Below are 57,671 nucleotides of genomic sequence, written 5' to 3' on the forward strand. Positions count from 1 at the left end.
CGTTTGTCTAAGGGATTGTCTAAGTGTTTTTTGAGAAGATTATGATACGGAGGACGGTACCTGTATACGTGATTATATTCATGTAGGTGATTTGGTGAAAGCCTATGTGGTTGCCTTACAAAGATTGTTAGGAGACAAGAATGATGCTAATTTTGAAGTTTTAATCTTGGTACGGGTACTGGTAGTTCTGTATTGGAGGTTAGTAGAAGTTATGAACGCATTTCTGGTAATAAGCTCAACCATAAAATAGTAGATAGACGACCCGGAGATGTAACTATGGCCTATGCAGATACCTCAAAAGCAAATGCTATTCTTGGCTGGACAGCAGAAACGACTTTAGAGGACACCATGAAATCTGCTTGGGATTGGGAGTGTAAAATTAGAAACTACGAGGAGTTAGTTTCTTAATAAGTATAGGAATAAAAACTTATATAAGTAGACCAATGCGCGTCTGTTTAGCGAAATTAGGCTTAAACACGCTGCACGTATTTAAGCCTAATTTTTTATGTTTTAGAATTTAATACCTCATAGGTTTTTATCCGGGTAGTTTATTAACTATTTAACAACACCCTAAGTTCCTCTGTGGTTACAGGTTTACTAATAAAACCATCTACCAGTCTATTCCGCAGCACTGCTTTTTTTTCTTTGGCACTAGTAGTAGTAGATAAAACATGAATACTGATGGTGTATTTCTTCTTCATTAGTTGTTTCTCGAATAGTTTTAGAAATTCCGTTCCTGTTAGTACTGGCATGTGAAGGTCTAACAATACTAAAATTTTACAGGTTCCATCTACACAGGTAAAGGTGTTCAAGTAATCTAGCGCATCATAACCCGAGGCAAAAGACATAAAATGCTCATTGCCTAAATATTCCTTAATTATTTTTTTAACGCTAAAGCGTAGTATCGGATCATCGTCTATCAGGATGGTGTTTGTAATTTTCATTTTGTAATCCTCCTAAGGACATTAAATAGTAAGAAAAATAAATTAAAGCACAAATATAAGAAATTTCCTACAAAATAGTTTTAATTTGTGATTATTTAACGATTTTATTACCAATGTATTTTTTTGATAACACTCGTAAAGTTTGCGGTTACGTCTTATAAGGCTATATTATTTTTAGCCCTTTGTGTACAATTGTAGTTGGAAAATGGTTTTTTCGTTGCTTAAGGAGGATTTTTCTCGTTTGATACGCTTTTACTAAAGCCTTAGCAGTGATGTTTAAAGCAACGAGTTTAAGTTTCAGAAATGGCACTGTTTAAGAAATTAACCATCTTAGTATCTCACTACTTGTTAATTTTTCCATCATTCCCTATATCTTACTTTATGTAATCTTAACTGCATTCTGAAAATAGCTATCTGATTAGTTATAGACTATTGTAATACTCGTGGTACTTAAAGACAAGAATATAACGGTAAGATTACAAAGAGAACTTTAATATTCACCATCTTCATCGCCACCATTACGCTGCCTTCCTTTATTACCCTGCTTTTTCTGATTTATGCGGTAAACAAATGAAAGTGTTATTTGTCGTTCACGCCATTGGAATTCACTTTCTGAGGTAAAAAATGGGGTCTGTGTCAACGATATTCTTTTTCTTGAATTTAAAAGGTCACTAACATTTAATGCGAGTGTGCCTTTGTCGTTAAGAATATCCTTGCTAAACGCCAAATTCAATGAAAATATACCTTCATTTTCAGTTTGTGCATTATTGGTAGGACCACGGTAGAAGGCATTGGTCTGCCAGTCTATTTTTCCCGGTAAGCTTACTTTAGCGCTAAATCTTGAAAACCAGCTTGTATTTTTGGCACCAAAATCAACACCGTTGAAAGCTCCATCTGAATTGAATTGAAAGAAATTAAAACTACCGTTTAAACGCAGCCATTTCTTTGGATTGTATAATAATCCCAATTCAGCGCCCACACGTTCGTTGGTAGAAAGGTTGATGGGTATAGAACGAATGATGACAATACCATCAGTTGTAACTTGCCCTGTTTCTTCTTGTACCCTTTCAAAAGAGTTAGTTTCTTTTTGATAATATATAGAGGTGGTCAAGGTTAGTTTTTCCCACCGCTTCAAATACCCTAAATCAAAAGCATTGGCAAAGGCTGGATTTAGATCTGGATTCCCTTGAAATATATTTGTTCTACTAGATCTAGAAGGAAACGGGTTTATAAAATAACCTCTAGGCCGGTTGATGCGTCGGTTATACCCGAGCGTTAGATTTTCATTTTCTGCAAGCTCATAAATTAGGTTTAATGTGGGGAAGAGTCCCAAATAATTTTTGTCAAAATTTAAATCTATTCCCTCACCGATAGCTTCTTCCAAAGTTTGTATGTCTACACCGCTAACTTCACCCTTAAGTTGGGTATTCTCTAATCTAAGGCCAAGTAAAAAGGAAAAAAATCCAAATTTATTTCCATATTGTGAATAGAGTGCATTCACGTTCTGGTTAAACAAAAATCGATTCGTAAGCCCTAAATTGGGAACAAATACGCTAGAATCTAAATTAAACTCTTCCAGACTAAAATCAGTATCCGATTGTTCCCAATTACCTCTGTACCCTGCCTCAAATTGTGCATCACCCATTGGAAGCACATAATCTATTTGTGTCAAATATTCATTTTGAAATTCTAATTCTCGTATATTTTCGTTTGCAATAAGATTCGTGTTAGGAAAGGTGTTATTTTCTAATATGGTTATTGGCTTTAATTCTTCGTTATAAGAAAGCTGCAGGTCTACGGTAAGCTTATGTCCTTCTGTATTAAAATCATTGATGTAATTAAGCGAGAATTGGGCGCTTTTTTCCTCTTCTTGCTCATCTTCTATTCGCAAGGTTCTGCTGTCGATTTCAGTGCCTATAAATCTTGTGGTACTGTTATCGGTCATGTCTTCTCCATCATTGGTTCTGCCAAAGGCACTTGCGGTCAACGAAGAGGTTTCCGTTAGGAAGTATTCAATTCCTAAATTTAAATTGAAGCCACTATTCTTTCTGTTGATATCGCGGTCTTCGATAATTCGATTAAAGGCACCACTCTGGTAGGTATTATCAAAAAATCCATTTCCTGGCGGCTCCCTATAAGAGTATCCTAACGTACTAAAGATATTATACTTCTCTTTTCTCAAATTAAGATTGGATGTAAAAGAAGCTGCGTTGGGATAACCTACTGTGGTATTAATGGTACCGTTAAAACCACGAGTTTTTTCTTTCTTTAATACAATATTCAAAATACCCGCGGTACCCTCGGCATCATAGCGCGCGGAAGGACTTGTAATCACTTCTACCTTTTCTATGGCATCTGCCGGCAGTTGTCTCAACGCATCTGTGGAGCCAAAACCTGCTAATGCCGAAGGCCTACCATTGATTAAAATCCTCACATTACCATTGCCTCGCAGTGCTACAGCGCCATCGACATCAACAGTTACAGATGGTATATTGTCCAAGGCATCACTTATGGTTGCACCGCTATTGGTAAGATCTTTACCGACATTGTAAATTTTCTTATCCAGTCGTACTTCAACGGTTGTCTTTTCGCCTATAACTTCCACAGCCTCTAATTGTGTGGCATCTATGGAAAGTCGGATAGTACCTAAATCAATAGATTTAACTACATCTTGATTGTTTAGGATGTAAGATTGGTACGAGATATACTCTACCCTCAAATTATACTTTCCGGGTGCGGCCGCAACCTTAAATTTTCCATTTATACCTGTAATACCTCCTGTGACCTTATCAGGTGTCTCAACACTTTGCACGACCAAAGTAGCATATTCTAGCGGTTCGTTGGTCTCTTGATCTAATACTGTTCCAGTAATGTAGATATCTCTTTGAGCAGAGGCCGTTGTAGTAAAAAGTAAAAATAAGCTTGTAAAGAGAAAAAAACATTTTAACATTAGATAATCAAATTTTCAGGTTCATATTAGCTACGTAAAAATCATATTTAACTTGCATGTAGACATTAATTTTCTTTGAACGACAAGAGTTATGTCGCTAACGGCCTTAAAGAAATGTTAATAGGAAAAAATGAAGGAGAGTTCATTATCATACTTACTTTCTTGGAATGTGTGTATTACACAAATCAAAAGCAGTATTTGCTTGACGGAAGAACATTTAATTCCTTATTTTGGTCAAATAATAAATAATCCAATAAGATGCACAACCTAAAAGGGCAACTATCCGTAACTTCTTTATTCCTTCTATTTTTTATTTTGGGAAACATCGCCTGTAAGGATGGTTCAGGAAAGGCGAATCCTAGTCAAAAAGAGATGGAGCCTGTTATTAGTGCCGACAAGGTTAGCGATGCAAAGTTTGGCGGACTCGCTCTATATACATTGCGAGATGACATGGGTGTGGATACTAAAGGGACGCTAAAAGCTGTTGCCGCTGCTGGGTATAAATATATAGAGGCAGCAGGTTATAAAAATGGAGAATTTTATAATATGGCTCCGGAAGCTTTTGATTCCTTGCTAACTGAGTTAAACCTTGATGCTGTAAGCACACACCAGGGCGCTGTAACCTTTGAAAATGCAGATGCCATGATGGCCGATGTAAAAGCTGCCGGATTTGAATATTTTGTTGTTCCGGTTCCTCCTATGGGCCTGTTCAAATTTGACCAAAAAACGAGGATGTTGAGCATGACGGGAGGAGCAAAAAACTTAGCAGAAATTTTGGATACCTTGGGTGCAAAGGCCAAAGCGGCAGGACTTAAATTACTATACCACAATCACGATTTTGAATTTGTAAAAGATGCAGATGGTATCGTTCCCATAGATTACCTATTAGAAAACTGTGACCCAGAATTAGTGAATTTTCAAATGGACCTCTATTGGGTTACTAAAGCCGGTGCGGACCCTTTAGCTTATTTTGAAAACTATCCAGGTCGTTTTATAATATGGCATGTAAAGGATATGGACAAACAGGGAAGGTTTGCCCCGGTCGGAAAGGGAACAATAGATTTCGAAAAAATCCTTGCTGAAAAGGAAAAATCAGGGATGCGTTATTATATGGTTGAACAGGATATGACTTTTGACGGTCTTAAACCTTTAGAGGCTATAAAAATTAGCCATAAAGGCCTAGACCAATTTGGTTTTGATTGATTTAGAGCCTCTGTTGTCATACTTGTATTGGGGTAGTGCATCGAATATTAGCCCAACTTATCCTTAAAAAAGTTGATTGTTCGGTTCCAAGCTAATTCTGCGGCCTCACGGTCATATCTTGGTGTGGTATCATTATGAAACCCATGATTGGCATGTTCATAGATATAGGCAGTATGTTCTTTATCATGTTTTTTTAAGGCTTCCTCATATGCCGGCCATCCCTCGTTAACGCGTTTGTCAAGTTCCCCAAAATGCAATAGTAAGGGTGCGCTTATATCGATTATGTTTTCTGTTGGTTGTCCGCCATAAAATGGAACCGAAGCTTTTAAATCAGGTATTTTTATGGCCATCATATTGGAAATCCATCCGCCGAAACAGAAACCTACCACACCAACGTTCCCAGTGCAGTCAGGATGATTTCTTAGGTGTTCAAACGCAGCGATAAAATCTTCCAACATTTCGTTTCGATCGCGTTTGCGCTGTAATTCGCGTCCTTCGTCATCGGTACCAGGATAACCTCCCAACGGAGTCAAAGCATCGGGTGCCAAAGAAATGAAACCAGCAAGTGCAGCGCGCCTTCCAACATCTTGGATGTGTGGGTTTAAACCACGGTTTTCATGAACAATGATGATACCAGGCAGTTTTTCAAAACTAGCTGCAGGTTTGGAAAGCAAGCCTTTTATGGTGCCTCCGCCTTTCGGAGATTCATAGGTGATAAACTCGGAGTTTAAGCGTGCGTCATCCTGTGGGACTTGTATTTTCTTCATATAATCAGGAGAGATAAAACCAAGTAAGGAACCTACTGTAATGCCTCCCACGGCGTAAGTAGAGAGTTTGTCCAAAAATAAACGTCGGGGAAGCCTGTTATGTGCGTAATCGTCATAGAGGTCAAATACTTCTTGTTTAATGTCTGCTTTTTTTAATTTCCCCATGTTGTATTAATTTAAGACTTGTTGCATAAAACGTTCTTTGTAAGCCCTACCTATTGGAAGGTTCTTGTGATCGTCCAAACGGACTTGGTTTCCAATGATTTTTTCAATTTTTGATATGTTTAGGATATACGATTTGTGGATGCGAATAAATAATCGGTTATCCAATGTCTCCTCCCAAAACCGCAACGGCTCTTGAGAAAGGTGCTTTTTTTCTGTTGTAAATACTTCGGTATAGTCAGCGTCGGAATGTATAAAACGGATATCGGACACGTCTATTTTTATCAGCTCATAACCAGATTTTATAAAGATAACATCAGATGTTGAACTTACTTTGATAGGTTTTAGATTTTTGAGCTTTTCCGAAGAAGTTATTTTGACTTTGGAAACTGCTTGGACAAATCGCTCAAATGAGAAGGGTTTTAATAAATAGTCCGTTACGTCGTACTCATAACTTTCCAAAGCATAGTCCGGAAAGGCTGTCGTTAGTATAACATGTGGCTTTTTAGAAAGCATTTTTAAAAAGTCGATACCCGATATTTTTGGTAAATGAATATCCAGAAAAATTAGGTCTATATCCGATGTCTTTAAGAATTCCATAGCCTGTAGTGCATCTGCGAAAGCGCCCCCTAACTCCATATTTCCGATATCAGAAATATATTTTTTAAGTACCCGCTGCGCAGGTGGCTGGTCTTCTATAATGATGCAGCGAATCATTCTAAACTAGATTTTAGGTTCATCTTTAAATGTACGGAATATAGATGATTGACATCGGTTATCCGTAAAGTATGCGCATCGGGATACAGTAATTGCAGGCGTTTTTTTACATTTTTAAGACCAATGCCATTATTGAGTTTATCCGTATTTGTAAGGGGTCGAAATGAATTTTCACATTTAAAATCCAACTGCCCGTTAACATCTAATCTTATGTGGATATCGATACGGATATCCTCGGATTGACTAGCGGTACTGTGTTTAAAAGCGTTTTCTATAAATACGTTTAAAATTAGAGGCGCAATGAGATATCCAGAGGGTATGTGTGGTGCTTCAAAAGTAACCTTTCCGCGATCCTCTATCTGGAGTTCATTTAGTTGGGTAAAGTTCTTTAAGTGCTCTATTTCTTTACCCAGCCCTACAAAATCTTCCTTGCAATCATACAACATATAGCGCAGTACGGAGGAAAGTTCTAGAATAATGGAAGGTGTTTTAGGTGATTGTTCAATAGCGTACGAGTACAGATTGTTCAAGTTATTAAAAAGAAAATGAGGGTTAATCTGCGATTTTAAGAACTGAAGTTCACTCTCTTTTACCGAGGAACGTAATTCTTCCACCTCGCGTTGTTTTGTAGATGCGTCCCATGCGAACTTAAAGCCAGCTAAAATGGTAATTACAGGCAATACATCTAAAAGGCTATAAACCACTCCTGGAAAATATTTGCCTCGTGTATCGGGATAATAAATGCGTTCTAGCACCAGTTCCTCGACCGCAATGATTAAGAAGACCATAATAGCAACGTAAAGAAAAAAAAGCAGGTATTTTTTTTGGTAGAAATAGCGAGGAAGTAGCGCATAGTTGATAATAAGGGCTCCCAATGCATAGTTTAAAAAAGCCACTATCTTATATTCATGTATTTGGGGTTGGTTTCTATCGAAAGAAAAGAAAAGGAAAAGTACTATGTGCAGCACTATCTGGAATATAACCTCTTTACTAGTACTTGTTAAAAAAAATACTTTTCTGGACATGGTATAAAAGTACCATTTTAAGATATGGAATGGCAAAACAAAACCCTTACCAACGCTTTTAGCCGTGTGAACGTATGCTAGTATTCTTTATGTCGTTCACAAGCCAGCCAAAGTCGTTTACAGAAAAGAAAAAGCTATATTTTTGCTAGTGCGCATCTTTGTACGTCAAAGCAGACTAATTTTCCCATCATGCAACAACGTTTTAGTAGTTTATATATCGGTATGCTCTTGGTTGTAATTCAAAGTGTAAATGGACAAAATAGTATCACCACTATTAGTGGTAAAGTCAACGATGCAGCCGGTGCTCCTATAGAGTTTGCGACTGTTTTATTAGGTGATTTAATTACTCAGAAACCTATTTCGGGAACGACCACATTAATGAACGGAACCTTTGTAATGGAAACGGACGCACCCAGTTTTTATATCGAGTTCAGCTTTATGGGGTATACCACAAAGCGTATCAACAACCCTAGTATAGAAAATGGCGTACTAGATTTAGGCACCGTAATCTTGGCCGAAGATGCCGAACAATTAGATGAGGTAGTCGTGGAAGGCGAAGTTTCCCAAACGGTTTTTAAGTTGGACAAACGTGTTTTTAATGTGGGGGCAGATTTAAGCAGTACTGGTGCAAGTGCCTTGGAGGTACTGAACAATGTGCCATCGGTTACAGTAAACATAGAAGGTCAAGTAAGCTTACGCGGCAGTCAAGGGGTACAAATGCTGATTAATGGAAAGCCATCGGTTATTGCTAACGAACAAGGGAACGCCCTGGGAACGCTAACCGCGGACATGATTGATCGGATTGAGGTCATTACCAATCCATCGGCCAAGTACGATGCGGAAGGCACTTCGGGCATTATCAATATCGTGTTAAAAAAGGACGAGCGAAGAGGGGTAAACGGGTCCGTGACGCTAAATATGGGAATACCCAACAACCACAGTTTGGGTTTTAGTCTGAATAAACGTACGGAGAAATTCAATATATTCAGTCAGTTAGGTGTTGGACGGAGGACCTTTCCTAGCGACAACGAGAGCGAGAATAGAAACCTCTTGGACGACACTTATGTCAACAGTTTTGGCAAGAGTGATAAGAACGAAACTTTTTTTAACCTTATCCTTGGAACGGATTACCACATTAATGATTTGAATGTAATAACCCTCTCCGGAAACTTTGCCTACGAGTGGGAAAAGGAAAACGCTACGGCATTGTTTAGCTCCTTTGATGGCGGAGATTTGTTGACCGATGCATTTAAACGAAGGGAATTGACCACCGCTACCAATCCTAAATATTCTTACGAGCTGCAATATAAAAAGGATTTTAAGGGCAATGAAGATCAATCATTACTTTTGAGCGCAACGGGAAACCTTTTTGCCAAGGACCAAGTATCCGACTTTACGAATACGACAACATTTGGTTCTGCAGCGGATTTGTTGCAGCGCGCACGGACAGATTTCGGTCAGGCCGATTATATCTTTAAGGCGGATTACACCCATCCGTGGGCGGACAAATACACCATAGAAACCGGAGCGCAATACCAAATAAACGATGTGGAAAGTGATTTTGGCATCAGCGAATTTGACGGTGCTTCCTTTGTGGAAGATCCCGTGCTGACTAATATTTTTGAATGGAAGCAAAAGGTATTGGGCGTTTACGGAACGGCGGCGTACGAAAGGGACAGATGGGGATTAAAACTGGGCGTACGCTTTGAGGATACGAATGTGGCTACACTTTTACAGACCACCGATGAACCTAACAACCAGCGGTACAACAACTTTTTTCCTAGCGGATTTGCCTCCTATAAAGCAAACGATGATCTGTCCTTTCAGGCAGGGTACTCCAAGCGGATATTCCGACCTCGATTATGGGATTTGAATCCGTTTTTCAATATCCGGAACAATTTTAATATCCGAACTGGTAACCCTGATTTGCAGCCAGAATTTACCGATAGTTTTGAGATTACTAGTATTTATAGACTAGGCAGGGTGTCCATGAACTTTGGTATTTTCTACCGACATACCACCGAGGTAGTAGAAAGGGTAGTGGCCTTTGAAAACAATATCAGTATCTCCAGACCCGAGAACATTGGTAGCAACAATACTATAGGCGTAGAGTTCAATGCCAAATATACCCCTACGAATTGGTTGTCGTTTACCAACGATTTTAATTTTAATCAGTTCGCGCGCGATGGTGATTTTGAAGGCACTTCTTTTGATTTTACAGGCCAACAATGGTCTACCCGGTTAATGAGTAAAATAAAACTCCCTGCGGATATCGATTTGGAATTTATTGGTAATTACGAGTCTGGTTTCCGTACTTTGCAACAAGAAATTACCGAGGTCATTTTCATGGATTTTGGCGCGCGCAAAAAGATACTAAAAGGTAAGGCCATATTGAACCTTAGTATCCGCGATGTTTTTGCTTCGCGGATTAGGGAAAGCCAAACCATACAACCCGACTTCTACCTCAGAAATTTTAGCCAACAAGGTCGCTTTGTGACTTTTGGTGTTAGTTTTGGTTTTGGTAAAGGCGAGGCGATGGAATTTTCTGGGCAGAAACGGTTTTAGAAATAGTCCACTAGGCCAAAAAATACATTAGAACTACATGCCTAGGAATTTCGTATTTTTCTTTGTGATTATTAAAAGTTTAATGCTTGAGTTCTTTTATCTTTATGAAACAAGTATCACTTTTTTAAGAATAAGTATTTATCTTGGTGCTTGTGAAGTTTATAAAATGAAGTGTGATAAAGTGCTTATTTTATAACTATTTGCCAGGAGATTTAGGCTTAGTTGTGCAGCTGCATACCCACCAGCGTTTTAATTCAGAGCATTATTAAATGTATATTTTTCTTAGGTACTAAAAAGCATCTATTACTACATGCAAAACATAATCCCGGAAATAAAATTATATGGCGCCGATGGCTGCAACAAGACTAACTACTACAAATTGGTCTTGGATGAAATTCGATTGCCGCACACATTTTTAGATGTAGAAGCAAATGAAGAATACCCTTATGCTTTGCGTGGGCTTTATGAGAACTGAAAACTAAATTTTCCAACGATTACGATAGGGAAAAAGAAACTGTGAAACCCTTATAAAGAGGAAATCATAAAATGGATGAATATATTAATACCCAGTAGATTACCTATCCTAAATAATAAAGAAAATCGGCGTTTCACCTTAGATATTAATGGCGAGATAGCCCAGGTTGATTATCGATTAAAAGAAGGAAAAATATATCTGGCACATTCTGAAGTGCCTTATAACTTGAGAGGCCAAGGAATTGAAAAAGTCTTGGTAGAGAAGACTTTTGAGAAATTAACAAAAGAGAACTATCTTGCAGTAGCAGTCTGCTCCTCTGTAAAAGCGATTAAAAATAGAAGTAATCATTGGAGTACTATTATCGAGTAATAATAAAAGAAAAGCACCATATTTTGATATTAAAATTAAACATAAAAGATACCTTTTCTAAAGAGTTACCTGCAGACCCAGTATTTAAAAATGCAAGGCGACAGGTTACAAAGGCTTGTTTTTCATATCTAACACCAAAAAAACCATCTAACCCCAGTTTGATTCATAAATCGCCAGAAATGATGGATGCCATTGGTTTGGATGAATCTGTAGCTACTCAGGATTTTTTGAATATTTTTTCCGGAGCCGAAATTTTGCCGAATACGAAGCCCTATGCCATGTGTTATGGCGGACACCAATTCGGGAATTGGGCTGGTCAGTTGGGCGATGGTCGTGCCATAAACTTGGCTGAGGTTGAGCACAACGGTAAACAGTGGGCATTGCAATTAAAAGGTGCAGGAGAAACGCCTTATTCAAGAACAGCCGACGGTTTGGCGGTTTTGAGGTCTTCCATACGGGAGTACCTTTGTAGTGAAGCGATGTTTCATTTGGGAGTACCAACGACTAGAGCCTTGTCTTTAGTATTAAGTGGAGATACCGTGTTGCGGGATATGATGTATGATGGCAATCCTGATTATGAAAAGGGAGCTATCGTTTGCCGTGTTGCGCCTTCTTTTTTACGCTTTGGAAACTATGAGCTGCTGGCTGCTAGACAGGATGTTGAAACCTTAAAAACATTAGTAGATTATACAATTAAACATTATTTTTCACATTTGGGAGCCCCTTCAAAAGAGGCATATGTTTCATTCTTTAAAGAGGTTGCCGTAAAAAGTATGGAAATGGTCATCCATTGGCAACGGGTTGGTTTCGTGCATGGTGTGATGAATACTGATAATATGTCTATTTTAGGATTAACTATAGACTACGGGCCATATGGCTGGTTAGAGGATTACGATTTCGGATGGACACCGAACACCACCGATAGGGCAAATCGTCGTTATCGCTATGGAACACAACCACAAATCGTACTTTGGAATCTATTGAAGTTGGCGAATGCCCTCTATCCACTTATTGAAGAAGCGGAACCCTTGCAAAAGATTCTGGCGGAATATCAGGAGGATGTGGAGAATGGCTATTTAGCAATGATGAAATCCAAACTAGGCCTGGTTGAAGTGGATAGTAATGACGGATTGCTCATTGAAACACTAGAAGCCGTATTGCAACGCTCTGAGACCGATATGGCCATTTTTTTTAGAACGCTATCTAAGTTCGATAGTACTGGAGGTGGTTTAGAAATGGTGGCCGATGCGTTTTACAAACCAGATGAAATCCAAGGTGAAATCCAAAAGGATTGGATGGCTTGGTTTTCAATGTACGCTGCACGCCTAAAGCTTGAAACCCAAAGCAATGACCAACGTGCTAAAACAATGAATACTATAAACCCTAAATATGTATTACGTAATTATATGGCACAATTGGCCATAGATGATGCCGATAAGGGAGATTATAAACTGTTGGATGAATTGTTTCAACTGCTCAAAAAGCCCTATGGAGAGCAACCTCACAATGAAAAATGGTTCGCCAAACGTCCCGATTGGGCAAGAAACAAGGTGGGCTGTTCCATGCTCTCGTGTAGTTCGTAATACTGGCTTAGAAAGCGATTTTTTTAATTTTAGAATAAACAAAAAGAAGAAGAAATACGCATGAGTAACGCAATTTTAAACCATATTAAAAACATCCCTAATGGCTATTCTGAGGGAACATATAATAGCTGAACATACGGAATAACAAAAGGAATTTCCATTATTGGAAATTCCTTTAAAATATATAGTGAGGAGCTTGGTGGTAAGGATTTCGTAAACCTTAACTATTATGTTACAAGCGATAATAATCTATTAAAGCCTTGCGAAATGCCAGAACACAAGGTGGTGGACTTTCTAATAAAATATAGTCTTAAATTAGTTTAGAGGTATCGGTTAAACGCCAGCCTTGTTTTATAAAACGAATAGCTCTGCCCATGAAATATAGCATGAAGCACTGCAGATTCTTATAATGCTTATGCACCGTTAGGTACACTCTTAATTTTTGGATAGATGGTATAATTACAGATTTATTATAAATCATTATTTGTTAAAAAACACGTATCTTTTATCCTAAAATAAGTAAAGCTATATGGCCAAGGAGTTCAACCCTAAGTATCCGTCCATGGACGATTTAAGAAGTAAGGCCATGCACCGAATCCCAAAGTTCGCCTTTGAATATTTAGATGGGGGTTGTAATGAGGATGTGAGCCTGGTTAGAAATACATCGGAGATTAGGGAGGTGCAGTTACAGCCAAGATACTTAAGGAACCAAGGTGTTAGTTCTACCAAAACTACCGTGATGGGCATGGAGTTTGATGCGCCTTTTGGTATTGCGCCAGTAGGACTTCAAGGGTTGATGTGGCCCAATTCCCCTGAAATATTGGCGAAATCGGCCTTTAAAAATAATATACCATTTATACTGAGTACGGTGACCACCATGAGCATAGAGCGCGCCAGCGAACTCACGGAGGGTAACGCGTGGTTTCAATTGTACAATCCTGCGGAGGATTCCCTCCGGGACGATATCATCAATAGGGCAGCGGCTGCGGAATGTCCTGTACTCGTGCTCCTTTGTGATGTGCCCACTTTTGGCTATCGTCCAAGGGATATCAGAAACGGACTGGCCTTACCGCCTAAAATGTCTATTACAAATATTTTACAGATTATGGGAAAACCTACTTGGGCGTATAATACGCTAAAATATGGTCAGCCCACATTTGAGACGCTAAAACCATATACTCCCGAAGGGTTGAATCTAAAACAACTGGGCCAATTTATGGACAAGACCTTTTCTGGTCGCTTGAATGAAGAGCGGATCAAGCCAATCAGGGATAAATGGAAGGGGAAATTAGTCCTTAAAGGTGTCGCTTCTGAACAGGATACAAAAGATGCCATTCGATTAGGTTTTGATGGTATTATAGTTTCTAACCATGGGGGCAGGCAATTGGATGCCGCGCAGTCAACCATCAATTCTCTTTCGGAAATAAGGGCGAAATATAGCAATCAAATAGAAATTATGATGGACAGTGGACTACGTTCCGGGCCAGATATAGCTCGTGCCATGGCCAGTGGTGCAAAATTCACCTTCATGGGCCGTTCTTTTCTCTATGGATGTGGAGCTTTGGGCGACCAAGGTGGTGACCATACCATAAGCATGTTAAAAACGCAGTTCAAACAGGTGATGGACCAATTGTGCTGTGAACGAGTGGAAGATTTACCAAAACACTTGATAAAAATCTAATTAAGAAATAGCTGTTATGTTTTACGAAATAACCTGCAGTCCCAACGAAATCTAACAGCTCTTCAATTTTATGTTTGGAAACTAATTATATATGAGGTCTAGTGAAAACAATGTTGTTTTTAAATCTGTAAATATGTACTTTTTAACCCCCTTTGTAGGTATTAATAATTAGTAAAAGTAGTAACCTTACGCGTAACATATAGAAAAGTTAAGTTTTGTAATATAAATATAGTTAAATGAAAAAAGTAGTGACTTTCGGAGAGATTATGCTTCGTTTATCCCCCCCAGGATTTTTAAGATTTTCCCAGACCAATAGTTTTGATGTTGTTTATGGCGGCGGCGAGTCTAATGTTGCTGTTTCTTTAGCTAATTATGGCGTTCCAGTAGAATTTGTAACCCGGTTGCCCAAGAACGATATCGGCGAATGTGCTTTAATGGAAATGCGAAAGCGCAATGTTGGCACCGAACATATCATATATGGAGGCAATCGCTTGGGTGTCTACTTTTTAGAGACAGGCGCAGTGAGTCGCGGCAGTAAGGTCGTCTATGATCGCGCATATTCGGCAATTGCTGAAATCGAGGTAGGAATGATCGATTGGAAATCAGTTTTTGAAGGCGTGGAATGGTTCCATTGGACAGGTATTACACCAGCAATTTCACAAGGAGCTGCAGATGCGTGTTTGGAAGCGGTTAAAGTAGCTAGCGAAATGGGAGTAACTGTCTCTACCGATTTAAACTACCGAGCCAAACTCTGGAACTATGGTGGGGACAGGGAAGCTATTATGACCGAATTAACGTCCTATTGTGATATTGTTTTGGGCAATGAAGAGGATGCTGAAAAGCATTTTGGAATAAAGCCCGAAGGGTTGGATATTACCACCCAAGGCGAACACGTAAAAGCAGAGGCCTTTTTATCTGTTTGCCAACAGATGATGAAGAAGTTTCCCAAAGCCAAAAAAGTAATCACTACCCTAAGAGGTTCTATATCCGCGTCTCATAATTCGTGGGCAGGTGTGCTGTACGATGGTGAGACCATGTTTCAATCGCCCCAGTACCAAATTACCGATATCGTAGACCGCGTAGGAGGAGGCGATTCCTTTATGGGTGGCTTAATATATGGTCTGTTAAAATATCCGGAGGATGATCAAAATGCATTGAATTTTGCTGTTGCTGCATCCTGTTTAAAGCACACCATAATGGGCGATGCCAATTTGGTAACGGTTAGTGAAGTAGAAAAATTAATGGATGGCGACGCATCCGGCCGTGTGGCTAGATAAATCGTGACTTATAAAATATAAAAGAGTATGGCTCAATATTCAAGAATAGAAGTAGCGACCGTGATGAAAAAAACCGGCATGGTGCCGTTGTTCTATCATTCGGATATCGCATTAGGAAAGAAGGTGTTACAAGCTTGTTATGATGGTGGCGCGCGTTTGATGGAATTTACCGCACGCGGCGATTTCGCTTTTGAGGTATTTTCGGAACTCAATAAATACGCCATAGCAGAACTGCCAGGAATGATTCTCGGCGTAGGTTCCATAACCGATGCAGGAGCGGCAAGTATGTTCATGCAGATGGGGGCGAACTTTATCGTAACTCCATCTTTGAGAGAAGATATAGTCATGGTATGTAACCGTAGAAAAGTGCTATGGTCGCCCGGCTGTGGTTCCTTGACTGAAATCAACAAAGCGGAGGAACTAGGCTGTGAAATTATTAAATTGTTTCCGGGTTCTACCTATGGTCCTGAATTCGTAAAGGCCATTAGAGGCCCACAACCCTGGACAAATATTATGCCAACGGGTGGTGTAACTACAGAGGAGTCCAATCTTAAAGGGTGGTTTGATGCAGGCGTCACCTGCGTGGGTATGGGTTCGCAATTAATAAGCAAAGAGGTATTGGTAAATAAGGATTTTGATGGTCTTAAAAAAAAGGTACAGGAAACCTTAGACTTGATTAATAAATTACGCAAATAAAACCAACGGATGAAGTTATTTATCACAGAAGATTTCTTGTTACAGGGCGAATTTGCTAAGAAACTGTACCATGAACATGCTAAGGTTTTGCCTATCATAGATTACCATAATCATTTGTCTCCAGCCGAGATTTCCACGAACAGGGTATTTGAGAATATAAGTCAGGTCTGGTTGGCTGGGGATCATTACAAATGGAGGGCCATGCGCGCTTTAGGGATTCATGAGGACTATATTACCGGAAAGGCGTCGGACAAGGAAAAGTTCTTAAAATGGGCGGAAACCGTTCCCTATACCGTTAGAAATCCATTGTACCATTGGACACATATGGAGCTGCAGCGCTATTTTGGAATCGATGAACTGTTATCGCCAGCAAATGCGGAAGTCATCTACGAACGTACTTCAGAACAACTGCAGTCTTCCTCGCACCATACGGTCGGACTTTTACAAGGTCAAAAAGTAGATTATTTATGTACTACGGATGATCCAACAGATAATTTAGAACATCACGCCAGAATAAAAAAGCAGGGTACAAGCCCAAAAGTATACCCTACCTTTAGACCGGATAAGGCTTTTGCCGTGGAGGATGGAGTGAGCTATACCGTTTATCTCAAAAAATTTGAATCGGTTACCAATAGCAGTATTGACACCTATGACGCATTATGTTCCAGTTTGGAGCAACGTATCAATTTTTTTCATGAGAACGGTGGTCGCTTGGCAGATCACGGTCTGGAACAGTTGTATTATTTTGATACTAACGAATACGACTGCAAGACTATTTTTTCCAAAGTAATGGAAGGTAAAACAATAACAACGGAGGAAGTAAATTTCTTTAAGTCCAGAACGCTCTTGTTCCTAGCTAGGGAATACCATAAAAGAGGATGGACGCAACAATTCCATTTGGGAGCTATAAGGAATAATAATAAGCGATTGTTGACCAACTTAGGGCCGGATACAGGTTTTGATTCTATGGGTGATTTTTCGCAGGCAAAGGCCTTGAGTGGTTTTTTAAACGATTTGGACAGTACAGACCAATTGGCGAAAACGGTACTTTATAATCTGAATCCGGCAGATAATGAAGTGTTCGCTACCATGGCGGGAAACTTTAACGATGGTAGTATAAAAGGGAAGGTGCAATTTGGTTCTGGATGGTGGTATCTAGATCAAAAGGACGGTATGGAAAAGCAGATGAACACACTTTCAAATATGGGATTGTTGAGTTGTTTTGTTGGTATGCTAACAGATTCCAGAAGTTTCCTTTCTTTTCCAAGACATGAATATTTCAGACGTATCCTGTGTAATCTTATCGGAAAAGATGTTGAAGCTGGAGAACTTCCGGCTGATGAAAAATGGTTGGGTAAAATAGTGAGCGACATCTCTTACCATAATGCCAAAGAATATTTCGAGTTATAGGGGTTTATAAGTTCGCTGTCCTATCTTTTTATGAATATGGGAGTAAGGAAGCGGTCTAAAAAGCATATTTGATTGTCACAGCGAGCGTCAATATAAAAAATTAACAACTGGTTGGATTGAAGAATTTGAATTGAATGCTTGGCTTATAATAAGGGTTTTAAGCTAAGCTCAAAACAAATAATGCTATGAAATTGTAGTATACTTTTGACCGAATGTATTATAAAATCACCTCAATGGTAGTATTCGGCTGAAAAGGTTTCACTTGAACAAATATAGGTGTATTGCAAATATTTTAATTTCATACTATGAAAACGATTAGCTGGGGTATAATTGGCTGTGGTGATGTAGCTGAGATGAAAAGTGGACCAGCATTCCAAAAAATACCTAATTCTGAACTTTTAGCCGTAATGCGTCGTAATGGGGATAAGGTCAGGGACTTTACAAAAAGACATAAAGTTCCTATGTGGTCAACCAATGCCGAAGAGCTTATTCAGAACCCTGATATAAATTCCCTCTATATTGCTACACCGCCATCTAGTCATTTAGTTTATACATTAAAGGCTTTAGAAGCTGGAAAAAATGTATATCTAGAAAAACCGATTGCGTTGAATACCGAAGAAGCACAACGTATTTGCGATGCCGTAAAGAGAAGTAGAGGGAAGTTAACAGTAGCGCATTATCGTAGAAAGTTGCCTGCTTTTATAAAGGTCAAGGAATTGCTGGATACCGGATCCGTAGGAAACATACTGCACGCAGATTTACGTATACTTCAGCCTAAAAACACTGATATTATTGTCCATAGTGATGAGGATTGGCGGCTAGACCCAAAGGTTTCTGGAGGTGGTTATTTTTATGATATTGGTCCACATCAAATCGATTTAATGTATTTTTTTTTTGGTGATATCGATTCAGTTTCCGGTTTTTCTAAATGTCAACCCGAAAAGGAATTAGTAGAAACGGTCGTAAACGGAATCATCGCTTTTAAGAACGGAGTCCAGTTCCGTGGTATATGGAACTTTGATGTAGTTAAGGAACAGAAAACCGATTCATGTATCATTTACGGAACTGAAGGTAGTATTGAGTTCTCTTTTTATGGTGATAAGATGCGATGGACCAAGAACGGAAAAGAACGACTTTTCAATTTTGAACATCCACAACATATTCAACAACCCATGATTGAAGCTACGGTAGCTTATTTCTTGGGCGCAGCTGAAAATCCATGTTCCGCTGAAGATGGTCTTTTGGTCATGGATACCTTGGAAAAACTGAGTGGGAGGATTTAGTGATGGTCTTTATACTTTGATATTTGTCAAACTCAAATCCGAATATTTTCATTCGCGGTTTCCCTGCTACTTCTCAACAATAGCTGCGTTGTTAAATTTGAAACAATAGAAGCCACACCACCTATAACCCAAACTGCCGTGGTAACCAGAGGCTCAATTCTGGAAAGTAAGTAACTAAAAATAGCGCAAAAATCATAGCAATAAACAAGGGAAGCAAAGGCTTTACTACTTTTTCTATTGTCGTTTTAGCAATTCCTACCCCAACGAACAATACCGAACCTACGGGCGGTGTGCAAAGTCCAATACAGAGATTTAATACCATAATTATTCCAAAATGAACGGGATCCAAACCTAAAGCGGTAACTACGGGCAGAAATATAGGCGTAAAAATTAGGACGGCCGGAGTCATGTCCATAAAAATCCCAACAAAGAGCAGGAGTAAATTGATAATCAAAAGAATGATAATCGGGTTATCGCTCAACGCCAAAAGTCCCGAACTAATTTCCTGTGGAATATTTTCATAGCTCAGGGCCCAAGACATGCTCATAGATGCACCTATCAATAGCATAACAATAGCTGTTGTAGCTGCTGAAACCAAAAGTATCTGAGGCATTTTTGGGAAGGTAATTTCACGGTATATCATTCCTAATAAGAAACTGTAGAGCACGGCAATTGCAGACGCTTCGGTAGCAGTAAAAATACCAGTAACGATACCTCCAATCACGACCACCAGCATGAATAGGCTAGGTACAGCATCAATAAAAGTTTTAAAAATTTCTTTTAATGTACTGCGCTTGCCCACTTTATATCCTTTTTTCTTCGCCCAAAACGAGGCGACAATCATTAGGAAAAGTCCTGTCAGAATACCAGGTATGTAACCAGCTAAAAATAAAGCAGCAATGGAAGCACCGCCACTTGCCAAGGAATATACGATAAGTACATTACTGGGTGGAATAATGAGACCGGTGGTTGCTGCTGTGATATTTACAGCGGCTCCAAATTCTCGGGAATAACCTTCTTTTTCCATTTCAGGCCCTAAAATACTCCCCATGGCCGACGCTGCTGCCATGGCAGACCCTGCAATGGCACCCATAAGCATGGACGAAATAATATTTATGAGCGCCAGTCCGCCCGGCAAGGAACCGACCAATGTTTTTGCAAACGCAATAAGTCGGTGGGCGATGCCTCCCTTGTTCATTAGCTCCCCCGAAAGGATAAAGAGCGGAATGGCTAGCAGCGCAAAGCTGTCCAGTCCCGTTCCTATGCGTTGCGAGACCGTTGTCATGGCTGGGATTACGGGGATACTGACCAACAGGGTGAGCAGGGAAGAAATTGCAATACTCCATGCAACTGGAGTACCTATGGCTAAAAGGCAAATAAAACTAATCACCAGAACTAAAATTGGTACGTATTCCATAGGGTTAGTCTTTTAGGATGTCGGAAATTTTATAATAGATAATGAGCAAGCCACTGATAGGAATGACCACATAAACTAAGGATAAGGGGACTTGTAAGGCAGGAGAGTTTTGGTCTAACACATGTGTAATATAAACCAACCGCAGGCCGCCAACGACTAGCGCACCCAAGGCGAAAAGGATAATCAAAAGCCTAACGATGAATAATAGTTTTTTTTGGGTCTGCTCGTTCAATCGTCTTGGGAGAACATCTATAGCCACATGCATATTTTGTCCAGAGACATAAGCCGCTCCCAAGATTCCCACCCATATCATAAGGTATCGTGCCAGTTCGTCTGTAAAAGAACTGGGTGATCCCAGTATAAACCGACTGGCGACTTGCCAAAGTACGTTCAACACCATGGCCGTCATGATGATTACCAAGAAGTTGGCCAGTAGTTTATCAATTTTCACTCTTAGATTCATATGTTGTACTTTAGAATGGGTTTATTCTGTGGCTTGGATGTCCTTTATCATTTGATAAAACTCGGGATCCTCTTTGTACTTATCAAATGAATCTTTGATTTTATCAGCGAAAAGAGTCTTGTCAGGATATATAATTTGAACACCTGCTTTCTTGACTGCTTTCAAAGCTTCGTTCTCCGCTTCTAGCCATAATTTTCGTTGATAAACGACTGAATTGTCTACCGCTTGTTTTAACCAACCTTGTTCTTTTTCCGATAGTTCGTACCAAAGGTGAGTGCCTGCAAGCAAGACATCTGGAAGTACGGTATGTTCATCAAGTGTATAAAATTTGGCCACTTCATAATGTCTGGAAAGGTAAAAACTTGGTGGGTTATTTTCGGCACCGTCCACGACCCCTTGTTGCAGTGCGGTGTATAGTTCACCCCAAGAAATAGGTGTTGGGGAGCCGCCAAGGCCGCTGACCATATCCATTGCGGTAACACTTTCCATTACCCGAATTTTCTGCCCTATCAGGTCTTCAGGGGTGTTTACGGGTTTGTCGACGGTATAAAAACTACGACTACCAGCATCATAATAACCCAAGCCTTTGAGCCAGTATTTTTCTCCTCCGTTTAATAATTCTTGTCCTAAAGGGCCATCCAATATCTTAAAGGAGTGTTCCCTGTCCCTAAACAAAAAAGGAAGTCCCAAGACCTTCATTTTGGGGGCAAAATTCTCCAATACACCAACTGAAACCTTAGTCATGTCCAAACTACCTATTTGCAACAACTCCAAACATTGTCGTTCTGTACCCAGTTGCTGACTCGGGTAAATTTCAAGATTTAATTTTCCTTTAGAGAGTTGTGCTAAATCTTCGCCCATTTTTACCATGGCCTTATGAACAGAATGACTCATATCCAATCCATGGCCTAGACGAATGGTTTTAGACCCTTCTGCCTCAGCGCAAGAATATAAGATACCGGCTATAAAAACAAGCGTAAAAAAGTTTTTGAAATACATTTTGCTAAGCATTTTAGTTTGTTATTGATTTTCTTATTCCAAGTTCCAAACCTCTTAGCTCAGCAAGACCTCGTAAACGTCCAATACCCGAATAGCCAGGATTGGTCTTTTTGTGAAGGTCGTCCAACATTTTATGACCGTGATCAGGTCTCATGGGCATTCTGAAGTCTTTGCGGCCAGCTAACTTGCGATTTTCTTGTTCCATGACCAAGGCTTTTACAACGCCATACATATCTACATCTCCCTCTAGATGGTTAGCTTCGTGAAAGTTACCCTTGGCATCTCGTAGGGTACTGCGTAAATGTATGAAATGGATACGGCTACCTAAACGAGAAACCATACTAGGTAAATCATTATCTGGTCTTACCCCAAAAGATCCCGTACAAAATGTTAGTCCGTTATTGGGACTATCCACAGCGGCATAGAGTTCTAAGATATCTTTTTCCGTACTCACTACCCGTGGTAATCCTAAAATTGGATAGGGAGGATCATCTGGGTGGATGCACATTAAAACTCCGGCTTCCTCCGCCGCAGGAATAATGTGACTTAAAAACGCGAACAGGTGTTTTTTAAGTTCTGCTGGTCCCACCTTGTCATACGTAGATAAGATTGCATTGAAATCCTTCACCGAATAGCCTTCTTCCGCACCCGGAAGTCCTGCGATGATATTGTTGGAAAGTTGTTGTTTTTCGGCATCAGTTAAATTCTTAAAATACCTTTTAGCCCTTTGTTGCTGTTTCTCTGTATAGGTAGTTGAAGCTCTCGGTCTTTTTAATAAGAATAGTTCAAATGCCGCAAAAGCGGCTGCTTCAAATCGCAATGCGGTAGAACCGTCTTCCAGCTTATACGCTAGATTGGTACGTGTCCAGTCTAATACGGGCATAAAGTTATAACACACAATGTCTATTCCGCAACTACCCAAATTGGTTAGGGTGTGTTTGTAGTTTTCAATATAGTTGAGATATCCTTTGGCCTGTGTTTTTATAGCTTCGTGAATAGGAACACTTTCTACTACCGACCATGTGAGTCCAGCATTTTCAATTTCCCTTTTTCGTTTCGTGATTTCGGATACCGGCCAAACTTCTCCATTGGGAATATGATGCAAGGCAGAAACTATACCCGTAGCTCCTGCTTGTTTTATGTCAAACAATGATACGGGGTCTTTAGGCCCGTACCAACGCCAAGTCTGTTCTAAAGTCATACGCATCTGATGTTCTAATTTTTTAGTTATGTCTGTTACCGAACTTGGTTTATTTTAGCACGTAATAGTAGTTTTAGTTCCGCGATTTTTTCTGGATGTTCATTTGCAATATTTCGTTTTTCTTTTTCGTCCGATTCATAGTCGTATAGTTCCATGTATTCATTATCATGTGCAATAAGTCGATACCTAGGAACACGTATGCTTTGCGCGTTCTGTAGATAGGATACGGCTGCATGTCCAGATTGCAAAGGATTTTCTAACATAGCAATTAAGGAGCTGCCTTGACTAAATTCAGCTTTGGGAAGTCCTGTTAAATCACATAACGTGGGAAAGATATCTAAGGTTTCTACAATACCCGTGGCTTTTTTTCCAGGTTGTTCCATTGTCGGCGTATAGATAATTAAAGGCGATTTTAAGGCAACGTCAAAAAGGTTATGTTTCCCCCAAATACCGTGTTCCCCCAAATTCCAGCCGTGGTCTCCCCAAAGCACTACAATAGTATTTTTATTGGCTCCCGTTTCTTTCAATTTTTTTAGGATACGGCCCACTTGTGCATCCGCATAGCTTACACAAGCAGCATAATATTTTCGTAATTCCAAGGCAAAATCAGTATCGTTAAATACATCTTTCTCCCATAGATTATACTGCATCATTTCGCCGGACGGATGCCACGTACTTTTTCCTTGGGGTTTGTTTGGGTATGGATTTTCTGGAAAAACGGAGTCTTCATAAAGATCCAGATATTTTTTTGGGCTTCCAAAGGGTAAATGTGGTTTTATAATGCCTACGGCAAGAAAAAATGGGTTATCAGAGGTCGTTGTTAAGGTTTCCAATTCTATTAAGGCTTGTTCTATAATAAGGTCGTCTGGATAGGTATCGCCTTTATCGGCTCTCGCTTCATAAACGTCCATTGTGCCTTTTTCTTTACTTCGTATGCTACCATTTGCCAAACCGTGCATAGCGCCACGGGGATGTTGCCAAGGGCCAACAGGCATTAGGTTGCGATGCCACGCGTTTGGAATTTCAATTACTTGTTCATCGTTCCAATCTGCTCCGCCCAATCCTCCAGGGTGATGCGATACTTTGCCTACCGAAACAGTGGTATAACCATGTTTTTTGAACCATTCCGGCATAGTTGGGCGTTGATTAGTATGGGCTTTGGTGATGAGTGTGGCACGCTGGAAAAGGGCATCGTTACGAGCAGGTCCGTAGGTCCCAGTCAATAAGGTATACCTAGAAGGTCCACAGCTAGGAGCGTTGACAAAATGATTAAGAAAAGGACGTCCTTTTTTGGCTAGTTGGTCAATGTTAGGAGAATGTATATGCTCAGCGCCAAAGGAAGCCAACTCAGGGCGCAGGTCATCGATACAAATTAAAAGAATATTTTTTGGTTTCTCTGATTGTGCATTAGCATTTACTCCTATTATGAGTAGGGATATTATAAAGATGAAACTCCTATTTTTCATGTTGTCTTATAAATCAATAACCGTTACGCCAAATGTATTTATTTCATCCGAAACCCGCTGGGAAGCTTCTTTTTTAAATTTAGTACAGGGGTTTTATGCCCCCATTTGGCAAAGGCCATAGCAAAGGTGCTACAAAGTATTCCTACGGCTCCTACCAAAATAACTACTCTTTTACTCGTCAAATTTTAGAGTGAAGGTATACAATACAGTATCATCATTACCTTAATTCAAAATTTAAATCAGTCAATAGGCTACCCAAACAATAAGGTAAAATTGGTGTAATAGCGTTAATTTCAAAAGCTTTAAAATTAGTAAACACGCTAAATATAGGTATCTTATCTTATATAGCTTATTTGGTTTTAAATACCCCTGCTTTTTGTACTAAAGATACTAGTTATGATGAATATACCAAAAGGGCTTCCATTAAGAATTCACTACGCATTTTGTACTACTAAAATACATGTTTAAGATGTACTCTAGTTAAGCAGCACTTTTCAGGCTTGTAAGTATGCTGAAGGTAAGTAAGTGTATCTAGAAGCTAAGTATTTATTTGCGAGTCTTATAAGATGCAATGGTATTTGGAGTAAATGGAAGAATTTATTGTAATATTTGAATCTAGCTTTAAAATCATTTGTTATTATAACGTTTTTTATATTCCAAAGGCGTTCTTTTTGTAATGGTTTTAAATTGCCTATTAAAGTTGGATAGTGTTCGAAATCCACTTTCGTAACATGCTTGGGAGGCATTCTTTTTTTGATCTAGAAGTAATTTGCACGCATGACCTATCCTTATTTCGCTTACGAATTCAGAAAAGGTTTTATTGGCGTGAGTTTTAAAGTATCTGCTGAATGAAGTGGGGGTCATGTTGATTAAGGAGGCGAGTTCTAAAATGGTGAGTTTCCGATAAAAATTCTTCATTACGTGTGCATAAACTCTGTTCATTCTTAGGGTATCTCCTTCTCGGAGTGTATTCGTGTAGCCAGAACTTGCTAGCAGCTTTATATTATGTGTTTGAGATAGATTATTTAGAATATGCAAGAGTCCAAGTACGGCATCAAAACCTTCAAGGAACGGTAGCTGCAATATCATTTGTGCTATAGTATTTATTGAATTATTGGTGACATCAAAACCGCGTAAGCTTTTTTTGAATAATTGCCGAATCTTAATTCCTTCCTCTTTATTTAAGAGGGAATCGCTGATAAAATTTTCATGAAAATACACTACAATACCTTCAGCTTCAGTATCTTTTTTAGAAGTGTTTTTTTCTAAATCACTTCTCCAAAGATGGGGTAGGTTGGGCCCAAGAAAAGTAATATCTCCCTCCTTAAATGGTTTCACATGGTCGCCAATGAATCGAGTCCCTTTTCCTTTCAACACCATAAATAATTGATATTCTGGATGAAAGTGCCAATTAGGATCAAAAAAGGGTTGTTTTAACTCTTGGACAACAAAGGAATGAGCTATAGGAATAGGCGATTTTTGTAATGCAGATTTCAAAATAAAAGTATTTAGATTTTTTTAGTAGTAGCGCTAAACCTGAAAAAGAATACTAACTTATCAATTAACTAGTTAAAATTAAAATAATATGATATAATAAAGTCGGTATTAGGTATAAAAAAGTCTTTTTTCAATTTTTTTTACTCCTAATTTTAATCAACTTTTATACATAGGATAATGGATATTATTTTTAAAAGATTCACGTTTCTCCCTTTTGTAGTTATTTTTTTAATGGGTTGTACAGCCGATAGTAAAAAAAAATTCGTGGATAATCAGCCACGTAGGATTGAAATACTATTCCTAGGTCACTCGCAAGAGCATCATAATTCAAAGGCCTATTTCCCGCTATTGACAGCAGCATTAACAAACGAGGGTATCAATATTACCTACACCGAAAATGTCAATGACCTTAATACAAAAAACCTTGATTTATATGATGGACTCATAGTTTATGCTAATCACGAAAGTATTGCTCCAAATCAGGAAAAGGCGTTACTTAATTTTGTGTCCGAAGGAAATGCTTTTATACCCATACATTCCGCCAGCTTTTGTTTTAAGAACGCAGCAGAATATATCAATTTAGTAGGTGCCCAGTTTATGGAACATGGTACTGGAACCTTCAATGCCACAATCGTAGCTAAGGAACACCCTACGATGTTGGGATTGGAAGAGTTTTCAACTTGGGATGAAACTTATGTGCACGACAAAATTGCGGATGATATTACAGTGTTAATGGAACGGGTGGAAGCAGAACACCGTGAACCGTGGACATGGGTTAAAAAATATGGTAAAGGAAAAGTTTTTTATACCGCTTATGGTCATGATGAACGTACTTGGAACAAACCAGAATTTCAACAATTGATTAAAAATGGGATTTTATGGGCAGTAGATGTAAATACTAAAAAAAATTGGGAAGCATTTTCCAAGGATATTCCAAAATTGACATATGAAGAGCGAGAAGGTATTCCTAATTATGAAAAGCGGGACCCAGCATTAAAATACCAAATACCTTTATTGCCAGAACAATCTGCAAAATTGATTCAGGTACCGGCGGGTTTTGACCTTCAACTTTTTGCTTCAGAACCGGATATCATTAACCCTATTGCTATGAACTGGGATGCGAAAGGACGCCTTTGGGTAATAGAAACCGTGGATTACCCCAATACGGTAAGGGATGATAAAGGTTTGGGAGACGATAAAGTGAAAATACTTGAGGATACCAATGGAGACGGAAGGGCTGACAAGGTTACTGTATTTGCTGAGAACCTGAATATTCCCACCAGTTTTGTGTTTTACGATGCCGGTATTATCGTTTCCCAGGCCCCACATTTTCTATTTTTGAAGGATACCAATGGAGACGACAAAGCAGATGTTAGAGAAGTTATTATGGATGGCTGGGGAGTTTTTGATACGCATGCTGGGCCATCTAATCTTCAAAATGGAATTGATAACAATATTTATGGTGTGGTCGGCTATTCAGGATTTAAAGGGAATATCTATGGTCAAGATTTAGAATTTAACCAGAATATGTACCGGTTTAACCCCCATAAAAAAATCTTTGAGGTTTTAATAAATACGAGTAACAACACTTGGGGCTTGGGTATAACAGAAGATAATTCTTTGTTTGCTTCAACAGCGAATAATACCCATAGTGTCTTCTTAGGTATTCCTAATAAAATTATGGCAGGTGTAACAGGGATTCCGGCTCAAGGTAGCTTAAAAATAGATGGACATTATGATATGCAGCCTATCACTAAAAACTATAGACAAGTAGATGTTTTTGGAGGTTTTACCGCTGCCGCTGGACATCATTTCTATACCGCTCGCAAGTACCCTAGTTCTTACTGGAACAAAGTTGCTTTCGTCTGTGAACCTACTGGTGGTCTTGTACATATCGCTACTATAATAAAGAAGGGTGCCGGTTATATGGAAGAAGATGGAGGTAACCTATTTGCGAGTTCTGATGAATGGGTATCTCCCGTAGAAGCCAAGGTAGGGCCAGATGGTAATGTGTGGGTGGCAGATTGGTACAACTTTATCATCCAACACAATCCCACTCCAAGAATGGATAGAGGCGGCTTTGATGCTGAAAATGGAAAGGGTAATGCGTATGTTAATCCCTTACGAGACAAGTCAAGAGGACGTATTTGGCGTGTGGTTCCTAAGCAATCAACTGAAGAGCACATGTTTACTTTAGATAAGGGAGACCCAGAAACATTGCTAGCTGCGCTATCAAATGAGAATATGTTTTGGAGAATGACTGGTCAACGGCTGTTGATAGAAAGGGCCAATACGGATGTGCTGAAATCGTTATTTAAATTGGCAAATGATTCAAAAGTAGATGAAATGGGTTTAAATCCTGCGGCTTTGCACGCCTTTTGGACCATAGCGGGATTAGTGCATTTGCAAACCGATATAGAAGCTTATAAAGTTATTCAAGGGGGCCTTTACCACCCTTCTGGTGCTGTTCGTAAAGCGGCGATTCAAATACTTCCTAAAAATAAAACTACGGATGCAGCTATAATTGATTCCAAAGTTTTATCCGATACCAATCCATCCGTGTTATTAGCGGCACTACTTTTTGTTGCAGAAAGACCAGCATCTAAAAAAGTGGGTAAAATTATATATGGACTAAGTCAAGATGAGCGTGTTACAAAAGACAGTTGGCTCTCAAAAGGACTGTATGCAGCTGCTAGTAGCCATGCTGATGGATTTATGAAGGAGTATGTCAAAGCTAATCCAGCTTTTGATATAGATGCCGCTATCAGTGGGCAAAGACAAGCTATGGACTATAACGATAACAATTGGAAAACGATGGAATTACCCCAATACATAGAAGATGCAGGTCTGGATATCAACGGAGTTATATGGTTTCGTAAAAATTTTAACGTCAACAATAGTGGTGGTTCGGCTTATGTCTCCTTAGGACGTATAGATGAATCTGACGTAGTGTATATCAATGGAAAACAAATTGGTGTTACCGAAAAAGATGCTCAAAGCTTTAGATCGTATAAGGTACCAAAAGGAGTATTAAAAAGTAATGGAAACACCATTGTGGTTCGAGTAGAGGATGCCAATGGTAAAGGGGGTTTTCATGGAAAGCCAGAGTGGATGCATATACGTTCTGGCGGTAAAAATGTCGGGCTTTCTGGGAGTTGGAAATATGAAGTAGAAACTGACTTTTCTCAAAGTGTACGTAATTCGTTTGGTGGTACTTCGATGGATGATATGTTTGCCAAAAACTATATGAATAATCAATTTGTATTAAAAAAAAGGGTGGAAACTCCAAACGAAAAAGCAACTTTGATTACCATTAAGACCGTTAAGAATGAAATGAAATATAATATTACCGAGTTTACGGTACAGGCAGGAAAACCTGTAGAACTGGTACTTGATAATGTAGATTTTATGCAGCATAATATAGTTATTGTAAAGCCTGGTACAAAAGAGATAGTAGGAATTGCAGCAGATCAAATGGCTATGGATTCTAATGGTGTGGAACAAGATTACATTCCAAAAATAGAAGAAGTGCTCTTTGCCTCTGCTTTGGTTGATCCCGAGCAAAAAGTGACTTTAAAATTTATTGCGCCCAGCGAACCAGGGACGTATCCATTTATCTGTACCTTCCCTGGTCATTGGCAAATTATGCAGGGGGTTATGAAAGTTATGGTGTCTAATTAAGTTTAAAAACGTAAAATATATGCCTGAAAACTTAAAATATGGTGTAAGTACGTGGCTATGGGAATCCCCTTTTATTACTACTTCAGTTTCACTATTTCCTATGATTAAAAAAATGGGATTTGATATCGTTGAGATTCCTGTGGAAGACCCTGCTCTTATTAATGGCGAAATAGTTAAAAAGGCATTAATAGCGCATGGTTTAAAAGCAACCATTTGCGGTGTATTTGGACCCACTAAGGATTTGACTTCTAATGATGTTTCTATTCATGAAAATTGCTTCCGTTATGTAGAGCAATGTTTTGAACTCTGTAATTTATTGGGCGTTGATTTTTTAGCTGGACCCATCTATTCTGCTGTAGGTAAAGCTCGAATGATACCGCAAGACCAACGGAAAGTGGAATGGGAATTGGCCGTTACTAATGTTCGTAAAGTTTGTGAAATAGGAAAGGCTTCTGGGCAATATATAGCGCTAGAACCATTAAATCGTTTTGAATCGGATTTGGTCAATACTGCTGCCGATGTTATGCGGCTAATAACGGATATCAACCACGAAAATGCAATGGTTGTACTAGACGGTTTTCACATGACCATAGAGGAAAAAAATATCCGACAGGCGATAAATAGGGTAGGCGATAAACTCATTCATATTCAGGTTTCTGAAAATCACAGGGGAATTCCCGGTACTGGATTGACCCCTTGGAACGAGTTTAAATTGGGTTTACAAGACATTGATTACAAAGGCGCTATGGTTATCGAAAGTTTTACACCAGAAATCAAGGAACTGGCCGGCGCGGTCTGTATTTGGAAGCATTTGGCACCCAGTCAGGATGAATTTGCCTTGGAAGGGTTGCGGTTTTTAAAAAAAATATTCAATTCGTAATCATACCAACATGAACATATCAATAAAGCGGCGCACCTAACTTTAAAAAATAGGAACTAATAAAGATATAATGAGAAAAATAGTAATTCTACTACTAGGGCTTACCTGTCTAATCGCCTGCAAACAAAAAAAAGAAAAAGAGATGGCTTCGGCTGATTTTAAGGCCCCCAGTTTCTATATCGAACAGACCGATACTGAAATAAAGGTTTTTGCCGATGGCGGATCAGCTGTCGTAGTTACTCAAAATACGCTACCAGATTTCCGTCCATATATCCATCCTATTCTAGCGCCTGGTACAGCGGTGGAACTTACTCAGTTTAGTCCAGGGCATCACAAACATCAGACCGGCCTTTACTGGGGTTTTACCCGGGTAAACGGGACAGGAGCATCTGCCGATGAATTAAAAAAGTGGTTCTATGACCTAGAAAAGCCAAAGGAAATTCAGAAAAAGATAGGGCTAGACTTTTTCCATAACCCCGACGGAGACCATTGGCAAAAAGTATCTTCCGAAGTGTTGGTTGCCAAGGGAAAAGAAGTGCAATGGAAAACCGTCTACACTATGTTGGACAGAGACAAAAACCCAATACTAAAAGAGACCCAAACGTGGACTTTTACCCAGAAAGACAATAAATATTTCTTAAGCTTAGAGTGGCAAGGCGAAGCTTTGACCGACTTTACGGTCAATGAATTTGATTACGGCGGACTGTTTCTTAGAATGCCCTGGGAGAAAGGGATAAAAGGAGAGGTAGTGAATGCCGCACGCCAAAGAAATGAAAAAGCAAACGGGCAAAGAGCAATGTGGGCCGATGCTGGAATGGAAATCGATGGCCTTGAAGAGTGGGGGCACATCGCGATTTTGGACCATACGGGAAACACAGGCTATCCACAACCTTGGCGTGTAGACGGACAGTTGGGTATGGGTCCGGTATTGGCAAAATTAGGAGATTGGCAGATAAAAAAAGGAGAGACAAAAATTTTTAAACATCAGATTGTAGCCTATACTGGGGAATTGGACGAAACAAAACTGAACGATCTTTGGGGTGAGTATGTGGGCGATAAAGGGATATACAATACGATTTCACTATGGGAGCTTGCCAAACAGGAAGGTCGGGATGCAAAATTTATGAGCCCTAAGGAGGCCGTGGAGGCGATGACAATTAAAGAAGGGTTTACCGTGAATGCCTTTGCCTCTGAACCTATGATTACCCAGCCCATGGCCTTTTGTTGGGACAACAGGGGAAGGATGTGGATTGCTGAAAACAGGGACTATGAGTCCAGACAAAAAGGATTTTCCGGTTCCGGTGACAGTAGAATCCTTATACTTGAAGATACAGACCACGATGGCGTAGCGGACAGTAAAAAAATATTTATGGAAGGCATCCCTTTTCCTGCGGCCATCGCGGTGGGGCATGGTGGCGTATTTATAGGCGCCCCACCTAACCTCCTTTTTGTCCCCGATAAAAATGGGGATGACAAGGCTGATGAAAATGAAACAAAGGTTTTGTTGACCGGTTGGGGCATACGTGATCGGCACGAGACGATTAATAGTTTCCTTTGGGGTCCTGACGGTTGGCTTTATGGCCTTGAGGGATTTGCGACACCTTCAAAAATTCGTATACCTAAGGCTGGAGAAGGTCGACTTTATAAGCATAGGGATGAGTTTCCAAAAGATTTATTGGAAGCCGATGGTGTAGATGTAAATGGAGGCGTTTGGAGGTATCATCCAATAAAGGATCGCTTTGAGGTAGTCGCGCATGGTTTTAGTAATCCTTGGGGCATCGATTATGATGCTAAGGGACAATTGTTTATTTCTGCCTGCGTCATCCCACATATGTTTCATGTAATACCTGGTGGTATTTACCACAGGCAGGGCGGTCAGCATTTCAACCCTTATGTATACGAGGATATCAAGACCATAGTAGACCACAGGCACCGTTCGGCGCATGGCGGCGCGCGTATCTATCAATCGGATGCTTTTCCTGCTGAACATCAAGGGCGACTCTTTATGTCGAATATCCATGAACATGCTGTACTTTCTGATATTTTGACACCGAACGGCTCTGGTTTTACCGCCAGCCATGGGGAAGATTTTATGATGGCTAACAATGCCCAATGGATAGGATTCAGTATGGAGGTAGGGCCGGCAGGGGACCTTTATGTGCTCGACTGGCATGATGCGGAAATATGTGGTGATGCCGTTGTCAATAAGGATACGGGCAGGATATATCGAATGATGCCCGAAAAATCGGAGGCCGAAAACTGGTCCGGACGGTTTGATGACCTCAATATAAAAAGCGATATGGAACTAGTGGGACTGCAGCTGAGTAAAAGTAATTGGCATGCGCAACGGGCGCGTGTGATATTGCAATACCGTGCCTCTAAAAACGCTTTAGAGCGCGCCGCCATAAATCGGTTGAACGATTTGCTAGCCAATACTAAAAATGAAGATACCCGCCTCAGGGCATTATGGTCCCTATGGATAACCGACAATATAAGTACGGAAAAACTAGTAGGTTTATTGGACGATACCGATGAATACGTGCGCTCTTGGGCCATTCAGTTTTTGGTAGAGGATGAAAAACCATCGTCAACAGCCGTCCAAAAGTTAGCCACTTTGGCAAAAAAGGAATCCTCGCCCGTTGTCCGCCGTTACTTGGCAGGAGCTTTACAGCGCATGAACGGGAAAGATCGCTGGGATATCGCATCGGCCTTGGTAAAATACAAGGAGGATGCCAATGACCCGAATATTCCACTGATGCTCTGGTTTGGCATAGAGCCTTTGGTAGCCAAACAGCCGGAAAAAGCTATAGCCTTGGCAAAGCAATGTAAAATACCATCGTTGGTTCAAAAAATAGCAAGACGCTTGGTCGATGGAAATCAAATGGAACAATTGATTGCGGCCATCGGCGATAAATCTGGCGTACAAAAGGATCTTTTAAACGGTTTATTGGCAGGAATGGAGGGGAATTCAGAATTAAAAGAACCATCGAATTGGGCAAGAAGCTACAAGCGTTTGCAATCAGATGAGGAACTTTCGGCCATTGCCGATGAAGTCGCCCAAAATTTTGGGAATGCCGAAGTGGCCAAAAAATTATTGACCATACTAAACAATCCGGAAGCAAATCTTGCCGAGAAGAACAACGCGATCCAGAGGTTGGCTAACAAACAAAATTCTGAATTACAGAAAATCGTCCCAAAATTATTAGAAGATAAAGAATTACGATTAGAGGCTATCAAGGCGATAGCGGCCTATGATAGTCAAGATTTGGGAAGGGCCTTGTTCCAAAAATATAGCAGTCTTGCCGCAGCCGAAAAGGAAGAGGCCATATTGACTATGGCCTCTAGGCCTACTTATGGTCAGTTTTTAGGCGATGCTCTTAAAAATGGTACCATACCAAAATCAGATATTCCCGCACACGCAGTATTGCAATTGAGAGCTGTATTGGGTAACGGATTTGTGGAAATCTGGGGACCTATCGACGACATATCGCAGACACTACAGCAGGAATACAGGAAATACTCCACATTGCTGACCGATGCCGCCCTCTCTAAGGCAAATCTGTCAAACGGTAAGGAAATCTATGAGCGTACTTGCGCGGCCTGCCATATATTACATGAAGAAGGCGGCGAGATTGGCCCTGACCTTACGGGGTCTAACCGTACCAATACTACCTATTTGATGAGCAATATCCTAAATCCGAGCGGAGATGTGCAGGACGATTATAAATTAGTGGTTGTCACAACACAGGATGGTCGAACCTACAGCGGAAATATTATTGGCGAAAACGATAGGAACATCACCTTGCGCGTGGTAGGCCAGGCTCCTATTAACATCAACAAATCACAGATACGTACCAGAGATATTTCTGAAAAATCGATGATGCCCGAAGGTTTGCTGAACAATCTGAACGATCAGGAAGTATTGGATTTGATAGGCTATTTGAAAAAATTGGAACCGTCAGTATAACTTGTAAATAAACTGCTAATTATGAATACCAAAATAATAAGAATTGCCATTGTAGGCCTAGGCTTCGGAGCTGAGTTCATCCCTATTTATCAAAAACACCCCAACGCCAATCTGGTCGCTATTTGCCAACGTAACGAAGCAAAATTGAACGAACTAGCGGACGTATTTGGTATCGAGAAGAGATATACTTCTTATGAAGAATTGCTAGAGGATGATGCTATTGATGCAGTACATATCAATACGCCCATTCCCAATCATGGTATTCAATCTATAAAAGCATTAAAGGCGGGAAAGCATGTCGCCTGTACCGTACCAATGGCGACTACGGTGGAAGAATGTCAAGAAATCGTCCGTTTGACCGAGGAAACAGGAGTAACGTATATGATGATGGAAACAGTCGTCTACGCTAGAGAATTCCTATTTATGAAAGAACTCTATGATAATGGCGACCTTGGTAAAGTTCAATTTTTAAAAGCCAGTCATCAACAAGATATGGATGGTTGGCCCAACTATTGGCCTGGTCTACCGCCTATGCATTATGCAACGCATTGTGTTGGCCCTGTTTTGGGACTAACAAGAGGCGAAGCGGAGTATGTTTCCTGTTTTGGCTCGGGAACGATTCGTCAGGAATTAATAAAGGAATATAATTCTCCCTATGCGGTGGAGACCACGCATATCAAATTTCGGAATTCAGATTTGAGCGCACAAGTGTATCGTTCCTTGTTTGATGTAGCGCGTCAATACCGGGAGAGTTTTGAAGTTTATGGTTCTAAAAAATCAGTAGAATGGCCATTAATGGAAGGTAAACCCTTGGTAATCCATACTGCCAAAAAACCAGAGACCGAAATTCCAGAGGAAGTTCAGAGTCCAGATTTTGCAAAATTACTACCCAAAGAGATTCAGCATTTTACGACCGAAGGTGTTTATGATGATGAAGAGCACCAACACCTTTCTTTTACGCAAGGTGCTGGTCATGGAGGCTCACATCCGCATTTGGTGCATGAATTTGTCAATGCTTTAGTTCAAAAAATCGCTCCTTACCCAAATGCCAAACAATCTGCCAACATAACTTGTGTTGGTATATTGGCACATGAATCAGCTTTAAATGGAGGTGAAATCATGCAACTTCCAGAATTCACGTTCACAAATTTATAATTTAGTCACACATTAAATCAAACACTCCATAGAGTTCTTAGGAATATTTCTAAGCTAATGCCTTGATGTAATGAAATTCAGATAGCATAAATTTAGGTACTATATCAACAACTATAGCTTTTTAACCCTTACCGGTTTTAACTGAATATAGCCAAGAGCATCTAATAGCTTAATGATTAAATAAGTAATATCAATCTCATACCATTTTACACCAAAATTTGCTCGACTTGCATGTTTGTGATGATTATTATGATACCCTTCTCCCATCATCAAAAAATCAAAACGAAAGAGGTTTTTACTGGTGTTTTTCATCTTATAATTAACATAGCCATAGATATGTCCAAACCAGTTAATTATCACGCCATGAATAGGCGCCATTAGTAAAGTTACTGGTAATAATAACCATTGCCACGAAGCTGTTGTGAAGTAAACAAAGAATAAAATGTAAAATATAATCCAAAGCAACCTAGAAAACCGAGAGCTAGCGAACGAGTCAAATTTTGTCCATTGCGGAACGTTTTTGGTGAAACGCGAATCAATTTGAACTCGTTGCTTATTAATGTCTTGATAGATTGTTTTTGTTTTCCACATCATCGCAAATAAGTTGGCATCGTGAGAAGGAGAATGCGGGTCGTCTTTTGTATCTGTGTAGGCATGATGCATGCGATGCATAATTCCATAACCATAAGCGCTTAAATAACTTGCGCCTTGAAAAACCCAAGTCAAAATAAAGGCAAGACGTTCCATACCTTTAGACATGGTAAAAACCTGATGCGCAGCATACCGATGCAAAAAGAAAGACTGAAAAAACAAGCCTCCATACCAGAGTACTAAAACGAAAATAACAATAACCATAACTTTTTTTACAAAGTTAAATCGATGTTATAAGCGAAACAATGAACCTAAATCAATAAAATGAGTCTCATAACCGTTTTCTAATTCTGCTTAAAGCCTGCGCAGTAACACCAATATAGGAACTGATGTATTTTAGCGGAATTACTTTTAAGAGTTCTGGTCTTTCTTTAAATAGCTTTACATAGCGTTGCTCTGCTGTAAGATGCAATAGGTCCTGTTCTCGCTTAGATTTGAGTAAGAAGAGGCGTTCTGCCGTTAACCTGCCAATAAGATTTCCAATTTGCGTTGTGTTATAGACGGCTTGCAAGTCGCTATAGCTTATACTTAAAATGCTAATTTCTGTAAGCGCTTGTAATTGATATGCAGAAGGTTTCTGTGTTAAGAAAGAATCATACGCACTAATAAACTGGTTCTTAAAACTAAAGCCAAAAGTGATTTCTTTTTCTGGGTCTTCCTTAGGAATATATAAGCGTACAACCCCATATTCAATAAAAGAAATTGCATTTTCTATCTCATTCAGTTTTAAAAAAACAGTTTTTTTTGCAATAACACGTTGCCGTAATTTTGAAGTAAAAAAATCCCAATCTCGGTCAGAAATAGTCGCTATTTGATCTAAGTAAGTTTTTATTTGTTTCAAATCAGTTAATCGTAATGATTAGGTGTACAAAGATAATTATTCATAGGTGCTCTGTTGTGATTGCTGAGAATTTAATCGCCTTGGACACAAAGTACTTTTTTTATGCTTGTGTCAAATAGTGGTACCTATTTGAAGGGGTAAGCGACTTCCCTAGGAGGTTTGAACTTTTTGCGCTTAAATCAATCAAAGTGAAGTGCTTATTAATCATGCTTGCTATAATTCTTGTAATTACCCATGCAGGTGTTTACATGCGGTTACTATATCAAAATATATTTAATTAAAGCGCATGGAAATCGCTACAGATAAAAACTATTTGATTATTTATTCATCCATAGCATGGGGGTTCGTGCTTCCAGAAATGTTGCTACGAAACGATTGTTAGCATCGAATGTGATTATGTTGTTTTTTTAATTTGTACGTTCTACAAATTCTTCAAAGCGTGTCTTATTCCATTTTTTTGAATAGCAGTAATGTTTAGGGTAACCATTTCCGTTAATCCAGTCAATTGATTTAAATCTGATTCCCAAATGGCAGTTTCGCTTAAAATAGCGTTTACCAAAGTGAATATATTTATTTTATTTTTTAAATACTGCTCCCATTTTTCCGCAAAATAGGCAATGACTTTTGGGTCGTCATTTAGATTTATTTGCTCCCCATTGTATTCTCCTTTGTGAAAAAGTAGGAGTGCCGATAGCCCGAACACGATACGTTTCGGAAGCTCTTCTTCACTCTTAAGATAATCTTTCAGCGCAGGTAGTAAACGCGCTACGAATTTAGAGGTGCTATTTAGCGAAATACTTATTAAATGATGTTGCAACAGTGGATTTCTAAATCGATTTAGAACATCTGCCACGAATTGATGTTTTACCGCATCTGGAATATCAAGGGTAGGTGCTGCTTCCTCCATTAATAATTTTTTCACGTAGCTGTTAACAATATTGTCGTCCATAGCCTCTTTTACGAATCGCATTCCTGCTAAATAAGCGACAGGAACCATAGCTGTGTGTGCTCCATTCAATATACGTACTTTCATTTTACGATACTGCGCCAAGTCATTTACGAAAGTTACGTTTAGCGTAGTTTTACTAAATGGAAGTTCTTTTTGAACCAATTGCGGACCCTGAATCACCCAGCTGTGATAGTATTCCCCTGCAACCATGAGCTGGTCGGAGTATCCTGTCGCAGTTTGTATCTCATCTTTACGATCAGTTGGGTAGCCAGAAACAATACGATCTACTAGTGTACTACAGAAATAATTGGCTGTTTCTATCCAATGTTTAAAGGCATCTCCCAGTTGCCAATGTTCACTATTTTTTAAGATAATCTCTTTGAGAACTGTCCCGTTATCCTCAATTAATTCAAGCGGTAATAGTATGCAGCCTTTAGTGCTGTCACCATGAAAATGCTGAAACCGGTGGTACAACCATATGGTTAGTTTTGCCGGAAATTCTTTTGGTGGATTATCATTAAAAGCATCTTCTGGGTTGAACCGTATGCCTACTTCGGTAGTATTGGAAGTGATATATCGAATACTAGGTTCACGCGCCAATGCTAAATAGTTTTCCCATTCCGTATAAGGGTTGATTACTGCTGTTACACAGCTTACTATTTTTTTTTCGGCCACTAAGCTTCCGTTTTTGATACCGTCCAAAATCACGGTAAACAAACCGTCCTGAGATTTTAAAAGTTGGTAGTCGCCCCGTTTCGTTGGTTTTACGATTACTACGCCCCCGTTAAAATCGGTTTGTTCGTTCATTATTTGTATCATCCAGTCTACGAAGGCGCGTAGAAAGTTTCCTCCCCCAAACTGCATTACCTTCAATGGCAATGTTTTGTGAATAGCCGTTGTTGTTCTGTTTAGTTGCTTCATTTTCTCTATAATGAAATACCCCGTTTCCAAGGAATAAAATCATCTTGTCCTAATCGTACCGCAGCAGGGCTAATGGTTCCGTTGGCGACTTGTATGAGATATTCTAGTAATTCGGCTCCTTTTGCTTCTATGGTGTCATCACCGGTTATGATACCGCCCGTATTAAAGTCTATAATATCTTTCATGCGATCGCTCAGCGTGTTGTTACTAGATATTTTGATAACGGGTGCTATAGGATTCCCCGTCGGCGTACCTAAGCCAGTAGTGAAACAAATAAGGGTACACCCAGAACCTGCGAGGCCTGTCGTACTTTCAACATCATTACCGGGAGTACACAGTAAATTTAGTCCTTTTTTGGATATGGGTTCTGCATAGTCCAAAACATCTGTTATTGGACTAGTACCCCCTTTTTTTGCTGCCCCTGCAGATTTCATGGCATCCGTAATGAGACCGTCCTTAATATTCCCAGGGGAAGGATTGTTTTCAAACCCCGAACCTAAAGCTACTGCCTTTGCCGAATAGGCACGCATTAACTGTTCGAATTTTTCGGCCTTTTCCCTAGTATCACAACGGTTTATTAATTCTTGTTCTACTCCGTTTAGTTCTGGAAATTCTGATAAAACCGTAGTTCCGCCCAAGGCTACCAATAGGTCAGAGGCATATCCCAACGCAGGATTGGCAGAAATTCCAGAAAAACCGTCCGAGCCCCCGCATTCCAATCCTAATGTCAAATGGCTCAAGGGAGCTGGTTTACGTTCTGTTTTATTAGCGGCTATTAATCCCAAAAAGGTCTTCTTAACGGCTTCTTCAATAAAGTGTCTTTCGCTTTTACTTTTCTGCTGCTCTAACACCACTAAGGGTTTTGTGAAATTGGAATCCCGTTTTGCAATGGCCGCCTCCAATAGCTTGTATTGTGCATTTTGGCAGCCTAAACTAAGAATGGTTGCCCCAGCCGTATTGGGATTCGTAATATAACCTGCCAATAGATTACAAAGCGTTTCCGAATCTTGTCGAATGCCGCCACAGCCACCATCATGGTTTAGGAATTTAATACCGTCTATATTATGAAAGGTTCTGTTCTGTTTGATTTCCTCCGGTGTTCTTAAAATGTCTGAAGCCAGTAGGGTCTCGTCAGATGCACCGTTTTTATATTGGTTCACCAAGCTTTTTGTATCCACTATAAAATCACTGGTGGTTGCATAGCCTAAAGCATCTAGAAGTGTAGACTTTATAACATCTACGTTTCTATTTTCACAAAAAACCAAAGGAATCACCAACCAATTATTACTAGTACCTACACTACCATCGTGTCTGTGGTAGCCGTTGAACGTACGGTTTTTAAAAGCATCTATATTTGGAGCCTCCCAAGACAATTTTTCATTTCTAATCTTATAATCTGAAGATGCATGCATTATATTCTTCGTAGTAAGTGTTTCTCCTTGAAGAATCGACTGGGTAGCCTTACCTACCAAACTACCGTACATGATGATTTTATCTCCTGCAGTAAAACTTTTTATTGCAAATTTATGCTTTGCTTTAGTAGTTGCTAGCAATTGAAAATTACTATTTAAATGGACAATAGAAGTACCTTTAGGCAAATCTGCTAAGGCGACCAGTACATTATCTTTAGGATGTATTTCTAGAAACTGTTTTGACATAAATTCGTATTACTTTATAAACGTTTCGGTAACCCCTATTTCTTCCTTTGTGAGAATAGGCTGAAAATATATTTATCTAAAACGCTAAACTAATTGTTCCTCAAGATTAAAAACCTTTTGTCAATTTACCAAAAGATTAGTATAAATTAAAACTCGGTATCGTCGCATCGGTACTTATTGAGGCTTTTTTGAATATTTATTTGCTGTCGTTTCGAATCCCAAGCAATAATAGTTTCGATATATTGTAGCCTTAACACAGGCTTTTTTTAATGACCGTAATCAAGCCATAAATAATTATTTATTTTTTATCAGTACGCTTTGCAAGAATCCAAAGATGCGTATAAGATGCAGAAGAATTAGTATAGTTGTCTTCTTTTAATATTCAGCAATCATCAGGACGAAAGTCAAATCAATTAAGCGAGTATTTACCCTTAATTTAAGTCCGGCTAAAATAATATGGACGCTTTGTAGATATTTAAAATCAAATCATAACGCCTGATATATTGCCATAAAAGAAAAAACCTTGCAAAACATACGATTAGTAAGGTTTTGGTCTTTAGTGGTAACCTGGCTGGGGCTCAAAATATTTATGTAACTATATAATATAGTGTAAGTTAAAATCTATATTCTAAAGTATGCACCGAAGAATGATACAGGTTGTATTTATTTTTAATAGCAACCTGTATGGACCCATTTGGCACCAAATAATACTCGTACTATAAATATCGGATTCCTATTTTATTATTTTTCTAAAATGGCCATCAATCGATAGTTAAGATATAATTTATCTCTAATCACCTTCACCGATTTTAGAAAATCTTCTTTTTTAAGATTTCTTAAGTAATTGCACACTGTTTTAAGTTTTCCTAAGCCTTTATCTATGGAATACTGCCTTTTGGTATTCCGTAATCTGAATAGAATTCCTTGGAGTTCTTTGGGATATGTTTGCGGTAATTTCTACTTTATTTCGGCATAGGTTCCATGATGGTAATGATACTTTGGCGAGGGAGTCCTTATTCTGATGTTGTTTCAATCATGCCGAGCATATCCAAACTTTCCAATATTACTTTTTGGTAACCAATCCTAGTTTTTAATAATAGGTTGCTTTATTAACCATGATATATTCACTTAGATAGATGACACCATATCCAATGATTTTCTAATTTGAGATAGAGTAGGAGTAATATACGACCCGTTCTTCCACTCACATCGGCGAAAGGATGAATTGCTTCAAATGAATAGTGCATAAAAGCTATTTCTATGATAGGGTTTAGCTTATTGTGCTTGTTAATGAATTTCACAAGTCGGCTAACTTATTCCTAATGATAACTCCTCTTGTCCTTGGTGAATATATGGTTTCCCCTTTGCTATTAAATATAAGTAGTTGCTCGAGTGGTCATGATTCTAGAAGTATTTTGTTTTATTCCTTTTACAAAATCATTGTAAAGGTTGGTCGTTATCAACGGTTTATTTCAATGATGTTTTAATCTATGCATAGTGCTTCTTTTTAACATATCACTTCTTTTGTCGAAGTGTTATCAAATCTTTCATCAGTGACCACTGGCAGATATAAATCGTCGTATGTGTTATGAATGTTTTCTATTTCGGAACATGCTTTTGCTTCTTAAAAAAAGAGTGTCTAGAAAAAGTATAGGGTTTGGTTGATTGGTAATGGCTTCATGTAATTTTGAAAATTTCTTGCTGGCCGTTATGGTTTTTTGAGAACAGCAATAGTTTCCAATTCCTGTTTTGTAGGTAATAAAAGAACATCATTTTAGTGATTATATTTGTTAATTGTATACGTTGGATAAGGAGTAGAATTTCACTTATAGGAATCGCAACAGTAGATACAGTAAAAAGTTATACTCGTTTTATGTTTAGGTATAACAGTTACTCTCGTTGGTTTATTAAAAAATACGTTTTTCTTTTATAAGAGCAGCCTCTAAATTTAGTTCTGTCGCATTTGCTAAAAATGAAAAGATTTTTATACTTTTCAAGTCACAAAATAGATACAAAACCATTGTGCTTCATTAAAAGATATAATGAAAATATTAAAATTACTTTTTGGAATTTGGGTGCTAGTACTTTTTTCATGTACTAGTGCTCCCGAACAACTAGTATCAAATTTAGAACTAGGTGATAATGCTTTTTGGATAGAAGATGGTATAGCACTTCCGAAAAGCGATTCTATTTTCTATTTAAATCACCCTTCACCACTTTTTAGAAAGGAGTTCAAAATAGCTAAAAGCATTAAATCTGCTTCTTTACATATAACAGCTGCTGGTTATTACAAAGTATCTATAAATGGAAATGGTATTGAGAAAAATGTACTTGATCCCGCATGGACAGACTTTAGTAAACGAATATATTATTCTGAATATGATGTTACTTCCCTTATTCAAGATGGTGACAATTGCATGGGGGTGTCACTTGGTAACGGTTTTTATAATCCTTTGCCAATGAGAAAATGGGGAGCAAGAAACCTGAGGGAGGACCTTACAGTTGGCAAACCGCTCTTTATCACAAAACTTTATATCAACTACGAAAATGGAGAATCAGAAGAGATTGTCTCTGATAATTCTTGGAAATATGCTTTAGGCCCAATTATAAAAAACAGTGTCTACATAGGAGTTGCCTATAACGCAAATAATGAATTAGACGGATGGGACAAAGCTGGGTTTGATGATTCGAAATGGCAAGCAGCTACTATTGGAAATCCTCCTGGCGGTAAACTCCAAAAGGCATTTTTTCCTCCTGTTGAAATAACCCAAGAAATAACTCCTGTCAGTATTTCTTCTCCTGATAAAGGCATTTGGATGGTTGATATGGGTGTCAATTTCACAGGTACTTATAAAATTAAATTATCTGGAAATGTAGGCGACACCATTACCTTTAAGTTTGGTGAACGCGTTTATGAGAATGGAAGAGTAAACCCTATGACCACGGTGGCAGGTCAAATTAAGAGAAAGGGAGTTGGCGGTCCTGGCTCTCCAGACATCGCATGGCAGACGGATAGCTATATCATAGGTAATAAAAAGGAGCAATGGTTCAGTCCTGATTTTACCTACCACACATATCGATATATGGAGATAACAGGTTTGAAAGAAAAGCCTAAAACTGATCACGTTCAGGGGCTTTTTATGCATACTAATGTCACCAATGAAAATAGCTTTTCCAGTTCATCGGAATTACTAAATTCGATTCAGGATGCTTCAGAACGGACATTTTTGGCAAATTTGGTAAGTGTTCAATCAGATTGTCCCGCCAGAGAAAAATTTGCCTATGGTGGTGATTTAAATGCTACAAGTGAAGCCTTTATTTATAATTTCGATATGCAATCCTTCTATCGTAAAACCATCTATGATTGGGTAGATGCTATGAAAGATTCAAGTTTTGTAGATACTGCACCATTTACAGGTATAGCATATTGTGGCATTAGTTGGGAATCAGCGTATTTGACCACGCAATATAATCTATACCTCTACTATAATGATATCGAAATCATCAAGGAACTTTATGATTTAAATAACCAATGGATGGATAAAGTAGCAACGATTCATCCTGAAGGAATTGTTGATGAAGGTTTAAGTGATCATGAATCACTGGAGCCCGTTCCTGTGCAACTCACTGGTACTAGTCATTATTTGCAATGTGCTCGTATCATGAAGACCTTTGCCGGCGTAATGGGCAAAGAGGTAGATATAAAAAAATATGAAGCGTTGGCTGATAAATTAAAAAATCAGATAAGAGGTGAATTTTGGGACAAACAATTCATGGGCAAAATTAATCGACAAACGCTATTTTCGACTTTACTCTATCACAAGATTATACCGAAAGATGATATTCCTGCGGCAATGGATTCATTACTAATGGCAATTAAAAAGGGACCATCAGAACATTTTAATACCGGTATTTTTGGCACTAAGTATGTGTTAGAAACCTTAGCTGAAAACGGTGCTCCAAATGCAGTTTTTGATATCGTGAATAGCACAACATATCCAGGTTGGGGCTTTATGATTAATCAAGGAGCAACTTCAATATGGGAAACATGGAAAGAGAGCGATAATACATATTCGAATAACCATCCAATGTTCGGGACAGTTTCAGAGTGGTATTATCGATGGTTAGCTGGTGTAAGACCTGATCCAGATTATCCAGGATTTAAAGAGTTTTTTATAACACCCACTACGCCTAAAGGGCTTCAATTTGTGAACTGCACTTATAATTCCCCATATGGAGCAATCGTATCTAATTGGAAAAAGATATCATCCAAGAGTTATATCTATGAAATAAAGATTCCTAATGATACCAAGGCCAATATAACGTTGCCAGTGTACCAATCACAAATATTGGTAATTAGTAATGAAGAGGGAATAATCCAATCTAGTAGGATTGATGGTGTGCAGACTGGGCAATTTTCTTTACAAGAAGGAGACTACGTGATTACAGTAACGTCTGAACAGGAATAGCTACTGATGTACAACTTGGAATCAGCTTCAGAATTCCCTAGTTATACGAATGGCCAAGTGTTATCAACGGATATGACTATTGAAAAAAATAATGAAAGCCAAAATGTATATGAAATCGCATCACCCTTTGGGTCGCTAAACTTCGTATTCGAGGCTGTTATTAAAATTTAAATATGGAATGAGTTAGGACACATTTTCTGCGAATAAAAACAAAATTAAAAGTAATAATAAAGAATTTTTTTATGTTCCCAATAAGCCTTGTGGTGCCCTTGGCAGATTAATGTACTTGCATCTAGGTTAATTTTTTCCAAACTAGTTTTCCAGTATTTTTAGATTTTTATAAAACCGACTATGACTCACAATATTAAGCGCTTATTCAAACAAATGAATGATTTTACTAAGGAGGATACAATCGCTTGTCTTTGAAAGCAGATCAATGCTAATTGTAGAAAATGAATCGTGAACGAATGGGAACAGCTGGTAGAATACCCGAGACTTCCCAAGAAAAAATTGTAACGTTGTTTCAAAAACTACGAAGAAAATAAGCAGTTGCCATAAAGAGATAATTTCTACCTATTCAGAATTGTTAGTTCTATTCTCAATCGTTTAAATAAAGGAGAGTTAAATATTGTCTTTACAGTATTAGATGAATTCTAATTTATTGCAAAAAATAAAAAATTAGGTGTTCCAAATCGAAAGTAAGATTCGCCCTATTTCGATTTCACTTTACGATTATCTATCGCAACACTATAAAATCGAAACAGGAACTACACGCAATTAAGTAATGGTATAGTTGAGGGGTTGTATCTTTTTCTTTTCAAAAGCCATAAATAGGAGCAAATTGCGTGAAAATTTATTGAGGAATTATAAAACAATATTAGAGGTGTGAGATTCGGTTTTACTACTATTTGTATCCCTTTAAAGCCATACTTATATGGCCCTGAAAATAATTATAGAATTCCCACCTAGATTACTCAATAGGAAAGCTATAGTTTCTGCCTCGTTTTTTTATACTAAGGACAATATTGGTTCAATAATTCAATTTGAATTGTTTCTGGAATAAATGAATTTGTTTAAACCTAACGGAGGATAATGATGCTCCATAATCAAAATACATAATTCTCATAAAGTGTTAGTTTTTTCTTCTGTTGAGATTTTCGATGTTCTCGTAAGAGCAATAAATTTTGAGAAGGTTACCGATATGGTTGTAAATTACTAATCACTGGGTGTAAGGCACAGTTCCGGTCCCATCAACAGAATATCCCCATTTTTTGATATAGCTCATCCCTAGAAGAAATTCATCTCCGGTTTCTTTTAATCGAGAGGTCAATTGTTTTTCTAAATCATCTTGAAGTGTTATGAATTCATCAGTGCCTATTAGATTACTCTTTTGATAGGGATCGTTAATATTGTCAAATAACAACCAGGGGCCGTTCAAATCTCTGGCGTAGGTATACTGTTTCGTTTTTATAGCCCTATACTCTCGTCCTCCATGTTTAACGCTATTCCATTGACCAAAAGGTTGTACGCAGGTTAATAGTGCAGCATCACCTACTTGCTCTTTTCCTTCCAAATAAGGACGGTAGTTGATTCCTTCAACCGTCTCTGGAATGGATATGTTACACAGACCTAAAATAGTTGGCAATATATCCTCAGAATTCATTAGAGCATCTTTTGTTCCGGTAGCTATTTTTAGTTCTTTTGGAATGTAATATAACATAGGGACACGTGCTGACTCCTCATAGGGCTGCTGTTTTTTATACGCTCCATGAGAACCTAAAAGGTCGCCATGGTCGGCTGTAAAGAGAATAATGGTGTTATCTAATTGACCGTTTTCTTTCAAATTTTCGATGATTTTTCCAATCATATCGTCTAAAGCCGCGATATGGGCATAGTAGCCAGCAAGGTCTTTTTTGACCTGCTTTTTCATATTGTCTGGAACATTGTCTCGAAGAATGATTTTATTTGGATTAAAGCGCTTTCTATATCCTTCTGGAGCGGTATGGTATGGTGCATGGGGAGTGCCATAAGAGACCACCATTAAGAAAGGATTTTCAGAAGAGTTTTTGTCCTTTATATAATCGATGGCAGCATCCGTCTGTTCAAAAGTATCATAACCCTCCCATATTTTTTTTTCTGTGTCGTCATTGTCATAATAGACAGATTTATTATAGTCATGCGTACACTCATTGCCCTTCCAGTACTCAAAGCCTTGTCTTCTTTTGCCAGGTGCTACGTTCTGTAGTCGTCCATGCCCATCTAAGTGCCACTTACCAATATACCCAGTGTCATAACCTTCCTTTGCGAATATCTTCGCCATGGTCACAGCATTAGTATCCAATTGCACATCGTTCATAAATACACCATGTGTCAATGGACGCTGCCCGGTTAAAAGTGATGCCCTAAAGGGTGAACAAACGGGCATACCCGAAACAGCATTTTGAAAATTTACACTTTTGGCCGCTAGGCTATCTAGATTAGGGGTGCTTACATTTGGGTCCCCAGCATAACCTGTTGCCTGTGCGCGCCATTGGTCGGTTAAGAGTATCAAAACATTTGGAGGCGATTCTTCTAATGTGGCTGTAAATTTTTCCTTTTTTGAATTACAGGATACACTAACGCTCAGTATGGTAACAATAAGAATTAAATGTTTAAGATAGGTCATATACAATGGTTTTTAGGTTGAGCTCATAATTTACCGCATGTGAAAAATAGGTGTTAATTATATCGAAACGGAACTATCATGCGTATTGGTTTTCATGTAGGCCGATAATGTTTTATAAATCAGGGTAAACGAAATCGTATTTTTTTCTTAGGACTCAACCTATGCATATCCAAAATAAAACTCACATCTCATTATCAAAAAAAATACTGTAATTATGAACCCCATGGTTATTTATCACCTTTTCAAGCTAAGGCCAAATCAGGTTATGACTTTCAGTATACTCTTTAATTTTATGAAAAAAAACCTTCATTTTTGAATCCTTTTCGAATCCTTTGTTATTTGACTATAATCAGGCCTTCAGGAGCGTCTACCTCTGTTTTTATACTGCCGTTGGAACTCTTTTGGTGACTAACTTTCAATACGCCATATTTGGTAGGAAAGCTTCCTTTCGCCCATTCAAGATCACCTAAATTGGGTTTAATTTTTACTTTTGTTCCTCCGTCCAATACATGAATTCCTAGCACATGTTGACTCAACCAAGAAGTAGGGCCACTTGCCCAACCATGACAAAGGCTATGTCGATAGCCTACATAGCAGTATTCACCAAAATCCCCATGAATATCAAAATTGGAAGAAGGAATCATTTCATCAATACGTCCACTATTAGCAACATCAAGTACATCAAAATCTTCCCAAAAAGTGGTTGCTCCTAAATCGAGCATTCCACCCCAATAATCGCGTATTACTCGAAGTCCGCCATCATAATCCTTTGCTTTGGCCATAGCTTCTAAAATGTAGTATCCGTAGAAAGTGGACATACGCTGCACGCCATCTTTGGTCAAAACTTGGGTATTGACTTTTTCTGCATCCAGCAAATCAGCCAACACCATCAAAGCAGCTGCTTGCTTGGTGGTGTTATCTTTCGGCTTATGTTTTTTGAGTCGTTCGGCTATCTTTGCGTATTTTGTTTCAAGGTCATTCTTCCCTAGAATTACCATCATCTCGGCTCCCGCCTTAAAGGTCATGACCATCATAGCTTGCAGGCCTGCATGAATGGCTTCGGGTTTTTCACTAGTCGGCCAATCCAAAAATCTATTCCCGTTCAAAATTTCTTTGTTTTTATCATTAATGAACGTACTCAATTGTTCTAATAGTCCAATCATGTAGGTTTCCTGTTCTTTTAAATAAGACTCGTCTCCGTGATAATCATAAATATTCTTGTGAATGAGCAACCACCACATCGAATACGAACTGATACCGTTCATCCATTGCGGAAGAGGATGCTGGTCACGCGCTAAATCGAGACTTTTATGTACAATGTCGTGGTTTCCGAAAACGGTATTAATGGTCATAACCTCAGGGTGCATATCACCTACCCAAACTAACCGATCGCGTTTAACACCATCCCATAAATAATTCTGCATATTAAGATGTACGGTATAGGCTCCGGTCATCCAGATTTTGTTTAAGCGTTCATCATTGCTTTCAAAACTTCCCAAGTAGGGAATATCACGATAAACAAAAGCTGCATCTATCGATTTTATTGGCGCAATTTCATCAGCTTCTACCACATCAACGCGTAGAAAGCGAAAACCGGTTTCACCTACTTCAACACTTCCCAGCCAGGGGACTTCAATAATAAAATCGCGTAATGAATGTTCATTGGTAGCATTTTGTTTTCCTCCAATATTGGACATCGCCTCCCCAACCGATTCCCCAAAACGCAGTCGTAATTTCAAGGGAGTTTTACTTTTACGAATTCCCATCGATATTTTCACACCACCTTGAATCTCCTTACCGTAATCTAATAGAATTCCTGGTTTTTTATTTTCAGTGCTTACAAAACGAAATAAGTTTTTATCATTTACGGCAACTTGTCCATTTCCCTTTTTGAGTAGCGTTTTGGCATTTTTAATGTAGGTTTCCGAATCGTCGGACTGCCAAACGATACGGTGTGGCGTAAGATATGTTTTAACCATTTCAGATGGACTTGACTTACCTGCAATCTCATCTCCAAAAGCAGGGGGGAGTTGGAGTTGTCCGTATGTAAATTGAATAAAAAATATGAGATAAAAAGTCCGAACTATTTTTTTCATTTTCTATAGTAAATTACGCTATTTAATTAAACTTTTTTAATGGGCTAATTTTATAAAAATAAGGTTTGAGGTGAGTTTAAGTGTCCTGCACAATACTGCTATTTTAAAATAATTAAAGACTCAAAACTGGAAACACGATATAAAACCATATAGTACAGGATACTTTTAGATACAAAGGCCGTTATCTTGCTTTTAACTAATTACTCCTTTTTAAATCACCAAAGTGGAACACCTATGAGCACTAAACTTAGTATTGTTCTTATTGTATTTTTAACAGTTAACTTTTTCTCTGCTCAAAAAAAGAATTCTAATCAACTTTCAATCCAGGAACTTAGGGTAGAGTACCATAAAAATCCTGAGGGAATTGATGTGATGCAACCTCGATTCAGTTGGATTTTAAATGGGGAAGGGCGAAATAGGTCGCAATCTGCCTATCAAATTATCGTGGCTTCTTCCGAAGTAAAACTAACAAATAATCAAGGTGATATTTGGAATAGTGGCAAAGTAAATTCCAAAGCTACCAATCAAATCGAATACAGCGGAAGTTCATTAGAATCAGACACCAAATATTATTGGAAAGCAAAAATATGGGACGAGTCTGGGAATGCATCTGAATGGAGCGCACCTGCACATTGGTCAATGGGACTTCTAAATTTTTCAAATTGGAAAGGGATTTTCATAGGCCATGATGTGGGGTACAACAAAGTAGATAAATACGATAGTCTTTATCTCCCGCCTGCCAGATATCTGCGCAAGTCTTTCACGTTAGAGAAGAAAATAAAAAAGGCGACGGCCTACACCACGGCATTAGGTCTTTATGAATTACGCTTGAACGGAAAGAAAGTCGGGGACGACTATTTTCTGCCGGGATGGACAAATTATAACAAACGCTTATACTATCAAACTTTTGATATTACTAAAAGCTTAACAGAAGGCGAGAACGTAATAGGAGCGGTCATTTCCGATGGCTGGTACGCAGGTTATATTGGTTACGCCCTTCTAGTACGTTTGGATAAGGTGCGCGAATTCTATGGGGTGAACCCCTCGTTTATGGGACAACTACAAATCGACTATGAGGACGGTACTACTGAAATCATTGCTTCTGATCGTTCTTGGAAATCAAACGAAGGCGCCATACGAGAAGCGGATATTATTATGGGCGAAACCTATGACGCCCGATTGGAAAATTCAGGTTGGGACACTCCCGATTATGATGACAGCGAATGGAAGAGTCCTAAAGTATATACGTATCCCAATGGAAAATTACAGGCACATCCTGGTACGAAAGTTAAAAATACAGAGGTTCTAAAACCTATTGCCATGACAGAGCCAAGTCCTGGCACCTATGTTTTTAACCTTGGGAAGAATATTGCCGGTATTGCAGAACTAAAAGTCAAGGGGCCAAAGGGAACAAGAGTACAGCTTCGATTTGGCGAAATCTTAAAACGTGATGGTCAAATACAGACCGAAAACCTTCGGAAAGCAAGAGCAACCGATGCTTATACCTTAAAAGGGGAAGGCATTGAAATTTGGCAACCAAAGTTCACCTATCATGGTTTTCAATATGTGGAGGTTACGGGGTATCCTGGAAAACCTAGCGTGGATGCTATTACCGGAATAGTTTTAAGTTCCATTGAAACTGATGCCAGTACGTTTACTGCTTCCAATCCGATGAACAACACGCTATTTGAAAATATTAAGACGACACAAAGTGCAAACTTTTTTGAAATTCCGACCGACTGTCCGCAACGCGATGAACGTTTGGGTTGGACGGGTGATGCGCAGGTGTATGTGCGCTCCGCCTCCTATAATTCAGATGTAGCTGCTTTTATGACCAAATTCTTGGTTGATTTAGACGATGCGCAACGTTGGTACGGCGCCTATCCTAATTTTGCGCCTTTTCCATATTCACGTCCCAATCAATATGCTCCGGCTTGGATGGATGCGGGAATTATAATTCCGTATAACATGTACAAAGTTTATAACGATACACGTGTTTTAGAATATATGTATGAAGGTATGGAAAAGTTTATGGACTTTCAAGAGGATGCTAGTACCGATTATTTGCGACCCGGTGGGGGAAATAATTGGGGAGATTGGCTTGCGGTTAACGAGGAAACCAGTCATGATTTTATCGGAGCCTCTTTTTACGGTTACGATGCAAAGCTCATGGGAGCGATGGCCAAAGCGTTAGGAAAAACCGAAGACGCTACCAAGTACAGGAAACTATTTGAAAACATTAAAAAAGCCTTTGCTGAAAAGTATATTTTAGCGGACGGTCGTACCTCAGAAGACACACAGACAACATATGCCTTAGCGCTATACTTCGACTTATATCCCGATGATTTGGCAAAAAAAGGAGCGGCACGTTTGGCTAAAAAAATAGAGAAAAACGGATTCAAATTCGCAACTGGCTTTCTTGGAACGAAGCATGTCATGTTGGCCTTATCAAAATATGGCTATGATGATATCTCCTATAAAATTTTCCAACAGACCGAATACCCTAGTTGGGGATATTCTGTAGAAAATGGAAGCACTTCTATTTGGGAACGATGGAATAGTTATACTAAGGATGATGCGGCAAATTCCGATATCAACGCGGCCATGAATTCCTTTAGTCATTATGCTTTTGGTTCGGTTGCCGAATGGATGTTTCAACATGCCGTCGGCATTGATACCCAAGATTCGGGATATAGAAACATTATAATAAAACCTGCTATCAGCAAAGAAATGGATTTTATAAACGGGAGTTATAAAAGTATCAACGGCACCATAGCATCTGCTTGGAATTGGAAGGATAATATGGTACTCATGAATATCGAAATTCCCGTAAATACGAAAGCCAAAGTACATATTCCAACGGGAAAAGTTTCGGACATTAGAGAAGGGAATAAAAGTATTTCAAAAATTCCTTCTATTACTATTTTGGAATCCAACGAAAAAGAAACCATTCTTGAAATTGGTTCCGGAACATATTCTTTTAGTGCTAAGTTAGAAAGGTAATTATATCAGTAGTTAGTTATTAATTATTTGTTTTATGTCCCATAGGACCTGTTCATTGTAGTAATAAAGTTACTGATAACCCTATTTTTACTTTGAGACAGTTTTATAATGAAGCAGAACTCGTTAAAATATTCACTGATATTGAAATCGCTTAACTATAATCAGGTTGTTTGTATCTAAAATCCCAACTGAAGAGTCATGGTATGGAAGTTTGTAAGTTCGCTCAGGTCTTGCTTTCCATCCGGTTTTTTGCGGAAGGTATTAGCATTGAGCCTTTAGTCTTTCCCTCTTGGACGCTGCCAACCACGTTCTTATCTGTGTATATTATCCCTTATATCGGCTGGACTACCTTATCTCTAGGATAACAAGTAGATGGTCTTCACTATCGCACAGTAGAGTGATATTGTACATTTTATTGAAAGGTTCTATATACTACGAGCCATCACGAAGCCAATAAAACTAACTAGCTTACCCCATACATTATCATGTGGAAGAAAATGTTAGGAGGACTTATTTTATATAAGAACTCATGTTCTAAAACCTTCGAAAATTTTCTTATACTTGATGGTTTTTCGTTCTTCAAAAATTGAAGGTACCGCCAAATATGTTTAGATATAATTAAAAAAATTATGCTATATCACTTAAACTTTACGTGTTGAAATCTATCTTTATACAGTATAGAACAGGATACCCATACAGGAAAATTTCACTAAGATTGTGTACGAAATTACCTAACTTTTTGACAAAGCTCAAAAATAGGGTTGATTGCTAGTAGTGAAATTCTTGTTCTTAAAGGTAAAACCTCTTTAATGTTACGTGTAATATTATATCCTAAAATTGAAAAGTGATGTTTTATGGAAGATTTTAATTGGATATTACAACTATTGGGAAGGTTTCATCCGCTATTGGTTCATTTTCCGATTGGTCTCTTGGTCGTTGCTTTCTTTTTTGAACTGTTGAGCATTGGCGGAAAACGAAAAGGTCTGAGGCAGGGAACGCATTGGATGCTCTACTTGGGTACCCTGTTCGCAATACTGTCTGCTCTGTTAGGATGGTTGTTGCGCACACAGGAGGATTATACAGGAGAACTGGTAGATAACCATCAGTACACAGGAATCGCTACTGCGGTTTTTGCACTCGTTACTACACTTTTGCTACTGCAGACGCTAAAGGGAAAATTACCTAATTTCTGGGCTTATAGAGTTTCGCTTACTATAACGGTAATATTATTGTCGATTGCAGGCCATTTGGGCTCTTCTTTGACCCACGGCGAAGATTATCTGACCAATGTCCTGCCGGGTAATCAAGATTCTTATGACAATACAAAAGGTTTGGCCTTGTTGACGGATTTAAAGGCTTCGGATTCTATTACACTTGCCCAACAGGATCATTTGAATTTAGAGGTGAGGGCCATTTTTGCCCATAACTGCTATCAATGCCATAATGAGAACAAGCAAAAAGGAGGACTTGTTTTAGATAGTAAGGAAGGGGTTTTCAAAGGAGGCGAGTCCGGCATGGCGGTAGTTGCAGGAATGATTAACGAAAGTGAATTGTATAGGCGGATAACGTTGTCCCCAAACGACGATGAGGTTATGCCAAAAAAAGGGAAGGTGCTAAAAGACAGTGAGATTTCCTTGGTCAAGTTGTGGATAGAAAATGGCGCACATTGGTCGTATAAAGCGGTTAAAATATTTCCCGAGGCGGAGATGGCGCTTGTAAAACCAGAGCTGCCACAGTCAGAGAAATCCCAACCCGTAGATAAATTGATAGATGCATATTTTGAAACGCAAGGTCTTGATTGGTCTTCTGCGGTGGAGGATCGAATTTTTATTAGGCGTGCTTATATGGATGTTATAGGTCTGTTGCCCGAACCTGAGGCTATTGTAGTATTTCAACAGAATAGGGATACCGACAAAAAGGAAAAACTTATAGATATGCTCTTGGCCGACACGCATAATTATACCCAACATTGGATCAGCTTTTGGAACGACCTCCTGCGGAACGATTATAGCGGTACCGGATTTATTACTGGAGGCAGAAAACAGATTACGGATTGGCTCTACAAGGTCTTGGAAGAAAACAAACCGTACGACGAAATTGTAGCTGAATTGGTCAATCCCGTTAAAGGTTCCGAAGGTTTCATAAAAGGAATAGAATGGCGAGGCGTTGTTAATGCCAGCCAGCGCACCGAAATGCAGGCCGCCCAGAATATCGGGCAGTCACTCATGGGGGCGAACGTAAAATGTGCCTCTTGCCATAATAGTTTTGTGAGTAACATGACCTTAGATCAAGCCTATGGTTTTGCGACTATTTTTGCTGAGGAGGCGTTAGAACTGAACCGTTGCGATAAACCCATCGGTAAAATGGCCAAAGTAAACTTTCTGTATCCTGAATTGGGCAGTATAGCGGGCGATAACGTGCAAGAGCGTTTATTTAACCTTTCTAAGCTGATGGTAAAGCGCGAAAATGGCCGTCTGTACCGTACTATTACCAATCGGTTTTGGGACCGTTTAATGGGTAGGGGCATCATAGTACCCTTGGATGAAATGGACAATGTGCCTTGGAGCGGCGAGCTGCTGGATTGGCTAGCTTCTGATTTTATAGAATCGGGCCATGACCTCAAACATTTGATCAAGCGCATTATGATGTCGAACACCTATCAATTGCCTACCGTGAAATATGGGAATAAAGAAGAGCTAAAATCAGAGTATGTATTTGAAGGACCTGTGGTAAGGCGTTTGAGTGCTGAGCAGTTTTCTGATGCAGTAAGCCAAGTTATCTCTCCGGTATATCATTCGGTAGCATATAATCCTACAGACGAGAAATTACCCATAAAACGAATATGGCATCCGGAAATAAAGTTTGACCGAAGTGTGCTTCCAGAACCAGGGAAACGTTATTTCAGGAAAACCATCACGCTTCCCACAACAGCTATACAAGATGCCAACCTTTTGATTTCGGTAGATCATTCCTATGTGCTTTATCTGAACGGAACCAAAGTATTAGAAGGTTCCAATTGGGAAAAAGTGGGCAAACTGAATGCAACTAAATTTTTGAAACCAGGAGAAAATCTTATCGCGATAGCCGGCACCAATGAAGGAAGTATTGCCAACCCTGCCGGACTATTGTTTTCTATGAAAGTTGCTTATGACAATGGAGCTATTTCACAAATCGATTCCGATACTAGTTGGAAGAGTACCGCCGATATTCCCGATTCCAATTGGGCTTCTAAGGATTATAAGGATACCGAATGGAACACTGTCCGGAATTATGGTACTTCCAATTGGGGCAGATTAATTAATTTTAGCTTTGAAGACCAAAATGGGTCTTTTGCAAGGGCAAGTCTCGTAAAGCAGCATCCGTTTATGAAAGCACTGGGAAGACCTAGTCGTGAAAACGTGACCACGTCCAGGGATGATCAGGCTACCTTGTTACAGGCCTTGGAATTGACCAACGGCAAATTTTTTAACGGAGTTTTGGCGGAAGGGGCAACCCTTTGGATAGATCGTTATGGGAACGATAGTAAGAAATTAGTGGAGCGGTTATACCAAAAATCCTTGGGTAGAAATCCCTCGGAAGAGGAACGGGAAATCTTGTTGAGCGTCTTGGGCGACAAACCAAAACCAGAAGACGTACAGGATGTATTTTGGTCGACTCTGATGTTGCCCGAATTTCAGTTTATTAACTAGTTTGTTGTAAAATAATTTATAGTGATTTAGAAAAAATAGTATAGTAGTCTTAAGGATTAAATTTTTATTGGACTCTCACATCTAGCGCAGTCGAGATGTTTTGATTAGGCGCTCATTGTTTTAACCTGAGCGTAGGCATTGAGGAAAGTAGAAATGCAGTTTACGGGTAATACAAGATTTCGTCCAAGCTTTAAGAAGCGTTGCTTAGGAGCTTGAAAAAGTATAATAATTTAGCTCTTTTAAATAGCGAACTAGAGAACGAATATAGTGGCAAGCGAATGTAAAAAAGTAAAAGTAATGGACAAGCAAAATACAAGACGGGAATTTATTAAAAAAATGTCGGCTGCAAGTTTGGGAGCTTCCACGGCCACAATTCCATTAACCAGTTTCTTAAGTTCCTGCACGCCAGAAGTTGCGAAACTAGCTTCCACGGCAGACACCGTGATTCTTCTTTGGATGGCGGGTGGTATGGCACACACAGAAACCTTTGATCCTAAGGCCTACGTGCCTTATGAAAAAGGGGTGGAAAGTAAAAGAGTGCTCAGTACCTTCCCTAAAATACCTACGGTAGTAGACGGACTCGATTTCTCTAAGGGACTGGAGTCTATTGCCGGAGTAATGGATAAGGGCGCTATTATCCGTTCCTATAAATCCGCCGACTTGGGACATATTTTGCATACAAGACATCAATACCATTGGCATACTTGCTACGAACCGCCACAATCGGTTCAGGCGCCACATATCGGCGCATGGATTGCAAAGGAATTGGGACCTTCCAATCCTGTGATTCCACCTTTTATCAGTATGGGGCAACGTTTCACGGTGGGGGAAGCTGAAGAGTTGAAAGCGTTTCATTCTGCAGGATTCTTGGGATCCGAGTTCGGTCCGTTTCTGAT

General features: G+C 39.1%; 38 protein-coding genes and 1 pseudogene (2 of these 39 running past the window's edge). 19 read left to right on the top strand and 20 right to left on the bottom strand.

Annotated elements, in window-relative coordinates:
* Positions 1–408: pseudogene (gene galE, locus Q360_RS24075) on the top strand (UDP-glucose 4-epimerase GalE) (it extends 620 nt beyond the left edge of the window).
* Positions 409–551: 143 nt separating this feature from the next.
* Here galE and Q360_RS0120545 read toward each other — a convergent pair.
* Together Q360_RS0120545 and Q360_RS0120550 are read right to left on the bottom strand one after the other, a co-directional pair.
* Positions 552–944, bottom strand: a complete 393-nt coding sequence (locus Q360_RS0120545) for a response regulator (RefSeq protein ID WP_027078760.1) — start codon at positions 942–944, stop codon at positions 552–554.
* Positions 945–1,434: 490 nt separating this feature from the next.
* Entirely contained in the window at positions 1,435–3,894 is a 2,460-nt protein-coding gene (locus Q360_RS0120550; protein WP_027078761.1) for a TonB-dependent receptor domain-containing protein, read from the bottom strand.
* Positions 3,895–4,266: 372 nt separating this feature from the next.
* On the opposite strand from Q360_RS0120550, the gene Q360_RS0120555 reads away from it, so the two are divergent.
* The gene (locus tag Q360_RS0120555) at positions 4,267–5,097 is read left to right on the top strand and encodes a sugar phosphate isomerase/epimerase family protein (protein ID WP_036196418.1); all 831 of its coding nucleotides are present in this window, start codon (positions 4,267–4,269) and stop codon (positions 5,095–5,097) included.
* Between the two features lie 47 nt (positions 5,098–5,144).
* Here the strand turns inward: Q360_RS0120555 and Q360_RS0120560 are convergent, their stop codons facing one another.
* Genes Q360_RS0120560 through Q360_RS0120570 form a run of 3 tightly spaced genes read right to left on the bottom strand, consistent with a single transcriptional unit; the run spans position 5,145 to position 7,768 of the window.
* Complete coding sequence (locus Q360_RS0120560; RefSeq protein ID WP_027078763.1) at positions 5,145–6,029, bottom strand: dienelactone hydrolase family protein; 885 nt, start codon at positions 6,027–6,029, stop codon at positions 5,145–5,147.
* 6 nt (positions 6,030–6,035) lie between these two features.
* Entirely contained in the window at positions 6,036–6,743 is a 708-nt protein-coding gene (locus Q360_RS0120565; RefSeq protein WP_036196346.1) for a LytR/AlgR family response regulator transcription factor, read from the bottom strand.
* Complete coding sequence (locus tag Q360_RS0120570; RefSeq protein WP_027078765.1) at positions 6,740–7,768, bottom strand: sensor histidine kinase; 1,029 nt, start codon at positions 7,766–7,768, stop codon at positions 6,740–6,742. The genes Q360_RS0120565 and Q360_RS0120570 overlap by 4 nt, the downstream gene beginning before the upstream one ends.
* 189 nt (positions 7,769–7,957) lie before the next feature.
* Here Q360_RS0120570 and Q360_RS0120575 point away from each other — a divergent pair, with 189 nt between their 5' ends.
* The 9 genes from Q360_RS0120575 to Q360_RS0120615 all read left to right on the top strand — a co-directional run bounded on the left by Q360_RS0120575 (position 7,958) and on the right by Q360_RS0120615 (position 19,107).
* On the top strand, positions 7,958–10,333 hold the full coding sequence (locus tag Q360_RS0120575) for a TonB-dependent receptor domain-containing protein (protein ID WP_027078766.1): 2,376 nt from the start codon (positions 7,958–7,960) through the stop codon (positions 10,331–10,333).
* Between the two features lie 310 nt (positions 10,334–10,643).
* Positions 10,644–10,808, top strand: coding sequence for a hypothetical protein (locus Q360_RS24080; protein WP_245603327.1), 165 nt, complete (start codon positions 10,644–10,646; stop codon positions 10,806–10,808).
* A 75-nt stretch (positions 10,809–10,883) separates the two neighbouring features.
* Positions 10,884–11,177 (top strand): GNAT family N-acetyltransferase, encoded by a 294-nt coding sequence (locus Q360_RS0120585; protein ID WP_027078882.1) that lies wholly within the window; start codon positions 10,884–10,886, stop codon positions 11,175–11,177.
* Positions 11,178–11,197: 20 nt separating this feature from the next.
* Positions 11,198–12,760: a protein adenylyltransferase SelO gene (locus Q360_RS0120590; RefSeq protein ID WP_156950225.1), complete on the top strand. Its 1,563-nt coding sequence runs from the start codon at positions 11,198–11,200 to the stop codon at positions 12,758–12,760.
* A 529-nt stretch (positions 12,761–13,289) separates the two neighbouring features.
* The gene (locus Q360_RS0120595) at positions 13,290–14,441 is read left to right on the top strand and encodes an alpha-hydroxy acid oxidase (RefSeq protein WP_027078768.1); all 1,152 of its coding nucleotides are present in this window, start codon (positions 13,290–13,292) and stop codon (positions 14,439–14,441) included.
* A gap of 236 nt (positions 14,442–14,677) precedes the next feature.
* Entirely contained in the window at positions 14,678–15,718 is a 1,041-nt protein-coding gene (locus Q360_RS0120600; protein ID WP_027078769.1) for a sugar kinase, read from the top strand.
* A gap of 27 nt (positions 15,719–15,745) precedes the next feature.
* Positions 15,746–16,414 (top strand): bifunctional 4-hydroxy-2-oxoglutarate aldolase/2-dehydro-3-deoxy-phosphogluconate aldolase, encoded by a 669-nt coding sequence (locus Q360_RS0120605; protein ID WP_027078770.1) that lies wholly within the window; start codon positions 15,746–15,748, stop codon positions 16,412–16,414.
* A gap of 9 nt (positions 16,415–16,423) precedes the next feature.
* A complete protein-coding gene (gene uxaC / locus Q360_RS0120610; RefSeq protein ID WP_027078771.1) occupies positions 16,424–17,824 on the top strand; it encodes a glucuronate isomerase in 1,401 nt (466 codons plus the stop codon).
* 305 nt (positions 17,825–18,129) lie between these two features.
* Positions 18,130–19,107, top strand: coding sequence for a Gfo/Idh/MocA family protein (locus Q360_RS0120615; protein WP_027078772.1), 978 nt, complete (start codon positions 18,130–18,132; stop codon positions 19,105–19,107).
* Between the two features lie 121 nt (positions 19,108–19,228).
* On the opposite strand, the gene Q360_RS0120620 is transcribed toward Q360_RS0120615, so the two are convergent.
* The 6 genes from Q360_RS0120620 to Q360_RS0120650 form a co-directional block, all read right to left on the bottom strand.
* Complete coding sequence (locus Q360_RS0120620) at positions 19,229–20,524, bottom strand: TRAP transporter large permease (protein ID WP_027078773.1); 1,296 nt, start codon at positions 20,522–20,524, stop codon at positions 19,229–19,231.
* Between the two features lie 4 nt (positions 20,525–20,528).
* Positions 20,529–20,987: a TRAP transporter small permease gene (locus Q360_RS0120625; protein ID WP_027078774.1), complete on the bottom strand. Its 459-nt coding sequence runs from the start codon at positions 20,985–20,987 to the stop codon at positions 20,529–20,531.
* Between the two features lie 21 nt (positions 20,988–21,008).
* A complete protein-coding gene (locus Q360_RS0120630; protein ID WP_027078775.1) occupies positions 21,009–21,986 on the bottom strand; it encodes a TRAP transporter substrate-binding protein in 978 nt (325 codons plus the stop codon).
* Positions 21,987–21,999: 13 nt separating this feature from the next.
* On the bottom strand, positions 22,000–23,187 hold the full coding sequence (uxuA, locus tag Q360_RS0120635) for a mannonate dehydratase (RefSeq protein WP_027078776.1): 1,188 nt from the start codon (positions 23,185–23,187) through the stop codon (positions 22,000–22,002).
* A gap of 35 nt (positions 23,188–23,222) precedes the next feature.
* Complete coding sequence (locus Q360_RS24085; protein WP_036196348.1) at positions 23,223–24,653, bottom strand: sulfatase; 1,431 nt, start codon at positions 24,651–24,653, stop codon at positions 23,223–23,225.
* A gap of 627 nt (positions 24,654–25,280) precedes the next feature.
* Positions 25,281–26,150, bottom strand: coding sequence for an AraC family transcriptional regulator (locus tag Q360_RS0120650; RefSeq protein WP_027078777.1), 870 nt, complete (start codon positions 26,148–26,150; stop codon positions 25,281–25,283).
* A gap of 177 nt (positions 26,151–26,327) precedes the next feature.
* Here Q360_RS0120650 and Q360_RS0120655 point away from each other — a divergent pair, with 177 nt between their 5' ends.
* From Q360_RS0120655 to Q360_RS0120670, 4 genes are all read left to right on the top strand, one after another.
* A complete protein-coding gene (locus Q360_RS0120655; RefSeq protein ID WP_036196350.1) occupies positions 26,328–29,831 on the top strand; it encodes a PVC-type heme-binding CxxCH protein in 3,504 nt (1,167 codons plus the stop codon).
* 19 nt (positions 29,832–29,850) lie between these two features.
* Positions 29,851–30,711, top strand: coding sequence for a sugar phosphate isomerase/epimerase family protein (locus Q360_RS0120660; RefSeq protein ID WP_027078779.1), 861 nt, complete (start codon positions 29,851–29,853; stop codon positions 30,709–30,711).
* A gap of 70 nt (positions 30,712–30,781) precedes the next feature.
* Positions 30,782–34,678 carry a PVC-type heme-binding CxxCH protein gene (locus tag Q360_RS0120665; protein WP_027078780.1) on the top strand — a complete coding sequence of 1,299 codons (3,897 nt, stop codon included), beginning with the start codon at positions 30,782–30,784 and terminating at the stop codon, positions 34,676–34,678.
* A 21-nt stretch (positions 34,679–34,699) separates the two neighbouring features.
* A complete protein-coding gene (locus Q360_RS0120670) occupies positions 34,700–35,833 on the top strand; it encodes a Gfo/Idh/MocA family oxidoreductase (protein ID WP_211251609.1) in 1,134 nt (377 codons plus the stop codon).
* Between the two features lie 111 nt (positions 35,834–35,944).
* Here the strand turns inward: Q360_RS0120670 and Q360_RS0120675 are convergent, their stop codons facing one another.
* From Q360_RS0120675 to Q360_RS27540, 7 genes are all read right to left on the bottom strand, one after another.
* Positions 35,945–36,688, bottom strand: coding sequence for an acyl-CoA desaturase (locus Q360_RS0120675; RefSeq protein WP_027078782.1), 744 nt, complete (start codon positions 36,686–36,688; stop codon positions 35,945–35,947).
* A 67-nt stretch (positions 36,689–36,755) separates the two neighbouring features.
* Complete coding sequence (locus Q360_RS0120680; RefSeq protein ID WP_027078783.1) at positions 36,756–37,325, bottom strand: Crp/Fnr family transcriptional regulator; 570 nt, start codon at positions 37,323–37,325, stop codon at positions 36,756–36,758.
* A 421-nt stretch (positions 37,326–37,746) separates the two neighbouring features.
* Positions 37,747–39,195, bottom strand: a complete 1,449-nt coding sequence (locus Q360_RS0120685; RefSeq protein WP_027078784.1) for a tagaturonate reductase — start codon at positions 39,193–39,195, stop codon at positions 37,747–37,749.
* 5 nt (positions 39,196–39,200) lie between these two features.
* Complete coding sequence (locus Q360_RS0120690) at positions 39,201–40,853, bottom strand: UxaA family hydrolase (protein ID WP_027078785.1); 1,653 nt, start codon at positions 40,851–40,853, stop codon at positions 39,201–39,203.
* Between the two features lie 741 nt (positions 40,854–41,594).
* On the bottom strand, positions 41,595–41,774 hold the full coding sequence (locus Q360_RS27535) for a hypothetical protein (protein ID WP_394331967.1): 180 nt from the start codon (positions 41,772–41,774) through the stop codon (positions 41,595–41,597).
* Between the two features lie 203 nt (positions 41,775–41,977).
* Entirely contained in the window at positions 41,978–42,100 is a 123-nt protein-coding gene (locus Q360_RS26890; protein WP_245603345.1) for a Fic family protein, read from the bottom strand.
* 260 nt (positions 42,101–42,360) lie between these two features.
* Positions 42,361–42,456 carry a hypothetical protein gene (locus Q360_RS27540; RefSeq protein ID WP_394331968.1) on the bottom strand — a complete coding sequence of 32 codons (96 nt, stop codon included), beginning with the start codon at positions 42,454–42,456 and terminating at the stop codon, positions 42,361–42,363.
* 439 nt (positions 42,457–42,895) lie between these two features.
* Between Q360_RS27540 and Q360_RS0120700 the strand changes: the two genes are divergently transcribed.
* Positions 42,896–45,322 (top strand): alpha-L-rhamnosidase, encoded by a 2,427-nt coding sequence (locus tag Q360_RS0120700; RefSeq protein ID WP_027078786.1) that lies wholly within the window; start codon positions 42,896–42,898, stop codon positions 45,320–45,322.
* 1,219 nt (positions 45,323–46,541) lie between these two features.
* Here the strand turns inward: Q360_RS0120700 and Q360_RS0120705 are convergent.
* Together Q360_RS0120705 and Q360_RS0120710 are read right to left on the bottom strand one after the other, a co-directional pair.
* Positions 46,542–47,987, bottom strand: coding sequence for a sulfatase family protein (locus tag Q360_RS0120705; protein ID WP_027078787.1), 1,446 nt, complete (start codon positions 47,985–47,987; stop codon positions 46,542–46,544).
* Positions 47,988–48,322: 335 nt separating this feature from the next.
* Entirely contained in the window at positions 48,323–50,083 is a 1,761-nt protein-coding gene (locus tag Q360_RS0120710; protein WP_036196351.1) for an alpha-L-rhamnosidase-related protein, read from the bottom strand.
* A 234-nt stretch (positions 50,084–50,317) separates the two neighbouring features.
* Between Q360_RS0120710 and Q360_RS0120715 the strand changes: the two genes are divergently transcribed.
* The 3 genes from Q360_RS0120715 to Q360_RS24090 form a co-directional block, all read left to right on the top strand.
* The gene (locus tag Q360_RS0120715; RefSeq protein WP_027078789.1) at positions 50,318–53,086 is read left to right on the top strand and encodes an alpha-L-rhamnosidase; all 2,769 of its coding nucleotides are present in this window, start codon (positions 50,318–50,320) and stop codon (positions 53,084–53,086) included.
* An 854-nt stretch (positions 53,087–53,940) separates the two neighbouring features.
* Positions 53,941–56,775: a DUF1549 domain-containing protein gene (locus Q360_RS0120720; protein WP_027078790.1), complete on the top strand. Its 2,835-nt coding sequence runs from the start codon at positions 53,941–53,943 to the stop codon at positions 56,773–56,775.
* 297 nt (positions 56,776–57,072) lie between these two features.
* Positions 57,073–57,671, top strand: the beginning of a protein-coding gene (locus Q360_RS24090; RefSeq protein ID WP_036196421.1) for a DUF1501 domain-containing protein. 862 nt of this gene lie beyond the right edge of the window; only the first 599 of its 1,461 coding nucleotides appear in the window; it begins with the start codon at positions 57,073–57,075; the stop codon falls past the right edge of the window.

The organism is Maribacter antarcticus DSM 21422 (genome assembly GCF_000621125.1).
Lineage (GTDB): Bacteria > Bacteroidota > Bacteroidia > Flavobacteriales > Flavobacteriaceae > Maribacter > Maribacter antarcticus.

Bases quoted from the DNA above. Each gene is read 5' to 3' on its own strand.
- Q360_RS0120660 (WP_027078779.1), top strand. From the start codon at position 29,851: ATGCCTGAAAACTTAAAATATGGTGTAAGTACGTGGCTATGGGAATCC.
- Q360_RS0120625 (WP_027078774.1), bottom strand. From the start codon at position 20,987: ATGAATCTAAGAGTGAAAATTGATAAACTACTGGCCAACTTCTTGGTA.
- Q360_RS0120560 (WP_027078763.1), bottom strand. From the start codon at position 6,029: ATGGGGAAATTAAAAAAAGCAGACATTAAACAAGAAGTATTTGACCTC.
- Q360_RS0120585 (WP_027078882.1), top strand. From the start codon at position 10,884: ATGAATATATTAATACCCAGTAGATTACCTATCCTAAATAATAAAGAA.
- Q360_RS0120700 (WP_027078786.1), top strand. From the start codon at position 42,896: ATGAAAATATTAAAATTACTTTTTGGAATTTGGGTGCTAGTACTTTTT.
- Q360_RS0120675 (WP_027078782.1), bottom strand. From the start codon at position 36,688: ATGGTTATTGTTATTTTCGTTTTAGTACTCTGGTATGGAGGCTTGTTT.
- Q360_RS0120710 (WP_036196351.1), bottom strand. From the start codon at position 50,083: ATGAAAAAAATAGTTCGGACTTTTTATCTCATATTTTTTATTCAATTT.
- Q360_RS0120685 (WP_027078784.1), bottom strand. From the start codon at position 39,195: ATGAAGCAACTAAACAGAACAACAACGGCTATTCACAAAACATTGCCA.
- Q360_RS0120575 (WP_027078766.1), top strand. From the start codon at position 7,958: ATGCAACAACGTTTTAGTAGTTTATATATCGGTATGCTCTTGGTTGTA.
- Q360_RS0120715 (WP_027078789.1), top strand. From the start codon at position 50,318: ATGAGCACTAAACTTAGTATTGTTCTTATTGTATTTTTAACAGTTAAC.
- Q360_RS0120565 (WP_036196346.1), bottom strand. From the start codon at position 6,743: ATGATTCGCTGCATCATTATAGAAGACCAGCCACCTGCGCAGCGGGTA.
- uxaC (WP_027078771.1), top strand. From the start codon at position 16,424: ATGAAGTTATTTATCACAGAAGATTTCTTGTTACAGGGCGAATTTGCT.
- Q360_RS0120670 (WP_211251609.1), top strand. From the start codon at position 34,700: ATGAATACCAAAATAATAAGAATTGCCATTGTAGGCCTAGGCTTCGGA.
- uxuA (WP_027078776.1), bottom strand. From the start codon at position 23,187: ATGACTTTAGAACAGACTTGGCGTTGGTACGGGCCTAAAGACCCCGTA.
- Q360_RS0120550 (WP_027078761.1), bottom strand. From the start codon at position 3,894: ATGTTAAAATGTTTTTTTCTCTTTACAAGCTTATTTTTACTTTTTACT.
- Q360_RS0120665 (WP_027078780.1), top strand. From the start codon at position 30,782: ATGAGAAAAATAGTAATTCTACTACTAGGGCTTACCTGTCTAATCGCC.
- Q360_RS0120555 (WP_036196418.1), top strand. From the start codon at position 4,267: ATGGAGCCTGTTATTAGTGCCGACAAGGTTAGCGATGCAAAGTTTGGC.
- Q360_RS0120595 (WP_027078768.1), top strand. From the start codon at position 13,290: ATGGCCAAGGAGTTCAACCCTAAGTATCCGTCCATGGACGATTTAAGA.
- Q360_RS0120655 (WP_036196350.1), top strand. From the start codon at position 26,328: ATGGATATTATTTTTAAAAGATTCACGTTTCTCCCTTTTGTAGTTATT.
- Q360_RS0120705 (WP_027078787.1), bottom strand. From the start codon at position 47,987: ATGACCTATCTTAAACATTTAATTCTTATTGTTACCATACTGAGCGTT.
- Q360_RS0120570 (WP_027078765.1), bottom strand. From the start codon at position 7,768: ATGTCCAGAAAAGTATTTTTTTTAACAAGTACTAGTAAAGAGGTTATA.
- Q360_RS0120605 (WP_027078770.1), top strand. From the start codon at position 15,746: ATGGCTCAATATTCAAGAATAGAAGTAGCGACCGTGATGAAAAAAACC.
- Q360_RS0120630 (WP_027078775.1), bottom strand. From the start codon at position 21,986: ATGTATTTCAAAAACTTTTTTACGCTTGTTTTTATAGCCGGTATCTTA.
- Q360_RS0120600 (WP_027078769.1), top strand. From the start codon at position 14,678: ATGAAAAAAGTAGTGACTTTCGGAGAGATTATGCTTCGTTTATCCCCC.
- Q360_RS26890 (WP_245603345.1), bottom strand. From the start codon at position 42,100: ATGCACTATTCATTTGAAGCAATTCATCCTTTCGCCGATGTGAGTGGA.
- Q360_RS24080 (WP_245603327.1), top strand. From the start codon at position 10,644: ATGCAAAACATAATCCCGGAAATAAAATTATATGGCGCCGATGGCTGC.
- Q360_RS0120690 (WP_027078785.1), bottom strand. From the start codon at position 40,853: ATGTCAAAACAGTTTCTAGAAATACATCCTAAAGATAATGTACTGGTC.
- Q360_RS0120620 (WP_027078773.1), bottom strand. From the start codon at position 20,524: ATGGAATACGTACCAATTTTAGTTCTGGTGATTAGTTTTATTTGCCTT.
- Q360_RS0120720 (WP_027078790.1), top strand. From the start codon at position 53,941: ATGGAAGATTTTAATTGGATATTACAACTATTGGGAAGGTTTCATCCG.
- Q360_RS0120545 (WP_027078760.1), bottom strand. From the start codon at position 944: ATGAAAATTACAAACACCATCCTGATAGACGATGATCCGATACTACGC.
- Q360_RS0120615 (WP_027078772.1), top strand. From the start codon at position 18,130: ATGAAAACGATTAGCTGGGGTATAATTGGCTGTGGTGATGTAGCTGAG.
- Q360_RS24085 (WP_036196348.1), bottom strand. From the start codon at position 24,653: ATGAAAAATAGGAGTTTCATCTTTATAATATCCCTACTCATAATAGGA.